Genomic DNA, 57671 nt, shown 5'->3' with positions numbered 1-57671 from the left:
GAACAACAACCAGACCGACAGATCAGACAACAGGACAGACAGCAGGACAGACAGGAACACAGACTCCTGAAGTTGATACAGAGGCTGGTCAGGCTCAGCCTGAAGAAGATGAGAATGTAACAGAGGTGCAAGGTGAGGAAGTTCCTCAGGATCTTGTAGACCTTGATGATGAAGAAACTCCGCTGGGAAATATGGATCTTGATAAAGAAGATGTTAAGAAGGGAATTCCTCTTGCGGCCGGCATTGCCATTTCAGTAGCGGCAGTAGCAGCGCTGGCAGGATTGTTTATTTTCCTTAGAAAAAATCGTGCAGGAAGAAAATAATTTGTACGCGGAGAAAGGAACGGAAATTTGAGCAGAAGAAAACGTAAAAAAAGCCCGGTGGCTGTGATTTGCAGTGCACTGGGCACTGCTATGCTCCTTATTCTTGTAGTAATCTGTATACCATTGACAATTCCAAGAATGATGGGATATGAAATTTATTCAGTAATCAGTGGGAGCATGGAGCCGGCGCTGCCGGTGGGAAGTCTTGTTTATATTGGCAGGGAAGAACCCAAAAACATTGAAAAGGATGAAGTTATTGCTTTTTACGGAGCTAAGGACTCTAATGCCATTATTACCCATCGTGTTGTAGAAAATCGTGTCGTAATGGGTGAATTTATTACAAAAGGCGATGCCAATAAAACCAATGACATGAATGCTGTTCCTTATGGGAACTTTATTGGAAAGGTAGAATTTTCTCTTCCTGTGCTGGGCTATGTGGCACAGTTAATTACCAGTATAGAAGGGAAGATTGTGGCGGGGGCCGTTATTTTAGTGGCTCTTGTATTGCAGATTATAGCATCTGCGATTGAAAAAAGACGTGAATAGTTTTAGGAGAGGAAGGAGCTGTTTGATGTGACGGCTTCTTTCTGCTTTATTATTTTATTGTGAGAATTTTAGTAAAAATCGGTTTGAATTAGATATGGTCTGTGATAAAATAACAGAAAGCATTATTTTTCTTTAAATTTCTAAGAACAGGAAATTGGGAAAACCCTGTTCATCTAACAGCAATTCTGTATTCGGGAAATTCATGCTTTTATCCACAATAACAAAGGCAGGAGTTTCCCCAAAAGGGAACCTCCTGAAAAAACAGAAAAGGAGGTTTTTATGACAGAAAAGCTATTACAGTGGCATCCGGCATTTTTTGCAGGTATTCAGATTGAATTTGGGGAGGAGGCAAAGTACCTGGAATTCAAATCAGAATACATGCTTGGAACAAAGCCGATGATGATTGACGTGCTGATTAAGAAAAAAGAAACACGGATACTAAAGAAAAGCATAGGGAAAATATTCAGGAAATACAATATCGTAGAATATAAAAGTCCTGACGATTATCTGTGTATTGATGACTTTTATAAAGGATATGCGTATACGTATTTTTATAAGGCAGACAGGACGCCTGTGAATTCGATTTTGCTGGAGGAGTTGACGATTTCCTTTGTATGCCAGAGTTATCCACGGGAACTTTTTCGGCATATCATTGAGGAAAGAAAACTACAAATTGAGAAAATGTATGCAGGAATTTATTATGTGCTTGATGACACACTTCCTATTCAGATTATAATTACCAGTGAACTTTCCAAAGAAGAAAGTCTGTGGCTTAGAAATCTGACTAATCAGCTTAAAAGTACAAAAGATGCAGAAGAATTAATCGAAGATTATAGAAAACATAAGAAAAACACATTATATGAGTCTGTGATGGACATTATTGTGCGGGCAAACGAGGAAAAATTCGAGGAGGCGAAAAAGATGTGCAAGGCGTTAGAAGAATTGATGAAAGACGAGCTGGAAGCAAAGAAAAATGAAGGGCAGGAAATCGGAGAGGAGATTGGGAAAGAGATTGGAAAAGAGATTGGCATAAAGCAGGGAAGAGAACGTGTAAATGAACTTACGTTAAAGCTTTCTGCGCTTGGAAGAATAGAGGATATTTTGAAGGCGGCGTCTGATGAGGAGTATCAGGAACAGCTGTTTCAGGAGTTTGGTTTGTAAATAAAAGGTTAAGGACATTATCAGTATCTCGCACGACAGAATTCGAGATAAAGACAGGAGGGGAGAGATGTGAATAAAAAATCGGAAGTAAGAAAGGCGTTTAAAGCGGCATTGCCCCACACAATCCCTATATTCGCCGGTTTTCTTTTCTTGGGGATTGCCTATGGAATATATATGAAACTTGCAGGATTTTCAGCTATTTATCCCATATTGATGAGTATGACAATATTTGCCGGTTCCATGGAATTTGTGGCAGCAGATCTTCTTCTGGGGGCATTTAACCCTGTTGGTGCGTTTGTGCTTACGCTCATGGTAAATGCAAGACATTTATTTTATGGTATTTCTATGCTTGATAAGTATAAAGATGTGGGGAAGAAGAAATGGTATCTTATATTTGGTATGTGTGATGAAACCTTTTCAATTAATTGTACAGCGCAGATACCTGTAGGCGTTGATAAGGGCTGGTTTTATTTTTTCGTGACACTTTTAAATTATCTGTATTGGGTGCTGGGAGCTTCTGTTGGGGGAATATTCGGTTCCTTTATCAATATAAAAATTGAAGGAATTGATTTTATAATGACAGCATTAATCGTTGTTATATTTCTTGAACAGTGTCTGAAAGAAAAAGACCATACAAGTGCCGTAATAGGTATTGGTGCAACAATCTTATGCCGCATTATTTTTGGAGCTGATAATTTTATCATACCTTCTATGATAATGATACTGGGGGTATTGACTTTATTTCGAAATCAATTACAGAGGAGAGTGGAAGAATGACAATTACACAACAGATATTAACCATAGCAGCAGTTGTTTTAGGAACCGTAGTTACCAGATTTCTTCCTTTTATCATTTTTCCTGCAGACAAACCAAGACCAAAGTATGTGAAATTTTTGGGCAGGGTACTTCCTTCCGCAGCATTGGGAATGCTGGTTGTTTATTGTCTTAAAAACGTGAATGTATTTGCAGGAACACATGGAATACCGGAAACTTTATCAATTCTGGCAGTGTGTATCCTTCATTTTTGGAAAAGGTCTATGTTTCTGTCAATTGCAGGTGGAACAGGGATATATATATTGCTGATTAATTTTGTTTTTTAAACTTGACAAAACTCGCGTGCTATGGTACGCTTTAACGGCAACAGTGGAAGTAGGTCTTTTTTTTATGCCTAATTTTAGTTTTATAAAAAAGAGCCTTTGTTGCGGTAACAAGACGTTGCAAAATGGCGGTTGCGTGAAGCTGCCAGCGATAAAAGACACATGGAGGTGGAGAAGTCGTGCGCGTAAAAATCACATTGGCATGTACAGAATGTAAACAGCGTAATTACAACATGACAAAAGAAAAGAAAAATCACCCAGAACGTTTGGAGACAAAGAAATACTGCAAATTCTGTAAGACTCATACACTGCACAAAGAAACCAAATAATAAGGTTTAAGAGGTGAATTATGGAAGCAGAAAAAAAGCAGAAAGCTCCAAAGAAGAACAGATGGAAAGGACTTCAGGCTGAGTTTAAGAAAGTAATCTGGCCTGATAAGCAGACTCTGGTAAAACAGACGGTTGCAGTAGTATCTATCACTGCTGTTGTGGGAGTGTTGATTGCTGTGATTGACAGCGGAGTTTTGCAGCTGCTTAACTTATTAATTAAGTAAGGACAAGGTGAAGAAGATGTCAGAAGCAAATTGGTATGTTGTTCATACCTATTCAGGGTATGAAAACAAAGTAAAGGCCAACATTGATAAGACAATTGAAAACAGACACCTGGAGGATCAGATTTTAGAAGTCCGAGTACCCATGCAGGACGTAGTGGAGCTGAAGAACGGTGAGAAAAAACAGGTTCAGAAAAAGATGTTCCCCGGCTATGTTCTGATTCACATGGTAATGAACGACGATACATGGTATGTCGTGAGAAACACACGTGGTGTTACAGGATTTGTTGGTCCGGGATCTAAGCCGGTTCCTCTTACAGAGGGAGAAATTGAAGCACTTGGTATTTCCTTTACAGGAGATGTTGAGATTGACTTCACAGAAGGCGACAGTGTCGTTGTCACAGGCGGTGTTTGGAAAGATACTGTGGGCGTTGTTCAGAGTATTAACGAAGCAAAACAGATTGTGACAATTAATGTTGAGCTGTTTGGTCGCGAAACACCAGTAGATTTAAGTTTCGCAGAAGTAAAGAGTCTTTCATAAGACAGACAAGAGAAATAACAGGACGAAGGGCCATAATGTCACATGGCTCGTGGGAGGGACATTCCCGCAATTACCACATTATAGGAGGTGCCGAAAATGGCAAAGAAAGTAACAGGTTATATTAAATTACAAATTCCTGCTGGAAAGGCAACACCAGCTCCACCAGTTGGTCCTGCTTTAGGTCAGCACGGTGTAAACATTGTTCAGTTTACAAAAGAATTTAACGCAAGAACAGCAGATAAGGGAGATTTAATCATCCCTGTTGTTATTACAGTATATGCGGACAGAAGCTTCAGCTTCATCACAAAAACTCCGCCGGCTGCTGTTTTATTAAAGAAAGCTTGCAACATCAAATCTGGTTCAGGCGTTCCGAATAAAACAAAAGTTGCTACAATTTCCAAAGCTAAAATTCAGGAAATTGCAGAAATGAAAATGCCAGACTTAAATGCAGCATCCTTAGAAGCAGCTATGAGCATGATTGCTGGTACTGCAAGAAGTATGGGTATTCAAGTAGAAGACTAAACTATCAACAAACGTGGGAGGGACATTCCCGCAATTACCACTAGGAGGTTATTTATATGAAACGCGGAAAGAAATACGCAGAGGCTGCAAAAGCAGTTGACCGTACAAATTTATATGATCCAGCAGAGGCAATTTCTTTAGTAAAGAAAACAGCCGTAGCTAAATTTGACGAAACAATCGAAGCTCATATCAGAACAGGCTGTGATGGACGTCATGCTGAACAGCAGATTCGTGGTGCAGTTGTACTGCCTCACGGAACAGGAAAAACTGTTCGTGTTTTAGTATTCGCTAAGAATGCAAAAGCTGACGAAGCATTAGCAGCTGGTGCAGATTTCGTAGGAGCTGAGGACTTAATTCCAAAGATCCAGAACGAAGGATGGTTAGATTTTGATGTTGTTGTTGCAACTCCAGATATGATGGGTGTTGTTGGTCGTCTGGGACGTGTTCTCGGACCTAAAGGCTTAATGCCAAACCCAAAAGCTGGTACAGTAACAATGGACGTTACAAAAGCTGTTCAGGATATCAAAGCTGGTAAGATTGAATATCGTCTTGATAAAACAAATATCATTCACGTGCCAATCGGAAAAGCTTCTTTCACAGAGGAGCAGTTAGCGGACAACTTCCAGACGCTTATGGGAGCTATTAACAAAGCTAGACCAAGCGCATTAAAGGGTGTGTTCTTAAAGAGCGTAACTCTGGCTTCCACAATGGGACCAAGCGTAAAGGTTAACCCAGTTAAATTAGCTCAGTAATAGATGAATAAAAAAGAGGCTGTTGCACTAGAGATTAGTGGACAGTCTCTTTTTGTGTTTTAGGAAGGTGCTTGTTCTGTCGTTGACTTGTAAATGATATTTTGCTAGAATTGTTTTGCCAAGCCAATGGCTGGCAGGGAGAGGTACTGATATGAATTATATTGTTTTTGACCTAGAATGGAACCAATGCCCTTACGGAAAAGAAAAAGAGAATAAAAAACTGCCTTTTGAAATTATTGAAATTGGTGCGGTAAAGCTGGATGAGAACAGAAACGTGATAGACTCCTTTCAGGAAATTGTAAAACCGGCAGTTTATCATCGGCTGCATTTTCGAACCAAGGAAATTCTGGGAATTACTTCAAATAGATTGGAGGAAGGTATTCCTTTTAAAGCTGCTGTAAAGAAATTTCTGGAGTGGTGCGGGACAGACGTAAAATTTTGCACATGGGGTTCGGCGGATTTGGTGGAATTGCAGCGGAATTTGAAATATTACAGAATGCTTTCTTTGCTGAAAGGACCTGTTTTTTACTACGATGTGCAAAAATTATTTGGATTGATTTATGAGAATGAAAAAACAACTCGTTCCTTAGAGTATGCCATTGACTTTTTGAAGATGGATAAAGGAGATACTTTTCATCAGGCATTAAATGATGCGCATTATACAGCAGAAATATTGAAAAAAATACCGGAAAATTTCATGAAAAGAAATTATTCTATTGACTGCTATCAAAACCCAAAAGATAAGAACAGCGAGATTTATACGGTATTTAAGGATTATTCTAAGTTTATATCCAGAGAATTTTACTCCAAGGAAGAAGCAATGCTGGATAAGGAAGTGACGAAAACTCAGTGTTTCCTTTGTAAAAGAACGGCGAAAAAGAAAATTCGTTGGTTTGCCGTTAATACGAAATCTCATTTATGCCTTGCTTATTGTCCGGAACATGGCTATTTTAAAGGAAAGGCAAGAATTAAAAAGACAGATGAAGGGAAATATTATGTGGTAAAAACCTTAAAGCGAATTGATGAAGCAGAGGCATTGGAAATTCGTGAGAAGAAGGAAGCTTTGAGAAAAAAGCGCCGTATGAAAAGACATCAAGAAAAGAAGAAAAAATAGGGATGCGCATGAGATTTGTATGCGTATCCCTATTCTTGTTTTATAGGAAATTATTTTATTTCATATAATCAGGAACTTTACTTCCATCGCCGTAAGGTTCGGACTCGATCATAGTAAGAATGGCATCTTTTGCTCCTTCAACTACTTTGTCTTGGTCTTCAGGAGTGCGATTTACCATCTGGTTATCAGAACTTGTGCAGAACCACAGTCCTTCATTTTCTTTTAAAGGTTCGCCTTTAGTGTCTGTAAGAGATGCAAAGTCGATACCTTCTTTTTCACACATTGCTTTTAACTGCGTTTGATCGTAAAATACCCATTTTGGATCAGGTAATTGATTACCCCATACATATTCGCTACCCTCATTTTGTTCAGAAGTACCGGCGCAGTAAACTTCTATGGTATAAGCATGAATGCCGAATTTTCCATAAGCATAGTCAATAAGCTCTGCGGAAGTAGGATAGTCATTATGAGAGTCTTTGCTGTAATATTTTCTTCCTGTTGTTTCCGAGAATTTTGCAGCCATTTTTTCGGAAGTTTCTTTTATAAATGGTAAATCTTTATCGATTGGATTTTCAGGATCATAGTCTCTGTAACACCATGGGTAAAGAACTGCCTGAATATACGTATGCAGGGAAACTAATGCGTGCATAGGTGTTTTTTTCAGGAAGTTTTGAACTGCCTGTACCTCTGGTTCTGTGGCAGGACCATCTCCTGCGCCGCCCCATGTTTCGCCGCCAATATTCGTGGTTCCTACGGTATCAATATCAAAACGATTCCACTGGTAATCAAAGGTTCGGTTCATGTCAATACCGCTGTTTCTTGGATCATCACCTAAAATACCGTTTTTATCCCAATCTTTGGACTCACGACCGAAACGTTTCATACCTTCAGGTAAATCGCCATAAGGATCTGGCTGCATATCCGCAGTACCGCGATATAAAGTGGCAATAAAGCCGTCACCATCAATGTCAGTGTATGGATCGCTGAAATAAGTGTCATCACCGTTTTTATCTCTTGGACGGAGGTTTTCACGAGTATTAATAACAAAGGATTCTTCATATCCGTCTGGATTGATAACAGGGATAACGTAAAGAATATAGTTATCCAGCATCTTTTTTACATAATCCTCTTTGGAATTCAGCAAAGTCCACCATGCAGTATACATAGCTGAGGATGCTGATTCACGCTCTCCGCCGTGGATGTTGGCAAAGATGCCAATGCCTGTTTTGTTTTCGTTTTTTGATTTTTCATTTGTGATTTCAAGACACCATAAATCACGTTCTCTCCATGAAGTGCCAATGGAATATTTTTCTGTTAAATCTGGATAGGTATCTGCCATGGCAGTAAGCTGGTCTTCCAGCTCATTAAAATGATACCTATAATTCCAATCGATATTTAGGTTTTCCGGGATTTCTTTTGGATTTCCCGGTGGTGTACCTAAATCAACAGGTCCCTCCTCTTTGTTTTCTTTTTTTGTCGCAACTGTTTCGTTAGAAGTGGAGCATGCGCTTAAAATTGTAGATGATGCAAGAATTGAAGTCAGAAGCATTAAAATCCATTTCCGTTTCATGTTCGACACCCCCTTGTGAAATATATTATGCTATTATAATACAGTGATATACGACTAAAAAACGTCAAAATATACATATAAATTACTTAAAATAGCGAATAAATATAAAGATTGTACAAAATATACAGAATATAATTATCTACATAGGCGAAAATATACAAAAAGCAGTTGAACTTAGCATTTTGCGAAATTCAACTGCATTTTTTTAGTATTTGTGTAATTTTGCTTTCTTACGTTTCCGTCTTTTAATTCTTCGTTTTATATTTACAATTAAAACAATAATATAGAAAAGAACTCCTGTTATCAATAAAAACAATGCAATATATTTCCATGATGGAAGAATACTATCTTTCTCGGAAGTATTACTGTCTTTTGAAGGGCTCTGAGAAACAGCTGCGTCTGTTTTTGCTGTTTCGTTCAGAGATAGTTCTTGAGCAACTTTTAGGACATCGTCAGAAGCTTGTATAGATGAGTTACCAATCTGCTGCTTTCCATAATAATAATCGATATTAAGCATATTGTTTTCTAAAGCGACTTTACAGGTTAAGTCTTCTTCCGGCTCTTTTGGAATACTAATAGAAGATGTTTCAAAAGCTGTGGATAAAAGACCTTTTTCTTCTAATCGTTTTCCCAGTTCATCGGACTGTGCAGGGGAGAGGGAAACGATAGCAGTGTCAAGACGTTGGAAGTAATCAAATCCATAGTTTAAAAGGGCACTGGTATCTGTATACTGTGCAGCAATATTAATATCTGCCAGCACAACACAGACCAGTTTGCGACCATTTCTTTCTGCGTAAGTGACCAGAGTGTTTCCTGCTTTTTCTGTATAACCCGTTTTGCCACCCAGGCATCCCTCATAATATTCAGGTCCTTGTAAAATCATTTTATGATGATTATTAAGCCAACGCTCTTCGTCAGTCAGATTTGTTTTAGGAACAATATAATAAGGTGTTTTCACAATTTCACGGAAAGTTTCATTTTGGAAAGCTGCTTTTGCTATGATTGCTAAATCACGGGCTGTTGTATAGTGATTTTCATCATACAAACCATTGGCATTGACAAAGTTGGTATTGGTGCAGCCCAGCTCTTTTGCGCGTTGGTTCATCATGTCCACAAAGGCAGGAACGGTTGTGCCGATATATTCTGCGACACCGGAAGAGACTTCATTGGCTGATGCAAGTAAAATAGCATAAGCGCAGTCTTTCATAGTTAATGTTTCCCCTGGTTTAATGCCGATATGAGTGCTTCCGGCCTCAATATTATTGACCTCATTCGTGAAAGTAATCTGGGTTTCAAAAGGAACTTTTTCAATTGCCAGCATAGCTGTCATAATTTTTGTTGTGCTGGCAGGAGCGCGTTTTTCATCAATTCCTTTTGCATAGAGTATTTCGCCTGTGTCAATATCCATGACAATAGCTGTTTCAGCCATGACTTTTGGACCTTCCGGCCAGCCGGGTATATTGTTTGACTGAATTTCCCATTCATAACTTTCAGGAACAGCCGGCTCTTCAGGTGTTTCCGGTGCTGTAGCAGAAGCTTCCGGTGTGGTTTCTGTTGCCAAAACAAGAGTTGTTCCATTGCTTATAGTAATGATTGTACTGGCCAAAAGAGCACAGAACAAAGATAATCCCCTCTTTTTCATAAAAAATCCTCACTTTTTCATTACGTAAACTACTGTACATTATAAGCGATTTACAAAATTATATCAATAAATTTGAAAATAAGAAATGCAGAAAACTTTCTCTACCTGTTTAGGGGTGACAGCTTAAAAAGCCTAGCCTTTGACAAAACGTTTTGTAAAGAAATCCTGCCTAGCCCTTGACAAATTTGGAATATACTAAGTATAATAAATCTATATGAAAAACTGTGATGGAGAGAGTATTTGACTGTCGAAAGTTTCAGCGAGTCAGGGATGGTGAAAGCCTGATACCAGTAGAGGTGAAAGAAAATCACTCCGGAGTTGCTATCTGAATAAAGTAGGAGATGCCGGGTTTCCTCCGTTAAAGGGAGCGCATATAAAAGTCATAATACTTTGTATGTTGTAAGAGGTGGTATAACGAAGTGAATTTTACTCTCGTCCTGTTACAGGGCGGGAGTTTTTCTTTCATAGGAAACTGCGTCTTGTGAAAGAAAAACGCTCCGCGAGGATCGCACTGCGGCGGACAGGAATATATCACAATTATGCTCTATACAATGAAATCTATATTAGGAATATTCATATAGCTTGAGCGAATTTGTCGAGTACACTTTGAGACTACAGGCTCAAAGCGAACGCAGACTGAGCGTCAGATATATGAGTATTCCGAAATTCAAGAGAGGAGAATATAAATGTATCAAAAAGTCACTACAGATTTAAATTTTGTAGAACGCGAGAAAAATATCGAAAAATTCTGGAAAGATAATGATATTTTCAAAAAGAGTATGGAACAGAAAAAACAGGGAGAAACATATACTTTCTATGATGGTCCTCCTACAGCGAATGGTAAACCGCATATCGGACACGTGCTTACACGTGTTATCAAAGATATGATCCCAAGATACCGTACTATGAAAGGAAAAATGGTTCCACGTAAGGCTGGATGGGATACACATGGACTTCCTGTAGAGCTTGAAGTAGAAAAGCTGTTAGGCCTTGACGGAAAGGAACAGATTGAAGAATATGGTTTAATTCCGTTTATTGATAAATGTAAGGAAAGTGTTTGGAAATATAAAGGAATGTGGGAGGATTTCTCCTCTACGGTAGGTTTCTGGGCTGATATGGATAATCCTTATGTTACTTATGATGACAATTATATTGAGTCTGAATGGTGGGCATTAAAAGAAATCTGGAACAAAGGACTTCTTTATAAAGGATTTAAGATTGTTCCTTACTGTCCACGTTGTGGAACTCCTTTGTCTGCGCAGGAAGTGGCACAGGGATATAAGGATGTAAAAGAACGTTCCGCTATTGCACGTTTCAAAGTAGTAGGCGAAGACGCTTATATTCTGGCATGGACAACAACACCATGGACACTTCCATCTAACGTTGCGCTTTGTGTAAATCCTGATGAGCAGTATGTAAAAGTAAAAGCTGCTGACGGATATACTTATTATATGGCAGAAGCGCTTCTTGATACTGTTCTTGGTTCTTTGGAAAGAGAAGAAGGAACACCTGCTTATGAGGTTCTGGAAACTTATGTTGGAAAAGATTTGGAATATAAAGAATATGAGCCATTATATAACTTTAAAGAACTGAACAAAAAAGCTCACTATGTTGTATGCGACAGCTATGTAACTTTAACAGATGGTACAGGAGTTGTTCATATTGCACCTGCATTTGGTGAAGATGACAGTAAAGTAGGAAGAAAATACGATCTGCCATTCCTTCAGCTTGTAGACGAAAAAGGTGAAATGACAGCAGAAACAAAATGGGCAGGAACTTTCTGCAAAAAAGCAGACCCTGAAGTGTTAAAAGACTTAGATGAAAGAGGATTATTATTCTCTGCACCGAAGTTTGAGCATAGTTACCCACACTGCTGGAGATGTGATACTCCTCTGATTTATTATGCAAGAGAGTCCTGGTTCATTAAGATGACAGCAGTAAAAGATGACTTAATTCGCAATAATAATACAATTAACTGGATTCCGGAAAGTATTGGAAAAGGCCGTTTCGGAGACTGGCTGGAAAACGTTCAGGACTGGGGTATCAGCCGTAACCGTTACTGGGGAACACCATTAAACGTATGGGAATGTGAATGTGGACATCAGCATTCTATCGGCAGCAGACAGGAACTCTATGAAATGAGTGGAAATGAAGCTGCTAAGACTGTTGAGCTGCACAGACCATATATTGATGAAATTACAATTACCTGTCCAAAATGTGGAAAACCAATGCACAGAGTACCGGAAGTAATTGACTGCTGGTTTGACTCCGGTGCAATGCCATTTGCACAGCATCATTATCCATTTGAAAATAAAGACTTATTTGAACAGCAGTTCCCGGCTGACTTTATTTCAGAGGCAGTAGACCAGACTCGTGGATGGTTCTATTCTCTTCTGGCAGAGTCCACTCTGTTATTTAATAAAGCGCCATATAAAAACGTTATTGTTTTGGGACACGTACAGGATGAGAACGGACAGAAAATGAGTAAGTCCAAAGGCAATGCTGTAGACCCATTTGAAGCATTGGAAAAATACGGTGCAGATGCAATTCGCTGGTATTTCTATGTAAACAGTGCGCCATGGCTGCCAAATCGTTTCCATGGAAAGGCTGTACAGGAAGGACAGCGTAAATTCATGGGTACACTGTGGAATACTTATGCGTTCTTTGTACTCTATGCAAATATTGATGAATTTGATGCAACAAAATATACATTAGAATACGATAAACTCCCTGTAATGGATAAATGGCTGTTATCGAAATTAAATACCGTAGTAAAAGCCGTAGATGAAAATCTGGAAAATTACAGAATTCCGGAAACAGCAAGAGCGCTTCAGGAATTTGTAGATGATATGAGTAACTGGTATGTAAGAAGAAGCCGTGAACGTTTCTGGGCAAAGGGAATGGAGCAGGATAAGATTAATGCTTACATGACTCTGTACACTGCATTAGTGACAATTTCCAAGGCTGCAGCTCCAATGGTGCCATTCATGACAGAAGATATTTATCAGAACTTAGTAAGAAGCCTTGATAAAAATGCACCGGAAAGTATTCACTTATGCGACTTCCCGGAAGTAAAAGAAGAGTGGATTGATAAAGAATTAGAGCAGAACATGGATAACTTACTGAAAGCAGTTGTTATGGGTCGTGCGTGCAGAAATGCGGCAAACATTAAGAACCGTCAGCCAATCGGTAAGATGTTCGTAAAAGCTCCATTTGAATTATCTGAATTCTATAAAGAAATCATTGCAGACGAGCTGAACGTGAAAGAAGTGGTATTCACAGATGATGTAAGAGAATTTACATCTTATAGTTTTAAACCGCAGTTAAAGACAGTTGGACCGAAATATGGAAAATTCTTAGGGGGCATTAAAGAGACACTTTCTAAACTTGACGGTAATAAAGCGATGGACGAATTAAAGGAGAAAGGTGCGCTTACTTTTGAAGTGAACGGACAGGAAATCGTTCTCACAGAAGATGACCTTTTAATTGATATGGCACAGATGGAAGGATATGTTTCAGAAGCAGATAATGACGTCACTGTTGTACTGGATACAAACCTTACACCAGAGCTTATTGAAGAGGGATTTGTTCGTGAAATTATCAGTAAAATCCAGACAATGCGTAAGGAAGCAGGATTTGAAGTTATGGATAAAATCCAGATTTCTCTTGCAGATAATCAGGTAATTGAAGGAATTTTCCGTGTACATGAAAAAGAAATCAAATCAGAAGTTCTGGCAGAAAATGTGGTATATAATGAAGTGAGTGGTTATACAAAAGAATGGAAGATTAACTCCGAAAATGTAAAATTAGGTGTAGAAAAGCTTTCATAAGAGTTGGGGAGGAAAAAGGGAATGTTAGACAATCATTTTAAAAAAGAGGAATTCAAAAAAAGCGTTAAAGAAAATGTAAAAATGCTTTACAGAAAAACAATAGAAGAAGCAACCCAGGAACAAGTTTTTCAGGCGGTTTCTCTTGCTGTAAAGGACGTAATTATTGACAACTGGCTCTTGACACAGAAACAGTATGAGAAGGACGACCCGAAGATTGTTTATTACCTGTCCATGGAGTTTCTCATGGGCAGAGCCCTTGGAAATAACTTAATCAATTTATGTGCTTATGATGAAGTAAAAGAAGCTTTGGACGAGCTTGGATTTGACATAAATGTAATTGAAGACCAGGAGCCGGATCCGGCTCTTGGAAACGGTGGTTTGGGAAGACTGGCTGCCTGCTTCTTAGACTCTCTGGCAACATTGGGATATTGTGCTTACGGCTGCGGTATTCGTTATCATTATGGATTGTTTAAACAGAAAATTGAAGACGGATATCAGGTAGAAGTGCCTGATAACTGGCTGAAAAACGGATATCCGTTTGAGCTTCGCCGTCCGGAATATGCCAAAGAGGTAAAATTCGGCGGTTACGTAAAAGTAGAATACGACCCTGCAACAGGCAGAAATCATTTTATTCAGGAAGGTTATCAGTCTGTGCTTGCAGTACCTTATGATATGCCAATCGTAGGATACAACAATAATGTTGTAAATACACTGCGTATCTGGGATGCAGAAGCAATCAATGACTTCCGTCTGGATTTGTTTGATAAAGGCGAGTATCATAAAGCGGTAGAGCAGGAAAACCTTGCAAAGAACATTGTAGAAGTTCTTTATCCAAACGATAATCATTATGCAGGAAAAGAGCTGCGCTTAAAACAGCAGTATTTCTTTATTTCTGCAAGTATTCAGGAAGCAATTGCAAAATTTAAGAAGACACACAGTGACTTACATGATTTGCCAAAGAAAGTGGCTTTCCAGTTAAACGATACTCATCCGACTATGACAGTAGCAGAGCTTATGCGTATTTTAGTGGATGAAGAAAACTTAGAATGGGAAGACGCATGGAATATTACAACACAGACTTGTGCTTATACAAACCATACAATTATGTCAGAAGCATTGGAAAAATGGCCGATTGAGCTGTTCTCCAGACTGCTTCCCAGAATTTATCAGATTATCGAAGAAATTAACCGTAGATTTTTACTGGAAATTCAGCAGAAATATCCGGGAAATCAGGAAAAAATCCGTAAAATGGCAATTATCTATGACGGACAGGTAAAAATGGCTCATCTGGCTATTGCCGGAGGTCATTCTGTAAATGGTGTTGCCAGACTGCATACGGAAATTCTGAAAAAACAGGAATTAAAAGATTTCTACGAAATGTATCCTGATAAATTTAACAACAAAACAAACGGTATTACTCAGAGACGTTTCCTGTTACACGGAAATCCACTGTTGGCATCTTGGGTAACTGCACATATCGGAGATGGATGGATTACTGATTTATCACAGCTTTCTAAATTGAAAGTGTATGCAGATGATAAAAAGGCACAGCAGGAATTCATGAATATCAAATACCAGAATAAGGTACGTCTGGCAAAATATATTCTGGAGCACAACGGAATTGAAGTAAATCCAAATTCTATCTTTGATGTTCAGGTAAAACGTCTGCATGAATACAAACGTCAGTTAATGAATATTCTGCATGTTATGTATCTGTACAACAAGATTAAAGAACATCCGGAAATGCCATTCTATCCAAGAACTTTCATCTTTGGAGCAAAGGCAGCAGCAGGTTACAGACGTGCAAAACAGACCATTAAGCTGATTAATGCAGTGGCAGATGTGATTAACAATGATAAATCTATTGACGGAAAGATTAAAGTTATTTTTATTGAAAACTACCGTGTATCCAATGCGGAAATGATTTTTGCGGCAGCAGATGTATCTGAGCAGATTTCCACTGCAAGTAAAGAAGCTTCCGGAACAGGAAACATGAAATTTATGTTAAACGGTGCGCCTACAATCGGTACCATGGACGGTGCAAACGTGGAAATCGTGGAAGAAGTAGGAGCAGAAAATGCCTTTATCTTCGGTTTATCTTCTGATGAAGTTATTAACTACGAAAATAACGGCGGTTATGACCCAATGCAGTATTTCAACAATGACCCTGATATCAGAAACGTACTGATGCAGCTCATTAACGGAACATATTCTAACGGAGATTTCAATATGTTCAGAGAAATCTATGACTCTCTGCTGAATACAAACAGCAGTGACAGAGCGGATACTTACTTTATTCTGGCTGACTTCAAATCTTATGCAGCAGCACAGGAAAAAGTAGAAGAAGCTTATCAGGATGAAGCAAGATGGGCGAAGATGGCGCTTTTGAATACTGCTTGTTCAGGTAAATTTACATCTGACAGAACTATTCAGCAGTATGTGGATGAGATTTGGCATCTGGATAAGGTTGTAATTGGGAAATAATAAATAAGAATTTTGAATATGAGGAGCGGTTGCTTTAAGCATATAGATATTTCGGAAGAATGTTTAAAGCGACAGCTCCGAAAATTTTTTCTGCAAATTTTAAGAGTCTGTTAAGGTATTCTTCTTTTCCTTCTTGTATTGATATAGTTCACCTAAGAAAAATCCCAATGTTGATAATGAAACTATGATATATGTGTCGGAGCGAAATGCTGTACTAAGGTGCCATGTGTGACCGAAATGATTATATAAAAGGTAGCATGCAAAAAACACTACAAAACAGACTAAAAGAGCATAAAAAATTCTTCCTAAGAATGTTTTAATGCCATTCAGTTTTTGAAAAATTCTTCCGGCAAAAAAATTGATTATACTGCATCCACCTAATACATAAATAAAATAAAGTGTCATAGCTGGTAAAATACTTCCAACTTCTACATAGTAGTGAATACCAATGATAAAAAAAGCATAAACAATGAATGTAAATAATTTCTTTAGATTTTTTCGCATAATTTCCTCTTTCTGTGCATAGCGCTTGCTAAAAGTTAAGGCAATTATATCTCATGTTTACAGAAAGGTGCAAGGTTGTAAATAGATTTATGAATGGAAAAACAAACATTTTTGTAAGTGCTTCCTTTTTAGCGTACGTTGTATTATAATTGTTATAGAATTTTTGCAAAATGAGGGGGATAAAATGGTGAAAAAATCATTACTGCTGGCATTAAATTTGCTGATGATGACTTCTTTACTGGGAGGCTGTACACCTGCAAAAACAGAAGAAACAATTCAGAGTGATAAGAATACAGTTGAAGAAGAAAAATTAGACGAGGAAGTATTACAGGGGAATTCTGTGGAACATGAAACAGAAAACGAGCCTGCTGCCAATTCTATGGAACAAAATGATGAAGAAAGTTACGCAGAAAGCCAAGGGGAAGAAGATGTTGTTAGACAGGAGAAAACAGTAGAAGGTTATGTCTTAGATGTGGAAGGAAATACAATTACTGTGGATTTAGAAAATCCTGAAGGAAGAAATTATCCGGAAGAAGGTCTTGACCGTGGAGTAGAATTTGATATTACAAATGCAGAAAAAGAGGTTATTCCGACTTCAGGTTATTCAGAAAACAGAGAATGTAGAATTAAAACAGGAATAACGGTTTTGATTACTTATTATGAGGAAAATGGGAAAAATATTGTAACAAAAATTTCTACCGATAATGACGAGAAAGAAATTGTTGTATATGTTTCTTCTGGAGAAATAGAGGAAATTACTGACAAAACCATGAAAATCCATGTTCGTGAAGGTGATTATAGCGGAGAAAGCTTGGTATTTGATACAACAGAGACTTCAATACCGGAGGAAGCAAGTGTGAATTCTACGGTAACGGTTACATATTATTTAAAAGAAAACACATATTATGCACTTTCTTTTATTTTTGATGATTTGTAGAAAGATATATAACTTAGAAAGGCTGTTGCATTAAGTAAATATTCTTGAATAATGTTTAAAGCAATAGCCTTTATTAGTATAATTAAGCTGTTCTGTCTTTTATCCATTTACATACAATGTCATATTCTTCTTGAACAGAAAAGCTCTTTTGGCAGATAAAAAGAGGAGCTTTTTCTAAGAAGAAAATTATACCGTTTTTACAGATAGTTATCTTTTGGATGTCGGAATAATTGAAGTTTTTTTGGATTTTTTCATGCAAAACAGTTTCTTCGAATACAACATAAGTATCATAAAAGGATATTGACTCTATGTAAGTACCTAAAATTTCTTTCATAAAATTTGTTCTTTTCCAGCATCTGTAAGCGACGATGTAATTATAAAATAGAAATAATAAAAACAGTAGAAATACAATTAAATAGGGAATGCTCATTACTATCAAAATAGATTTTTGTATTTTTCCCTGAGATGTATAAAGTAATTCATTTCCGGCTTTGTAAGTAATATATCCTAATATTAAAAAGAGCAATAAAAAATATATTCTTATACAATTTCCTTTTAAGGTTCGTTTATACCATTTTCTGAATAATTGGGTAAACTCTTTTTTATCATAGTTATAGTTGATTTTTACCATTCTTTGTATACTCCTTGTACCAATTTTTAATTACGTTAAGAGCACTTTTTTCTTTCAGTTGTTTTTTTGTAATGTAAATGTAATCCTGAGATTTCTGTGGTTGTATGATTATTCCATTTCTATAAAAGCGTATTTGTGCCACGTCTGTATAATCTATATGTTGAGCTACTGGTTTTTCTTTTCTATATCCTGATATTTTTAATCCATTTGGTAAAAAGCAAATGTTCTGTGTGTATGTACCGGTTTTATATAAAATTTTACGGGCTGTCCAATATTGCTGATATATTTGCTTTATTTCGAGAAAAACAGCTACGGATGGAACAACATATCCAATACAACAAAATAGAATGACCATTTCTAACAAGAATAGACTATCTGAAAAGATTATTTTTCCAAAATCTATATAGGTTATAAAGAGTAAAAGAATAAATGCAACCAAGGAAATTAGTGCAAATATTATCTTCTTCCGAAAAAATATTTGATGATTTTTATAATGTTCCCAAAATATTTTTAGGTATTCATTTGGGTTTTCTTTAACTTCAAATTCGTATTGCTTTTCCATATTTCGTTTCCTTTTGTTAAATTTAGTTGTATAATCTACAAAAATCTATATTAAAAAGAATTTATACTTATTATGATGTGTACGCTTAGAGATTAAGCTCCAACTTAACAGTCAAAATTTTGCTCAATATATTTTTTACAAGTCATGTATTGCTCATTATCTGAAAAAAGTTCTTTAGGCAAGAAGATTAAATTGCGTTCACCTTCCATTTCAATAATAATGCCAAAAGGGGATACGTTGATATCTGTTGGCTGATTGTATAAAATAGTTTCCTGAAAAGGAATATTTAGAAGACTATATTCTATATTCATACAATCTGAAAAAAAAGAAATACTTTTTATATATGTACCCATTTCTTTTTTCCATCTTAAAACTTTCCAGTATACTTTTGCAAATTTATATGGAGTTCCGATTAGTATAGCGTATGTTTCTGCTATTATAAGAAATATAATTGTAAGAATAAAAAAAATGCCTGCATTATTTTCTAATAAAACATCACGTGAACCCATATACCAATATGCTATAAAAATTCCTATGGTAGGAATAAGTCCTATGAATATTCTGATACGGATATCCCGAGCCCTTTTTTGGCGATTACCCCACCACATAATTAGACGACGGTATTTGGGAAATTCAAAATAAATTTCTGTGTTTATTTTTTGCATAAATATTTTCTCCTATACCAATTACAAAAATTTTTAAAAACTTTATAATCAGGGAATACACAATCTGGTATATATATAATTTCAAAATCTTTTATAGCAATACCATAAAGACTTATATCTGATATATTTATATCTTGCCAATTATATGTAGAAATTACCGGTTCGAAATTTTTATAGCGTTCTATAATGATTTTTTCTTCAGTAAACTGTAAAGAATGAATATAGTAGCCTTTTCTTTTTAAAGTGCTTTGAGCATCCCAGTATAAATCGAAATATAAAGCTGCATGTGTCGTAACATATAGTAGTGTATGAATGCAGACTATGATAAATGCGATAAGAAACCATTTCATCCAGTTAATATCAAAAGCGATATAGAGTACAGTAGATAATATAAAGTTGAGAATATTGCCGATAATAAAACATCGGTATTTTATTGTTTTAAACTCTGGAATATGTTTTTTTACATAATGCTTAAAAAGGAGTAAGTAATCCTTCTGCTGGAGATCAGAAAGGAAAAGTTTTGTATCGAAAGGAAAATTTTCTGTATCCATAGTCTCACCTGTCTAATAATATTATCAATAATTACATCATAACAAACATTATTTGGAAATTCAAATGACAAATGAATATTATATTGTATTTATATTGAATGAAAAAGTAAAAGAAAATAACAGAATATTGAAAAAATAATACTAAAAAATACATAATCTATAAATAGTAACAGAAAAATTCAAATATTGTATTTATAAAGCAAAGGAGGAATGGTAACTTATAGGAATAAGAATGGAGAACTTTTGAAAGAAGGAGGAGGTATGAAGACAGGTAAAAGAAAAAATCAAAAGTACATAAGTGCAATGTTAATTGCAGCTATGAGTATGGGAAATGTGACGGGAGTCTTGGCAGAGCCTGTAAATGTTGTTGCAGTGAATGAAGAACAGGAGCGTGAGGTTTTGGAAACAGCCGTGCCAACAGAAAATCAGGAAATTTCTATTGTCAGAGGTGAAAGCTTGCAACTGGACAAACCGGAGGGCTTCTCCGAGAATGTTACATGGAGTGCAAAATTTTTAAAGAAGGATGGGACTTTCTTACGAAATGCAGGATATTCTAAAATTAAAAGAGAATTAAAGGAGGGCGAAACAGACGGAACACGTAAGGCAGGAGATGCAAGTGCGGAACATTTATTGAAGGTTGAAGCGGATGAAAACGGAAACGCAGTGATTACAGGAGAGAATAAGGGCAATGCCGTAGTGGTGGCACAGGATGACCAAGGAAAAACAGCACAGTGGAAGGTAGAAATTTTATATCAGTCTCCTTCAAAACTGCCCTCTGCAACGGCAGAAGATTACGGAAAAATTCGTCAGGCATGGAAAGAGTCTTTAATTGGCAAAGATTTAGTATCAGAAGAAGGCGGAGCGGAAGTCTTAGAAGAAATCAATCAGGAGGCAGAAGCGCTTTGGAACGCTTATGTTTATAAGGGACAGGAAGAATGTGGCGGTATTCCTTGGGCAGAGGATGAGGGAGCAAAAGGCAATAAGAATATTCCTTATGAAGATGATGCAGTGGAATTTCGTGTTTCTTTTAAAAAGGTGCTTTCTATGTGTAAAGCTTACGCAGCAGAAGGCGGAGCTCTCTATCAAAATCAGGATATGCTAAAGGATATTACCAATATTTTAGATTTCCTGTGCGGCTCTTGTTATACGGCAAAAAGCCAGACGGATAACTGGTGGACATGGGAAATTGGTATTCCCAAGGATTTAATTCCTGCTTTAATATTGATTTATGACGGACTGACAGAAGAACAGGTTATGGCGTACACAGAAACACTTTACTTTTTCCAGCCTGATCCGTTCCATGAAGGCGTTATCAATACGGCAAGCACCCATGGGCAGGGATATCGTGAGGCGCAGGGAGCGAATATTATCGACTGTTCCACAACGGCAGTGGGACTGGGAGCATTGAGAGAAGATAATGAGCTGGTGTATTTGGGGATGCTGGCGTCTTCCCAGACCTTTGTTATTCAAAATGTAGAAGACAGCGCTCAAATTGCAGCGAACGGATATAACAGCGGTTTTTATCCGGACGGTTCTTATCTCGACCATATAAAAGTGCCGTATTTAGGCGCTTATGGGATTGAGTTTATGAAGGGTGGCGCTAAAATTCCGTCTCTCCTTGCTGGAACACCCTGGAAATATCCGGAACAGGTTCAGGACAATCTGGAAAGCTATATTGTGGAAGGCTTTGGAAACGGCATGTATAAGGGAATGATGCTGGATTGTCTGAAAGGGCGTTCTGTATCCAGACCAGCAAGCAGCAATCAGGCAGCAGGACGTGAGGCAATGATGATTATTCTGCAAATTGTAGACTCCTTTAGCCAAGAGGCAAAAGAGACAACGCTTTCTGCGCTGAAAGCTTGGCTGGAAGAAGATGAAGGATTTATTGACAGTCTTGTTGGTGCGGAAAATATGGCAATTAAAAAGAAAGCCAAGGAAATTTTGGAAGATACCTCCATCCAAAGTAACATAGCGCCGGTACATAAATCTTATCCCCTTATGGACCGTGTAGTTCACAGAACAGAAGACTATCTTTTTGCATTGTCTATGTATTCGGAACGTATTCAGAACACAGAAATTATGAATGATGAAAATCGTTTTGGATGGCATCAGAATAACGGGATGACCTATATTTATGATGAGGACAACCAGTATACAGAGAATTATTGGAATACAGTAAATCCGTTAAGACTGCCAGGAACGACCGTGGTTCCGGTAAATATCGGTACAGGGAAACCGGATGGCTCAGGTTTTGCACAGGGCGGAGATTTCTGTTCCAAGGAGAGCTGGGTAGGAGGAACTTCCATAGGAAATTATGGCGTCAGCGGTATGTCATTTTCAGGAGAAACGCAGGGAATTGCAGGAGATGCACCGGTTTCTTATGCGCCGGATTTAAAAGGCAAGAAGTCATGGTTTATGTTTGATGACGAAATGGTCTGCCTTGGAGCAGGAATTACCAATAAAAATATGGAACTTCCGGTGGAAACTACCATTGAGAATAAGAAGTTAAGAAAAGACGGAAGCAATCAGCTTCTTGTCAACGGAGAAAAAACAGAAATACCTGTGAAAGAAGCGAATGTAAAAGAGTTGGTTGAACGTACAGCAGACGTATCAGGCACAAGCTTTGAGCAGGTAAATTGGGCACATTTAGAAGGCAATCAGTCTGTGGGAACAGGATATTATTTCCCTGAAGAAAATACAGAAATTCAGGTTCGCAGAGGTCAAACCACAGGCAGTTGGAAGGATGTAGGAACTTTTGAGGGGGAAAGCACAGAGAATTATCTGGAAATGTGGGTAGACCACGGACAGAACCCGGAAAACGCATCTTACAGTTATGTATTGCTTCCCGAAACAAGTGCAGAAGAAACAGAAAATTACGCACAAGCACCTAAGGTAACCATACTGGAAAACAGCAGTGAGGTTCAGGCAGTGCGCCATGAGACATTAAAAATCACAGGCATAAATTTCTGGCAAGAGCAGGGAGGAAGTATAGACGGAATAACAAGTGATAAGGCTGCGTCTGTTATGCTTCAGGAAACGGAGCAGGGAACAGTGAAAGTTTCTGTTTCCGACCCCACAATGAAAAATAAAGGAAATATTCAGCTTACACTTGAAGAAGAAATAGCAGACTGTGTTCAGTTGGATGAAAATGTTACTTGTGAAAAAACAGAAAACGGAGCAGTTTTGACTTTTGCTATGGCAGGAACAAACGGAGCAGCTTCCATGGCAGAGCTTCAGCTTGTGCCGCCTGTAACACCGCAGCCGGAAGAACCGGAGACACCTCAGAAGCCGGAAAATCCGGAAGAACCAAGTACACCGGAAATTCAGGAAATTGATATGCTGGTAAATAAAGAGCATGGTGTCAAATTAACAGGAGAAGGTCTGACATCAGATATGCAGTTATCTGTAGAGAAGCTGGATAAAAAACATGCAGATGTGAAGCTTATGGAAAAGGAAATTTCCAAGAAACAGCAGCTTGACAATCCTATTGAAATTCAGCTTTTAAAAGACGGAAAAGAAATTGCCCTTCCTCATAAGGCAGAGCTTCAGCTTCCTGTATCGGAAAAATATAACGGCAAAGAAGTTGTGGTACTTTCCTGTGACAATGAAAAAGTAAAAAAATTAAAAGGAAAGGTAAAAGACGGATTTGTATCCGTAGAAGTAGAGTCTTTAAACAGCTTTGGTACGATATTGGATAAGGCAGTTTCTTCCGGTGTGGATAAGGTTAAAACAGGAGATGAAACACCGCTTGTAATGCTGTCTGTGATGTTTGTAGTCGGAGGAACGCTGTTTGTTGTATTAAAAAGGAAGAAAAAGGCTTGATATTCTTTTTTGAATTGTGTACTATAAAGGAGTGTAAACTGCATATCCATGATGGTCGTTGGAGCTTGCTCCAAGGTTAAAAGGGAAATCGGTGCAAATCCGATACAGTCACCTCTACTGTAATGCTTTTCGGCTAAGTCAGAAAATCTGCCATCAGAGAAATAGATTTCCGGGTTGAGGGAGTTTTATTTGTGTAGAAAAAGATGTGCAGGATAAAATTTCATAGTGAAGATAGATAAGGTTTCTTTACCGGTGTGTAAAGGAACCTTTTTTTGTGAGCTTGTTACATTAAGGGAATGCCAAAAATATTTATACATTTTACGTTCAGTTTGCGCTCACTTTGAGCTTGTAATCTCAAAGCGTGCTCAACAAATTCACTAAAAATGTATAAATATTCTGAAGTTCTCTTTTATGTGGCTGTCTCATAAAAAATGCTCTGTAAGGAAAAATGTAAAGGAGAAAGAAAATGAAAAAAAGAAGAAATGCAAACCGTGTTCTCAGTCTGCTTCTGGTAATGGCATTGCTTATTACCGGAATGCCTGTATCGGTACATGCCACAGGCGATATGGAAACCCCGGTTGTAGAAGCAGGAGAAATTTTAAGTGGGACGGGGCAGGAAGCTGAAATTTCTGAAACAGAAATTCCCACAGTTATTGAAGCAGGAACGACGTATACTCTGACAGAGGACATTGTGTTTGAACAGGAACAAAATTTTGAGAGTATTGCAGGAACTTTAGATGGAAACGGACACACGATTACTCTTGCAGATAAGCCATTGGCAAACGAGGTAACAGGGACTATTCAGAACCTTGGAGTAACCAGCGAAAATGTGATTGCAAGTGACAAAACTTTTGGAAGTATGGCAGTTACTTTAAGCGGAACTATTCAAAATTGTTATTCCACAGCGAAATTAAAATTAAGTGGATTAGATGATGCAGGCGGTCTTGTAGGAATATTTCAGTCAGGTGCAATTAAGAATTCTTACTTTGGAGGAAGTATTGAGGCCATGATGGCAGGCGGTCTTATTGGAATTCGCCAGACAGATGACAGTATTTTATCTAACAGTTATTATGCGAAGGATAAAATTCCGGGGGTTTACGGTCCTGTATCTATGGGAAAAATTCCGGAAAATGCAAGTGATTGTGTAAAAACCTTAGAGGAATTAAAGGCTGGAGCAGCATTATTAAATAAGGATATTCCCGACACAGGATTTACATGGATTTCTCCGGCAGACGGCAGTAATAGCGGACTTCCTGTTTTGACACAGCAGGGAGAGATACCAAATCCGGAACAGCCGGATAAAACAGCGCTTCAAAATGCTGTAAATGAAGGTAAGAAGCTGGAGCAGGACAAATATACAGAAGAAAGCTGGAGAGGATTTGCAGAAGCATTAAATACAGCAGAGCAGATTTTAGAAAAAACGGATGTAAAACAGACAGAAATTGACGAGGCGTTAAAAGCTTTAAATCAGGCAAAAGAACAGTTGGAGAAGAAAAAGGTTACAGAACCGGTTGCACCTCCGACAGATGAAAGTCAGATTGTGCATATCAAAAACCAGTCTGATTTGGAAAAAATAGATACGGCACAGACAGGTACTTATTATGTACTGGACAATGATATTACGTTAGACGGAATGTATATGTCTTTCGTTGAATTTAACGGAATTCTGGATGGAAACGGACATACCATTACCCTTGATGATGCTACATGGCTGTTTCAGAATGTAGGAGAAGAAGGTGTTCTTCAGAATATTCATTTCACAGGAACTTTAGCTTCATGGGCAGAAAGCGGACCGGCAGGTTATGATTTAAAAGGTGCGATTATCAACTGCTATACGGATGTAAAGGGCGATGCTGCCTGTGGATTTGCAAAGAGACTTTCCGGCGGAAACCTGATTAACAGCTATTCTGTCAGCGAAGGAAAAAAAGGTACTTTATTTAAGGAATACAAAGCAGGAACACTGATAAATTCTTATTGGTGTGAAAGTATGAAAAATCCTGTGGATTTTTCCGCAGATGCGTTAGTGAATTCTTCTGCAAAAACAGAAGAAGATATGAAGACAAAAGAGTTTGTGCAGCTTCTAAACGACAATAAGGGCGAATTTGGCGTTACATGGGGACAGAGCAGCGCCGGATATCCGTATTTTGGAGAAAATCAGGAATATAATCCTGACAAACCAAATTTGCCGGAAAATAAATACGAAGTAGAATTTACTTTTGCAGACGGTGTGAAAGAAACTATTGAAGATCAAACCTTATATGTATCACCGGATGAAGTAGGAGCTTTTAATTTAGCCGGAACGTTCCAATTAAAAGATGTACCGTCTACCAGTAAAATCTCTTGGAACATGACAGAAGTAAAGCCGGAAGGCTGTTTATTAATCGGAGCAGATGAAGGAGGTCTTCGTGTAGACGGAGAAGGTTCTGCTATTGTATCTGCCACAGAGATAAAAGAAGACTCCTCCACAGAAACGGTTGCTTGGATAAAAGTAATTGCCAAAGCGCAGGTGATGGAAGAAATCAAACTCTTTATTGACGGACAGGATGTGACCAACGGTAAAATCAAAGTGGCAGGCTCTGAATGGAAAAACATTCAGGTACAGGTAAAATATCAGGGAAGTGAAGAATTTGTACCGGTACATAGTTCTCGTTTTACTTATGCGCCAAGTGATGAAAAGCTGATTTATAACTTGAATTCATCCAGCGAATTTAAGTTCAACAAACCGGGAACAGCGTCTATGACAGTGACCGCAAAGGCAAACCCTGAAATAAAAGCAGAGGTAGAAGCAACTTCTTCTTATGTACCTGTTGAAAGTGTGAAGCCGGCCATTTCGGGAGAAAAAGAAATTCATTCCAGAAATGCCAATGATCCTGACAATTATGCGTTTTTGCCGGATTACAGCGGTGTGATTGTATCACCGGAAAATGCCAGCTATGCAAGTAACTGGACAGTAACCAGCAGCAATCCGTCTGTTGCCGACTATGTAGACAGTATGGTGAAGGGATATGTGCCATATAAAGCGGGTACAGTCACTTATACGGCAAAAATCGAACAGACAAATCCTGAGACAAAGAAAACAAGCGTAGTAAGCGGAACTTCAGAGGTTACTTATAAGTATAAAAATCCGTTGACAAAGATAACGATAGATGAAAGCAACCTCCAGATGGAAAACTTCACAGAACAGCTTCTTGACTTGACTTTTGAGGGAGAGCTTTCCAAGGATGGCTGGAGTGTTACAGATCCACAGTTGGAATGGTCTTATGATAAAGCGGGAATTGTAAAGGTTGTCCGTAAAGAGCAGGGATATTGGAAAAAAGGAAATCCGGAATGGGATAATGCACCGGATAAAGGTTCTTTTCTTACCAGTGATAAGTATTATGTGCAGTCTTTAAAAGAAGGTACTGTAACGGTAACAGGAACTCCGATAGACAAGACAAATAAAGTAGAGCCTATAAAATTCACCGTTACTGTGTCAGGCGGGGAAACACCGCAGGTAGATATTGATGCGTTGATAAACAAAGGATTGCAGGGGGCAAAAGAGCAATTTGCATCCAAATATCCAGAAGAAAATTATCAGTATAACAACAACGACTGGATTGTGTATGCACGTCTTCGTGCAGGAGAAACCATTTCACAGGAAAAATTAGATGCTTATTATCAGTCTGTGGCAGACACAGTGAAAAAATGGAGTAAAAAGCAAAAACCCACAGATATGGAGCGTGTGGCATTGTCCTTGTTAATTATGAACAAAGACATTACGGATGTAGACGGTGTAAATCTGGTAGAAATGATTTATAATCATCCGAGCTTAGATATGGGTGCAAATGAGCTGGCATGGGCGCTGCTGGTAACGGATGCAAAAGGAATGGAAATTCCCACAGATGCAAAATGGAACAGAGAGAGTATCATAACTGCACTTTTGAAATTCCAGAATGAAGAAAACGGCGGTTTCGGACTTGTGGATAATCAGACTGTCAGTGTGGATATGACAGCTATGTGCTTGCAGGCGCTGGCTCCGTACAGAAATACAAATGTAAAAGTTCATCAGGCAGTGGAAGCAGGATTAGAATATTTGAAGAATTCTATGTCTGACTCTTATGACTTTGGAACGTCTGAAAGTACAGCGCAGGTATTGCTTACTTTGACGATTTTAGGCATCGACCCTTTAAATTCCGATTTTGGAACTCCTTATAGTAATATGATTACCTGTCTTATGGACAACTATTATTGTGAAACAGAAAAAGGAAATGGTTTCTGCCACGATAAAAGTAATAAAAAGTTAAATGAAATGTCCGGTGTTCAGGTATTTCAGGCATTTACAGCTTATACACAGGCAAAAGCAGGAGAAAAGACTTACTGGGATTTAACAGAAGAAAATCAAAAAACAGAAGTAGAAGAAGTTATTCAGCTTATTGAAAACCTTCCGGCGATAAAAGATTTAACATTGGAAGATGCAGAAGTTGTGCTTTCCATTCAGGCGTTGTATGAAAGCCTTACAGAAGATGAACAGCAGCTTGTACATAATGCAGAGAAGTTACAGAAAGCTATTGAACGCATTGAGGAATTAAAAACGCTGGGTGAAGAAGTAGGTAAAGTTACTTTAACGATTATGGACGGCTTAAAGAAGGAAGAAAAACTGTTGTCCCTTCTGGAAGAAAACGAAATAAAGGGTATGATGCTTCAGACACAGGCAACGATTTATCAGACGGACTCTATGATGAGCGTAATTGAACGTGCCTGCAAGGAAAATGGCTTTAGTATTTCTATTCGAAACGGAGAATATATTGAAGAAATTGACGGACTTGGCGAATTTGACCGTGGACCGGGCAGCGGCTGGGTAGGTACTTTAAATGACGAATTTACAAAAACCGGTTTTGCGGATTTTACAGTAGAAAACGGCAAGTTAAAAGATAAGGACGTAATTACAGTAGAATATACGGAAAATCTGGGAAAAGACGTAACAGAAAATGCCGAATTATCTACACTGGGAATTACAGACGGTAAATTGTCACCGGAATATGCAAGAGATACTTATGAATATACGCTTTCAGTGGGAGAAAAGGTAAAAGAAATTACATTAAATCCGAAATCTTATAATCGCTATGCGGAAACAGTAATAAAGTCAGCAGATAAGGTTTATGAAAGCGGACAGGCTATTCCTGTGGAAGACGGAACAAAAATTGAAATTGTTTCTAAAAAAACAGTAAGAGGAGAAGACATCAAAACGTATCTTCTTACCATAGAGCAGAAAAAGACTTCACAGCCTGAGCCACAACCGGAACCAAATCCTGAGCCAAATCCAAATCCGGATGAGCAGAAAGAAATTACATTGGTAAATAAAAAGTATGGAGTTTCTTTAAAAGGAAAAGGTCTTGAGCAGGATATGGAGCTTTTGGTAACACCTCTTGATAAAGACAGTGAAGCAGTGAAAGCAATGAGAAAGGAAATTCCTTCCGCAAAATCTGTATTCCGTTTATATGATGTTGTTATCCGACAGAATGGAAAGAACTTAGAGCTTCCTAAGGAAGCAGTGCTGTCTATTCCGGTAGGAGAAAAATATAACGGACAGCAGCTTACTGTACTGCATTACATAAACGGAAAAGTAGAAAAGCTGAATGGTAAGAGTGCAGACGATATGGTATCTGTTTCTGTAAAAAGTCTTGGAGGATTTGGAGTAGTGGTAGATACACCTTCAAATTCACAGGGGAATAATCAGAGCGGAAATCAGAACAATGGCACAAACAGTAGTACAAACAGTGGCATAAAAACAGGAGATGAGGCACAGCTCATGCTCTGGATGTGCATCGGTGTTGTATCCTTAGGAACAATAACAGCTTTGTACAGAAGAAAGAAACATATAAAATAAAGAGATAAGAAACTGTCGTAGAAAATGCAGTCAGGTCATTGTATCTGAGATATATTTCTACGGCAGTTTTTATTTCACAGGCAAGTATCGCCCATGAATGTCGAAAACTACCTATATCACGAAAAACAGGTCAGGGTTACAATAGTTATAAAATAAGGGATAGTATAAGCTTTTATAGAAAATAGGAGACAGAAATGGGAAAAGGTTTTTATTTAACACATGAGGCGAAAAGCTGGGAACAGGGACTTCCTGTGGGAAATGGAAGACAGGGAGCAGTGCTTTTGGGCGGAGTGCAGCAGGAACAGATTGTTTTAAATGAAGAAAGTCTGTGGTACGGAGGAAAAAGAGAGCGAGCCGTAGAGGCAGGCAAGGAAAAACTGGAAAAGGTGAGAGAGCTTTTAGAAAAAGGAGAGGCAAGCAAGGCACAGACTTTATGCAGCAGATGGTTTGTGGGAAATCCCAGATATACCAATCCTTATCATCCGGCAGCAGAGGCAGTTCTTACTTTCGAGCCTTTTGGAAAAGTAAAGGAGTATTTTAGAGGAATTGACTTAGAAAAAGGAGAAGCAGGGGTGAAAATCTGCTTTGACAACTGCAAGACAGTAAGAGAGATTTTTTCTTCTGTTAAGTATCAGGCCACTGCTCTGCGGATGGAAACAGACAAAGAACAGGGCATGAGCTTTTCCTTGGGATTAAACCGCAGACCGTTTGAAGAAAATGCCGAAGCAGAGGACAGAGAAATTTCTTTAAATGGACACAGCGGTGACGGAGTGTGCTATGATATAAGGTGCAGAGTGGGGAAAACAGATGGAAGAGTCTGTATAGAAGGTGGATATCTTCTTGTAGAAAACGCCTCTTATGTGGAAATTTTCTTTTGCGTGCGTACAGATTATGAAGGTGAAAAATCTTTAGGTGCGTGCGGCAGGCTTTTACAAGAAGCAGCAAAAGCGGGATTTGAGGAAATTAAGAAGGCGCACATTGAGGAGTATGGAAAGCTCTACAACAGCATGAAGCTGGAGATAGAAGGGGAAGAGGAGCTGGAAAAAACTCCGGCGGATGAGCTTTTAAAACGCTGTGAAGAACCAAAGGTTCAGGGCTATTTAACTTGGCTTATGTTTTCCTACGCCAGATATCTTCTTATCAGCAGTTCCTATGGCTGTGCGCTGCCTGCAAATCTTCAGGGAATATGGAATGGAAGCTTTACTCCTCCGTGGGAAAGCGGATATACCATCAATATTAACCTCCAGATGAATTACTGGATGGCGGACAAAGCAGGATTGGGCGTATGCTATGAGCCGTTCTTCAACTTGATAGAGAAAATGCTTCCAAATGGGCGAAAAACAGCCAAAAAAGTGTATGCTTGCAGAGGATTTGTAGCGCATCACAATACAAATTTGTGGGGAGATACAGATATTACAGGGCTGTGGCTTCCGGCGTTTCTCTGGCCTATGGGCGGCGCATGGATGGCAAATCAGCTTTATCATCACAGTGAGTTTGAGGAAAATAAGAAGGAAATCAGAGAGCGTGTGCTGCCTGTTATGAAAGAATGTATTTTATTTTTCTATGACTATCTTTATCGGAAATCTGATAAAATGTGGATAAGCGGGCCTACGGTATCACCGGAGAATACTTATCGCCTTTTGGATGGTCAGGAAGCCAGTGTGGCTATGGGAGTTGCCATGGACCATCAGATTATTCGTGAGCTTGCGGAGAATTATCTGGAAGGATGCCGAAAATATAGCACAGGTTTGCCGGAATATGAGACAGAAAAAATGGCGCAGGAGATATTAGAACATTTGCCGCCTACCAAGATTGGGAAGTCCGGCAGGATTTTGGAGTGGCAGGAGGAATACGAGGAAGTAGAAAAGGGGCACCGTCATATTTCTCATTTATATGGGCTGCACCCGGGAAGAGAAATTTCAGAGGATACGCCTGCGCTTTTCGAGGCGGCAAAAAGAACTCTGGAATATCGTTTGGAGCATGGAGGCGGTCATACGGGCTGGAGTAAAGCGTGGATTATGTGCTTTTATGCCCGCTTAAAGGACAAGAAAAAATTTGATGAGCAGATGAGACAATTTCTTGCAAACAGTGTGGATGAAAACCTGTGGGATATTCATCCCCCGTTTCAGATTGACGGAAATTTCGGAATGGCAGAGGCAGTATTGGAAGCATTGGCATCCCGAAGGGGTGATGTGGTAGAGCTTCTTCGGATTATTCCTGAGGGAATGGAGACAGGGATGGTGACAGGTCTGTGTCTGGAAGGAAGGCTGAAGGTGGATTTTGCATGGAAATGTGGAAAACTTACAAAAATTTCTCTTTCTTCGGGGAAAACTCAAACCATAGAGCTGCGTTATTGTGGGATACGAAGGAGCGTTACTCTTTTAGAAAACAGCAGATTAGAGCTAGAAGGAGTGGAAAATTATGAATAAAAAAGAATATTTTGAAAGACAGAAAAACAGATATCAAAAGGGCGAGTTGGAATGGTGTGCAAAGGCGGCGAGAGAATATCGCTCGGAAAACACCGACCAGATTATGCGTATTGCAGATGAGGCTGTGCGCTTAGAGTTTATTTTTGACTTACCCTGGGACATGGAGCGTACCTACGAAAAGGAGACGTTTACATATCCCATTAACTGGACGTATATGCCCACAGATGATCCGGAGTTTATTTATCAGATGAACCGTCATCGTTATTTTATCTGTCTGGGACAGGCTTATGCCATGACAGGAGAGGAAAAGTATGCCAAAGCCTTTGTAGATATGATAACAGACTGGATTACAGGCGTACCTCTGACAGAGGAGAGTAAAAAGGTTACATGGAGAGAAATTGAGGCAGGTATTCGTGGGGAAAACTGGACAAAGAGCATCTTATATTTTGAAAACAGTCCGCTGATTGATGACGCTTTTATGGAAATGTTTACAAAAAGCTTAGAGGAACATGGAGAATATCTTCTTCATGCCAGAAGGGGCTTTCAGATTTCCAGCAACTGGGGTGTTATTGAAAACCACGGTTTGCTGTTTATCGGTCTGGCGCTTAATCAGGAGGAATATGTGGAAACGGCTTTAAAGCGTCTGGAGCAGGAAGGGCAAATTCAGGTATTTTCAGACGGCGTACATTGGGAGCAGTCCTGTATGTATCACAATGAAGTTCTGCACTGCTTTTTAGAGAGCGTTCATATTTTACAGGTATGGGAAAGGGAAATTCCCGAAAAGCTTTTAGAAGTTACCCGCCGTATGGCAATGGCAAATGTGGCATGGAAAAAACCGGATGACTGTCAGCCTCTTACCGGAGACAGTGACGAAACTTGTCTGGAGGATATGCTGGCTGCTTCTGCTATTATTCTGGCAAAGGAAGGCTGTCAGGAGGCAGAGGCTTTAAAGGGCTGTGCAGGAGAATATCCGGACTATGAGAGTATCTGGGATTTACGTCAAAAAGGAGCAGATATTTACGACAACATCAATGGACAGACGCCGAAGCAGAAGAATTTTATGCTGGAGGAAAGTGGAAATTATTATGTGCGAAGTAGTTGGGAGCGTGACGGAGAATATCTTCACTTCCGAAACGGCTGCCTGGGCGGAGGACACGGACATAATGACAAGCTGCATCTTGATGTGGTCAGCGAAGGCGAGGACGTACTGGTGGATGCAGGAAGATATCAGTATACTTATCACGAAGAAAACAGGATTTGGCTGAAAAGCGCTTATGCACACAACACGATTTTAGTAGACGGACAGGACTTTATGGAATATACAGACGCATGGGGCAGCCAAAACGCTGTGCCTGAGCTTCGATTTGCACCAAAGGAAAAGAACGGATATCTGGTATTGGAGGGTGCACATACAGGATATCTGCAAGGGGGAGCGCAGGTGCTTCTGAATAGAAAAATAGTCGTATTAGAACCGGGGGTTTATGTGATTGCAGATATGGCGTATACAGGAGAAACACATACATATAGCAGAATTTTCCACTTCAATAATCAGGGACAGCTTGTTTACGAAGACAACAGAATTGTATATAATGGAGAGAAAGCAAAAATGGAACTGGTATTTCCTCAGAAAGACACATCCGTTAAAAAGGTTGAGAGCAAGCTTTCCCGCCATTACAATCTGTGTGAGAAAAACGAAAGTATCTGGGCAGATAGAAAGGGAGAAGGAACAACAGCCATGCTTGCGGTGCTGGCAGGCAGACAGAAGCAGAAGGCAGAGGTGTGTATGCAGCAGGTTTATAATCCTGTACGGGATTGTATGCTGGATGAGAAACAGGCGCAGGGCTTGTATATCCGCACAGATAATCACGAATATCAGTTGATATTCCGATACCGTGATTTGACAGGGCCGCAGGATTTACTTCAGGTGGAGGAGTGTCTGGGAATAGGAAGCCTGTTAATCTGTGCAGATAAAGGAGATACCATTAGTTTCGCATAATATACAGAGGGTGAAAATATGTACAGACTAATGATAGTAGAAGATGAGCAGGCAATCGCACAGGGTATTGCAAACAGCCTGCCGTGGGAAGAGTGGTGCTTTCCGATATCCGTATGCCGAAGATGGACGGGCTTGAGCTAATGAAGCGGCTGAATAAAGAATATCCCCATATCAGAATTGTAATTTTAAGCGGTTACAATGATTTTGAATATCTTCAGACTGCAATTCAGAACGGAGTAAGTGAATACTTATTAAAACCTACGGATATTGATGAATTTGAGGAAGTATTCCGCAAAATGAAAAAGAAGCTGGATGAGGATGTAGAGCGCCGACTTTCTGACGAAGAAGCCAGACAGTTAAGAGAGCAGAAAAGATGTAATGCCTTAATCAAAGGATACGGCTACAACGAAGATGAAATGGAGTAGCTTTTTGAAGGAGAATGTCGTTTCAGCGTTATGTTCTTTTATCTGGAAGACAGTCAGAAAAAGGACAGGAATGTCAATTATCACCTGATGGTACAGGTGTTAAAGGCTTTGCGGGAATATCAACATTTAGATGACATTTCAGGAAAATTTTTTTTGAACTACGAGGAAAGGCTGACAGGAATTTTAATGCTTCCGCCTGATGAAAAAGAGGAAACCTTACGGGAAAAAACAGAGAAATTACTGCAATATGTAAAAGAAAGTACGGGGATTTGCGTGTCCGTGGGTATTAGCAGCTTTTGTGTGGATTATCAGATGCTGCCCCAGTGCTATGAGCAGGCAAAGTGCTGTGTCAGCCAGAAAATCTTTAAAGAGAAAAAAGATTTGATTATGTATTACGATGAAATTCGAGAAGCGGATTTTGATTATTACACTATTTCCTTTGACGATGCAAAGATTATGGAATATATCTTAAAGCAGGAAAAGGAAAAACTGATGGAAGCCTTGGACAGCACCTTTTCTGTTTTTTATGACAGGGTGATTTCCGATTATGGCTATATTAACCGTCTGTGTCTGGAATTGCTGTTTCACATTTCCAGAAAGCTTCTGCGATGCAGTGTGCAGATGGAAAAGGTTATGAAAGAGCAGGGATGCAGATATTCGGATATTTATAAAAAGGATACGTTGAAGGAAAAAAGAGATTTTCTGTATCTGGTGCTGTCAGAGTCTTCCAAAGCCTGCAAAGAGATGAGGGGAGAGAATAAGAAGCGCAGCAGTCTGGCATCTGCTATTCGGGAAATCGTAGATTTGGAATTTACCTCCAATAAAATTTCTCTGGAATATATTGCGGGAAAGGTGCATAAAAATACTGCCTATATTTCCAAAATCTTTAAAAGTGAATTTGAATGTAACTTTAGTGAATATGTAACACAAAAGCGAGTGGAGAAGAGCAAGGAGCTTTTGTCTGACCCATCCCTGAAAATCTATGAGATTGCGGAAGCTCTTGGCTGGGCAGACGTATCAAATTACATTAAAGTGTTTAAAAAGAGCTGTGGCATGAGCCCCAATGAATACAGAAACTTTGTAGAAGGTGCGAGGTCAGGAAGGGAATGAAAAAGAAAAAAACAGGAGCGTTAAAGCGGAAAATGCTCTTTGGCATGCTGTTGATTTTAATTCCGGTGCTGGGCGTGGTGACTCTTTTATTCTGGCAGACAAGGTCTGCTTTAAAAGAGGAGTATATTCGTACTGCCCATCATGATTTAAGAGAAGTGAGCTGAAATGTTGATGAGAAGGTAGATGAAGTGTATGCCATGTCCGATGTGTATGCAGGGACAGATGAGTTCGAGGATTATGCGGAAACCATTTACAGCAAAAGGAGCAGTTCTTATAAAAAAGGAGCGATTGTCCGTATTCATGAGCAGATATTAGAGCCATTGGACAGGCTGAACCGCCGTGAAAAGCTCAGCGCCATGTATACTTGGAGAGGGGAGCTTTTAAATTTCAGAGATCCCAATCAGGATACAGAGGAAACAAAGCATGAGCTGGAAAAAATGCAGGTAAATGATCCGGCAAATTTGATGCGGTTTATCTGGTATCCCGTAAGGGAGAACTTTTTGCTCAGCGATATGCCTGAGGATATTCATGAAAAAATGGCAGTTTTTGTTTCCAGACGTGTGTTTTCCCGTGAACATAACCGTTATGAATATGTGCAGATTTTTGCTCTTGATGAAGGTGTTTTTTATGATTTATATAAAGATAAGGCAAAGGTATTAAGAGGGGAAATCTACATTGTAGACGGAGAGGGAAATATTATTTCCAGCAGTGACGAAGAAACTTTAAAAGAAGGAAAAATTCCCGAAAATTTATTTGTAAAGGTGCGGGACAATACGAAAAAATTCTTTGAAATCGGTAAAAAGGGAAAGAGTTATCTGGTAGATATCAAAAAATCAGAAATCAACGACTGGCGTACGATTATGGCCGTTCCCGAAACACAGATAACGGCTTCCGTGGATAGTTTGTATCTGAAATTTTTTATTATCCTTCTGGTTTCTATGGGTATCAGCGCCTTGCTGATTGTTTACCTTTACAGAAGTTTTATGGAGCCGATTAACAAGCTGAATATTTCCATGAAAGAGGTTTATAACGGCAACTTAAATGCTTATGTAGAGTTAAAGGAGCACCCCAGAAAAAATGAAATCTATGACATGATGGTCTATTATAACTCCATGCTGAAGCGGATTAATACCCACATCATTGAGGGATTAAAGGCAGACAGGAAAAAGAAAGAGCTGGAACTTGAGGTATTGATGAGTCAGATAAATCCTCATTTCCTGTATAACACATTGGAAAATATTGTGTGGAAATCCAACGAAGCCCGTCGTCCGGATATTGGCAGAATGGCGGCAAGTCTTGGCAGAATGTATCGCCTTTCCATAAGCGGAGGACAGGTTATCGTGCCTATGGAGCATGAAATAGAACATCTCATGGCGTATGTGAAAATCCAGAAAAACCGTTATGGAGACAGTGTGGAATTTGAATTGCAGACAGATATGGCACAGGTTCACGAGCTGTATTCCCTGAAAATTCTTCTTCAGCCCATTGTGGAAAATTCTTTCTTATACGGAACGGAAGGTCTGGAAAGACCTATGAAGGTTCGTCTTTCTATTCACGAAAGAGACGGATGGGTTTGGATAAGAGTGGTAGATAACGGCTGCGGAATGGATAAGGAACGTTTGGCACAGGTGCGAAGCCAGATTAAAAAAGGCAGAAAAAACACAGAAGAAAAAGCGCCCAGAAGTACGGGAATTGGACTTCACAGCGCACAAATGCGTATTCGTCTTTACTTTGGCATAGAGGATGCTGTGTCTATATACAGCAAAAAGGGTATGGGAACACTGGTCGTTGTAAAAATTCCTGTGATTACCAAAGAGGATGTGGACGAGAGCGGAAATTTGAAAGAAAAACAAAAATAACCAATGGATATAAAAAACCACCTATATAAATTCTAGGCTTCACAAGATAAAATAAAGATATCAGAAAAGAAGTGAGAGGTGGAATTTTATGAAAAAGAATTCAGCAGTAAAAGTGAAAACCTCCGTAGCACAAAAGAAGGAAAACAGAAGTGGATGGATGTTTATTATACCATATTTGATTTTCTTTACAGTGTTTACAGCCGTGAATTGTTTGATACGGTAAAATCCCTTCAGCCGGATTGTATTGTAAGTGGAAGAATAGGAAATGATTTAGGAGAATATATGACAACCAGCGACAACTTCCTTCCACGTCTTTCCTATGAAGGAGACTGGGAGCTTCCCGCTACCTTAAACGACACATGGGGGTATAAAATAGGAGACGAAAACTTTAAAAGTCCGGATGAGGTTATCCGTCTGCTCTTAAAAGTAGTAAGCAGAGGGGGAAATTATTTGCTGAATATCGGTCCTGACGGAACAGGAGCAGTGCCAAAGGGAAGTCTGGACGTTTTAAATGAAGTGGGTAAATACGTAAAGGAAAACGGCGAAGGGATTTTCGGAACAAAGGCAATGCCATATTACCCTTATGAGCTGGACTGGGCAGAGCTTACCAGAAAGGAGCATAAGCTCTATGTGCACGTATTGAAGAAAAGAGAATATATTGAGCTTCCAAACATTGCCAATTATTCTGTAAGTGCTAAAGTTTTAAAGAATGACAGAGCTTTAGAACCGCAAAATACGTTAAACTGTGAGGAAATATCTACGATTGTCATTCATTTGCCAAAAGATTTATGGAAAGAAACCAATTACTGTGTGGAGATTACTCTTCAGGAAGAAGGCTTGGAGTTCTTGTCTTTGTAAGCTTGAAGAAATGCTTCTTGCTCCTTGTCTGAAAGCTCTTTGTCAAAGCTTGTCTTTGCCATGGGGAGGCAAAGGATACAAAGAGTAAAAAGAATAAGGAGAAGGAATAATAAAAAAAGCATAAAAACACCTCCGATACATAAAAATACTTTTCAATCTTAACAATAGGATATGTAAATAAAGGGAAAATATGTGAAAAACATCTCTGGAATTATAAAAAAAAGCGTGATAAAATAAAAAATCGTGAAATAAGAATGAAGAAGGAAAGGGGAAGAAGGATGACAAATGACATGACATCGGGAAGTCCCATAAAGCTGATTATCAGATTTATGATTCCAATGTGTTTAGGAAATATTTTTCAGCAGTTTTATAATATTGCGGACTCCATTATTGCAGGACAGTTTTTGGGCGTAGATGCTCTTGCAGCTATTGGAAGTACCGGTTCTTTAATCTTTTTGGTTACAGGCTGGTTAAACGGGCTTACCAGTGGATTTTCTATATGGGTTGCCCAATGGTTTGGAGCCGGAAAGCTGGATAGAATGAGACATTATATCGCTATGTCCGTCTACATCTGTGTGGGCTTTGTTGTAGTGATGACAGGAGGGCTTTTAATTGCCAATGAGCCGATTTTGCGCCTGATGAATTCACCGGAGCATCTTATGGGAGATATCAGCAGCTATATGGCAATTATTTACGCCGGTCTGGCAGTTACCTGTGCTTACAATGCCCTTGCCGGTGTGCTAAGAGCGTTGGGAGACAGTAAGTCACCCTTGTATTTTTTGATTATATCTGCGGTGATTAATGTAGTGCTTGACATTGTATTTATTGTGGTGTTCCACATGGGTGTGGAAGGCTGCGGTTATGCTACGGTAATTGCACAGGGAATATCTGCGTTTTTGTGTTTCCTGTATATTCTTAAAAAATTCGATGTTTTGAAGTTAAAAAAGGAAGATTTTCATTTCTCCATGAGTACAATCAACAAGCTGCTTGGACTTGGAATTCCTATGGCATTACAGTTTTCCATTACTGCTATCGGAACCATTATTGTGCAGGGAGCTATTAACGTATACGGCGCAGTGAGCATGGCGGGATTTTCCGCAGCAGGAAAAATTCAGAATATCATTTGTACCGTATTCGTGTCCTTTGGCGCTACCATTGCTACTTATGTAGGGCAGAACCGTGGAGCAGGCAAGATGGACAGAGTGAGAAAGGGCGTATATCTCACACAGGGAATGATTTTAGTTACCAGCTTGATTATGATGGTGCTGGTTCATTTCTTTGGAGAATATCTGATATTGATTTTCGTGAAAGCATCTGAGACAGATGTTTTAAAAGCAGCAGGAATTTACTTCGAAACCGTTGTATGGGCATATCCGTTTTTAGGAAGTATTTTCCTTTACCGAAACGCATTGCAGGGTATGGGATACGGACTTGTGCCTATGATGGGAGGCGTATTCGAATTGGTTGCCAGAGCCGGAATTGTTTTTCTGGTGGCAGGAAATACCAGCTTTGCAGGAGTATGTATGGCAGACCCGGCGGCATGGATTGCAGCGCTGATACCACTGATACCATATTACTTCTGGATTATGAAGAAAAAAGAAAACAGATAGAGAAAAAGTCAGAAAGCCATGATGCTGTGGGGGAGCGGTATTGTGGCTTTTTGTATCTTATGCAGATGCACTCAAACATGGCTTTCAAAACATCACTATACTCGAAAAAACTGCGAAAATAGGACTAATCATTTGCTGTTGGAATACTGAGTGTGTATCTGAGAAGATAGCTATACGTTAATGGAAGAAATAAAGCTGAAAGGAATTAAAGAGGGAAATGTAAGAGATATTAAGCTGATGATTGCGGATTTTAAAGCATGTTATGTGATGAAATGCAGATAAGGATTAGTGTTTTGTAAGTAAAGGACAAGAATAGGAGAATGGATGTGTTGGGATGAAATATAGAGTATGTAGCTAATAGTTTACTCTTTTTGCGCTTAAAAAGTCAATGAACATTCTGTGAAGAAAGGGGAAATAAATAGAGAACTTTTTATGCCCTGTCCAAGAAGGAAAATGTCTGGAAACTTGTTTTTTTCTTTGCTATACTATATGTTATAGAATTCCTCTGTAAGATGGAGGAAAAAGTATGGATACATTATTAAAGAACCTTACAATTAAAAATAATTTTATGTTTGCAGCAGTGATGTCAGATGAAGAAAACTGCAAAGGCTTTTTGGAACGTGTTCTTCCTATAAAAATTGACCATGTGGAAATCAGTACAGAGAAAAGTATTGTTTATCATCCGGAGTATAAAGGTGTTCGTTTAGATGTTTATGCAAAAGATGAGAAAAATACCCGCTATAATGTAGAAATGCAGGTACTAAAGCAACCGGCATTGGGGCGCAGAAGCCGTTACTACCAAAGTCACATGGATATGGATATTTTAGTCAAGGGATGTAACTATGCAGAGCTTCCCGACAGCTATGTAATTTTTCTCTGTGATTTTGACCCTTTTGGTGCAGGAAAATATCGTTATACGTTTCAGATAACTTGCAGGGAAGCGGAAAATATTCTTTTAAAGGATGGACGTTGTATTGTGTTTTTAAATACTCATGGAGAGAATTCAAAAGACGTACCAAAGGAATTGGTTTCTTTTCTGGAATTTGTACATGCAGACTTAAAAGAAAGTCAGAAGGATTTTCAAGATGATTATGTAAGGTAAGTGCAGAAATCAGTCACCCATATCAGGGAGAGCAGAGAAATGGAGGAAAGATTTATGCTTTTAGAACTATTGCTGGAAGATGAACGTAGAGAAGGACAACTAAAAATGGCAAAGGAGATGCTTGAGATGACTTTAAGCAGACTTGGACGATTACCCAATAGTCTTCTGGAAACTCTGCATCAGCAACAGGATATAGAAAGGCTTAAAGCTTGGATGCAGACAGCATTAACGGCTCAATCACTGGATGAATTCATTTCTAAGATGTAATATTTAGAAGTAAAATCAAATCTGAAATACCTGCAAATCTTTAGTGCTTATGGGGTTTGCAGGTAATCAAAACATTTCAATACCATTTCAGGTAAAATTTCAGGAAAAGCAGAGGAATTCTATTTTAAAATCCCCCTAAAATATGCTCTAAAAAGTAATTTGAAAAAAATAAAAAAAATTTTAAAAAAGTACTTGCATTTTTAAAAACAATGATATATAATATATTTTGTTGTGAGGCACAACAAAAAACATTGGGCTATCGCCAAATGGTAAGGCAACGGACTCTGACTCCGTCATTTCAAGGTTCGAATCCTTGTAGCCCAGCTTTTAATCCCAGACAAAGCGTCTGGGATATTTTTTTGTTTCATAGAAAAGAATAGGGGGATAATGATTATGAAATATTCTTTTGACAGCAGAATACGTTTCAGCGAGACAGGGGAGAATAAATGTCTTACCTTAAATGGAATTATCAATTATTTTCAGGATTGCAGTACATTTCAATCAGAGGATATCGGTGTTGGTATGAAATTTCTGGAAGAGAGACATCAGGTATGGGTGCTTTCCGCATGGCAGATTGTGGTGGAACGTTATCCTAAGCTTTGCGAAAAAGTTACAATATCTACGTGGCCTTATGAGTTTAAGCATTTTCTGGGAAAAAGAAATTTTGCCATGGAGGATGAAAATGGCAATAAAGTAGCCTATGCGAATGCTCTATGGACACTTCTGGATTTGAATACAGGTCATCCGGTGAATGTGGATGAAACTCAGATTAAAGCTTATGTGTTAGAGGAAAAGCTGGATATGGAATATGCACCCAGAAAGATAAGGATGCCAAAGGAATACAAAGAATTTCCTTCATTTCAGGTGAAAGCACATCATCTGGACACCAATCATCATGTAAACAATGGTCAATATGTGCTGATGGCGCAGGAATATATTCCGGCAGATTTTGCAGTAAAACAAATGCGGGCAGAATACAAAAGTCAGGCAGTTTTGGACAGTGTGATAATACCGAAGGTACATGAAGACGAAGAAAACGGAATTTACACAGTGGGTCTGGACAGTCCCGATGGAGAAACTTATGCGATTGTGGAGTTTCGGTAGATAAATTTATTGTGTAAAGAAATGTTCTATGATATGCTTGAAATACAGCAATCAGTTAAGAGAAATATAGAGGAGAATTTATGATAGAATTAGGAAAAAAACAGGAGCTGACAGTTGCAAAACTGGTAGATTTCGGTGTTTATTTAGGTGAAACAGAAAATGCAGGGGAGAAGGAAACTGTTCTTCTGCCGAAAAAACAGGTTCCGGAAGGAACACAGAAGGGCGATAAGATTTCTGTATTTATTTACAAGGACTCATCAGACCGTTTGATTGCCACTGTGAGAGAGCCGAAAATTACTTTGGGAGAAATTGCAGTGCTCCGTGTAGCACAGGTGACAAGAATAGGAGCATTTTTAGACTGGGGCTTGGAAAAAGACCTTTTCCTTCCATATAAACAGCAGACAAAAAAGCTCCATGAAAACGAAGAAGTTCTGGTGGCATTGTATATTGATAAGAGCAGCCGTCTTTGTGCTACCATGAAGGTGTATCATTATTTAAGAACAGACTCACCTTATGGAGAGGGCGATACAGTAACCGGTGTTGTTTATGAAATCAGCGATAATTTCGGTGTTTTTGTGGCTGTGGATGATAAATATTCTGCCATGATACCAAGACAGGAAGCACAGGGGAATTATAAACCGGGAGATGAGCTGACCTGTCGTGTGACAGCGGTACGTGAAGACGGAAAACTGACACTGAGCGCTAAGAAGAAAGCGTATATGCAGATTTATGAAGATGCAGAAAGTGTTTATGAAATCATTCAGGAATTTGACGGGGAACTGCCTTTTGACGATAAGGCAGACCCGAAGATTATTCAAAGAGAATTTGGACTCAGTAAAAATGCTTTTAAGCGTGCAGTGGGGCATCTGTTAAAAGAGAATAAAATCGAAATAAAAAATGGGAAAATTTCTATACGGTAAGACTTTTCCAATGGGAAAGATTATGGTATAATGTTTGCACGATGTGCAAACCAAGCCGATAAAATCGGCTTGCCGCCACAAGGTGTCGGATTATACCGGCAAGCCACGACTTGTCGAGAAAATGCTCTAACGAGCGCTTCCTCGCCTGCGTACGTGGTAATGTTTGCACGATGTGCAAACCAAGCCGATAAAATCGGCTTGCCGCCACGAGGCGTCGGATTATACCGGCAAGCCACGGCTTGAAAAGTAAATACCCTATCGGGTGCTTCCTTTTCTGCGCACGTGGTATAATTGTAAAATGTTTAAGTAAAGTATAATTGTAAATGTCCAGAAGGAGGAAAATAAGTGGACTCGATAGATTATTATGACCGGTACGCAGTACCTTATTATGAAGAAACAGTAGAATTTGGCATGGAGGAGCAAATTAAACGTTTTGTTGAATTGCTTCCGGAGAGTGCAGATGTTCTTGATTTAGGTTGTGGATCGGGGAGAGATACAGTATGCCTTGAAGAAGAAGGCTGTGTCGTTACTGCTATAGATGGTTCTGAAAAAATGTGTGAACTGGCAAGCATTCATACTGGAAAAGAAGTGCTTCATCTTAGAGTGGAGGATATGGAATTTGAAGATGTTTTTCACGGGATTTGGGCCTGTGCTATTTTAGGGCATTTTTCACCGGATAGAGTGAAGGATATTATGGCGAAAATCCTGAGAGCATTAAAGGATGATGGGATTTTGTATTTTTCTGTTCAAAAGGGAGACCGAAACGGTAACTACAATGGCAGATATTTCTATGACTATGACAGAGAGGCTCTTAATGATCTTTTGGACTCTTTTTCGAATATAAAAGTATTGGATATATGGAAAACCAGTGATGTCAGAACGGATAAGAGTAATCGTTGGTTTAATGTTCTGCTTCGCAAGGAAAAGCAAGACGAATAAAGGAGAGATACAGTGAATTTTACTCATTTACATGTACATACAGAGTACAGTCTTTTAGACGGTTCAAATAAGATAAATGAATATGTAGCCAGAGTAAAAGAACTGGGAATGAACAGTGCGGCCATAACAGACCATGGAGTCATGTTTGGCTGCATTGATTTTTATAGGGCAGCAAAAGCAGCGGGAATTAAACCGATTTTGGGCTGTGAGGTATATGTTGCCCCCGGTTCTCGCTTTGACAGGGAAATAGGACAGGCAGAGGACAGATATTACCATCTGGTTCTTCTGGCTGAGAATAATCATGGATATGAAAACCTTATGAAAATTGTGTCAAAAGCTTTTGTGGATGGTTTTTATTATAAGCCGCGAGTGGATATGGAGCTTTTACAGGAGTATCATGAAGGAATTATTGCATTAAGCGCTTGCCTTGCAGGAGAAGTTGCAAAAAACATTACAAGAGGCATGTACGAAGAAGCGAAAAGCGCTGCTCTGCGATATGAGGAAATTTTCGGAAAGGGAAACTTTTTTCTGGAACTTCAGGACCACGGAATTCCCCAGCAGCAAAGAGTTAATCAGCAGCTTTTGAGAATGAGTCAGGAAACGGGCATTGGGCTGGTTGCCACCAATGATGTGCATTACACATACGACACAGATGCGGAAGCCCATGATATTCTGTTGTGCGTACAGACCAGAAAGCTTTTAAGTGATGAAAACCGTATGCGCTATGAAGGGGGACAATATTATGTGAAATCCCCGGAGGAAATGGCAGAGTTGTTTCCTTATATTCCTGAGGCGCTGGAAAATACCCAGAAAATTGCAGACCGTTGTGAAGTGGAGATTGAGTTTGGGGTGACAAAGCTGCCGAAATTTGATGTGCCTGCGCCTTATACTTCATGGGAATACTTAAATAAGCTGTGTTATGACGGTTTGAAGGAGCGATATACCGGAGACTTAACAGAATTGGAAAAACGTCTGGAATATGAGCTGGGCGTTATTAAAACCATGGGTTATGTGGATTATTTCCTGATTGTGTGGGATTTTATTCGATTTGCAAGAGATCATGACATTATGGTAGGACCGGGGCGTGGTTCTGCGGCAGGAAGCCTTGTTTCCTATACTTTGGGAATTACCAAGTTAGACCCTATTAAGTATAACCTTCTCTTTGAGCGTTTTTTAAATCCGGAACGTGTTTCCATGCCGGATATTGACGTGGATTTCTGTTTTGAAAGAAGACAGGAAGTTATTGATTATGTGGTGGAAAAATATGGAAAAGACAGGGTGGTTCAAATTGTTACCTTTGGTACTATGGCAGCACGAGGCGTAATACGTGATGTTGGAAGAGTTATGGATCTGCCTTATGCGCAGTGTGATGCCATTGCCAAGATGATACCGGAGGAATTAAATATCACCATCGATAAAGCTTTAAAAATGAACCCGGAATTGAAAAATTTGTATACTACGGATGAAACGGTGAAAAAGCTTATTGATATGAGCCGCCGTCTGGAAGGTTTGCCTCGTCATACTTCCATGCACGCAGCAGGGGTGGTAATCAGTCAGAAATCCGTAGACGAATATGTTCCCCTTGCAAGGGCTTCAGACGGTTCTATTGTTACACAGTTTACCATGACCACTTTAGAAGAGCTGGGGCTTCTGAAAATGGACTTTTTGGGACTTCGTACTCTTACAGTTATTCAAAAGGCAGTGAAGCTGATTGAGAAAAACAAAGGGATTTCTCTTGACATGGACCATGTGGATTACAATGATAAAGCGGTCTACGATATGCTGGGAGCAGGTAAGACAGAGGGCGTTTTCCAGCTGGAAAGTGCAGGAATGACAAGCTTTATGAAGGAATTGAAGCCGGAGAGTCTGGAGGACGTTATTGCGGGAATATCGCTGTATCGTCCCGGTCCAATGGACTTTATTCCTCAATATATAGAAGGAAAGAATAATCCTGACAGCATTCATTTCCTTTGTCCGCAGCTGGAGCCGATTTTGAGCGCCACTTATGGCTGTATTGTGTATCAGGAGCAGGTTATGCAGATTGTGCGTTCCTTAGGCGGATATACTTTGGGACGAAGCGATTTGGTGCGCCGTGCCATGAGTAAGAAAAAGGCTGCGGTAATGGAAAAGGAGCGTCAAAATTTCGTTTACGGAAATGAAGAAGAAGGTGTTCCCGGCTGTATTAACAGAGGGATTTCAGAAGAAGTTGCAAATAAAATCTATGAGCAGATGATGGATTTTGCCAAGTATGCCTTTAATAAATCCCATGCGGCAGCTTATGCAGTAGTGGCATATCAGACTGCGTATTTGAAGTGTCATTTTCCTGTGGAATTTATGGCGGCATTGATGACTTCTGTCATTGATAATCCGCCGAAAGTTGCGGGGTATATTTTATCCAGCCGTAAAATGGGGATTGATATTCTGCCGCCTGATATTAACAAAGGTGACAGTACCTTTTCCGTGGATGGAGGAGGGATACGTTATGGCCTTTCTGCCATTAAAAGCATTGGAAAGCCGGTAATTGAAGCGATTGTGGCGGAGAGAAACCAGCGGGGAAGTTTTACAAGTCTTAGAGATTTTATTGAGAGAATGACGGGAAAGGATGTCAACAAGAAGGCAATTGAAAACTTTATTAAAGCAGGAGCTTTTGATGAACTTCCCGGAAACCGCCGTCAGAAAATGATGGTGTATGCTCAGATTTTGGACTCTGTAGTGCAGGAAAAGAAAAATATGATGGCCGGACAGATGAGTTTGTTTGATTTAGTGCCTGAGGAAGAAAAAACAGCCTATGAAATTCGTATGCCGGATGTGGAGGAATATCCGAAAGAGGCAAAACTGGCATTTGAAAAGGAAGTACTGGGAATTTATATCAGCGGTCATCCACTGGAAGAGTATGAAACCTGCTGGAGAAAGAATATATCAGCAGTAACTACGGATTTTCTTCCGGATGAGGAAAATGGACAGCCTAAGGTGCGAGACGGACAGCAGGTGATTGTAGGTGGAATGATTACGGAAAAGACCATTAAGTATACAAAAACGAATAAAGTGATGGCATTTCTTACATTAGAAGATTTACTGGGGACCGTGGAGGTTGTGATTTTCCCTCGTGATTATGAAAAAAATGTGAAACTCATGGAAATTGATGAAAAAGTATTTATCAAGGGACGAGTTTCTGTTGAGGAGGAAAAAGCAAGCAAGATAATCTGTGAAAGGATTTATTCTTTTGAAGATGTTCCAAGAGAATTGTGGCTGCAGTTTGAAACAAAGGAAAGTTTTCTTTCCCGCGAAGAGGAGCTGTATGAAGACTTAAAAGAAGCAGATGGAAAGGACAGTGTAGTGATTTATATTAAGTCACCAAAAGCAATAAAAAGGATGGGGGCATCCAAGAGTATCTGCATTAGTCGGGACTTATTGGCCAGACTGTACGAAAAGTATGGAAAAGACAATGTAAAAGTTGTCGAAAAGAGTATTGAAAAACAGTAGAAAATAGATTAGAATAAAAAACGATTAAATGTACAAAATAAGAAACAAGGGTCTGCCAACAGTATGGAGGAAGAAAATGACTACAAATAAAGAAATTAAAACAATTGGTGTATTAACAAGCGGCGGAGATGCGCCGGGAATGAATGCTGCAATTCGTGCAGTAGTCAGAAGAGGCTTAAGCCGTGGTATTAATATGAAGGGAATTTTAAAAGGTTACAGCGGTCTGATGAATGAAGAAATCATTGACATGACTGCCGTAGACGTTTCAGATACAATTCAAAAAGGTGGTACAATCCTGTATACTGCCCGTTGTACAGAAATGCGTACACCGGAAGGACAGAAGAGAGCTGCCGAGGTATGTAAAAAACACGGCATTGACGGGCTGGTAGTTATCGGTGGTGACGGTTCTTTTGCCGGTGCACAGAAGCTGGCTAATCTGGGAATTAACGCAGTAGGCGTTCCGGGAACAATTGACCTTGATATCGCTTGTACAGAGTATACAATCGGTTTTGATACAGCGGTAAATACAGCTATGGAAGCCATTGATAAGGTACGTGATACTTCTACTTCTCATGAACGTGTAAGTATTATTGAGGTAATGGGAAGAAATGCAGGATATCTTGCTTTATGGTGCGGTATTGCCAATGGTGCAGAGGATATTTTGCTTCCTGAAAAGTATGATTTTGATGAACAGAAAATCATTAATAATATTATTGATAATCGTAAAAAAGGTAAAAAACATCATATTATCATTAATGCAGAAGGTATCGGACATTCCGAAGCTATGGCAAAACGTATTGAAGCTGCAACCGGTATTGAAACAAGAGCAACTATTTTAGGTCACATGCAGCGTGGCGGTACACCAACATGTAAGGATAGAGTTTATGCATCTATCATGGGTGCAAAAGCCGTAGATATTCTTCTGGAAGGAAAATCTAAGAGAGTTATCTGCTACAGAGACGGTGAGTACATTGATATGGATATCAATGAAGCTCTGGCAATGAAGAAAGGTATCTCCGAATACCAGTACGAGATAAGCTATTCCCTGTCTCATAATTACAGCAAGAATAACGAGTAAGAAAATGATTACAAGTGCGTCAAATGTACAGATAAAGAAAGTACAGCAGATATTGAAGAAAGCAAAGGTACGCAGGGAAGAACAGGTTTTTGCGGTTGAGGGAATTAAGATGTTCAGTGAAGTACCAAAATCCCGTCTGCAAAAGGTGTATTTATCCCAGTCTTTTGCCCGGAAGGAGGAATGTGAAAAAATCCTTCTGGAGAAAGGCATTAGTATAGAAGAAACAGAATATGTGGAGCTTGTGGACGATAAGATTTTTAAAAATTTATCCGATACCGTAACACCTCAGGGAGTGCTTTGTCTGGTGAAAATGGAGAATTATACTCTTTCTGAAATTTTAAGCGGAGAAGAAAATCCCCTGCTGATGATTTTAGAAGATTTACAGGACCCGGGAAATCTGGGGACAATTTTACGAACCGGAGAAGGGGCAGGAGTGACAGGCGTAATTATGAGCAGAACCTCCGTAGATGTGTTTAATCCGAAGGTTATCCGTTCCACTATGGGCTCTGTTTACAGGATGCCGATTATTTATGTAAATTCCATTGAGGAGGAAGTGCTTCCTCTTTTAAAAGAAAAGGGAATTACGACTTATGCTGCTCATTTAAAAGGAAGAAATGATTACGATGAGGAGTGTTATACGAAAGGCACAGCATTTCTTATTGGAAATGAAGGAAACGGTCTTACCGAGCAGCTCACAGAGAGCGCAGATACCCTGATTAAAATTCCAATGCAGGGAAAAGTGGAGTCCTTAAATGCTGCTATGGCATCGGGAATTTTGATGTACGAGGCATACAGGCAGCGCCGTAAAAATTGAATATAAAATTTGAAAAGTGGTGAATATTCTATATATTTGCCACTTTTTTCTATTTTTCTCTCCGAAATACTGTAAAATGTTACAAAAAATACCCGGTTGACAAAGAAACGTAACCTTGTTAGAATAAGTTTGTAACAAAACTTAATAAATCTGTAATAAATGTTAAAAAAAGAAACAGACTTATCAGGAGGTTATTTTAATGAGAAGAAAATTCATGAAACTTTTAACTTGTGTGGGAACTGTTGGTGCTATGACTGTTGCAATGGCAGTACCGGCATTGGCAGATACAACAGATAAAGAAACTTTTGACTGGTCAGATAAAGCAGCAGCGAATGTGACTACATACGCAAACATTCGTAAGGGCTCTGACATCAGCACAGAGAGAGTCGGAAAGCTTCCGGCAGGAGCTGTGGTGACTGTGGTAGGTGAAGAAAACGGATGGGTTCAGGTTTCTTCCGGTGAGATTGAAGGATATATCAGAGAGGACTTGTTAGTATCCGGAGAGGAAGCGCAGCAGTTATTTGAGTCCGTGCACGGCGATGGGGAGATTACAGGTGCACAGCCGTTAGACGCCGTAGTTGAGACGGCAGCAATTTCAAATCAGACAACATCTGTATCTCAGGCAGATTTAGATTTGATGGCTGCAATTATTGAATGTGAAGCAGGCGGGGAGTCTTATGAAGGAAAAGTTGGTGTAGGAGCGGTAATTATGAACCGTATCCGCAGCAGCAAATTCCCAAATACATTATCTGAAGTTATTTACCAGAAAGGTCAGTTTACACCGGCTGCGTCAGGTAAGCTTGCATCTGTATTAAGCAGAGGTGCAAGTCAGGCATGTTATGATGCTGCAAGAGATGTGTTTGCAGGAGCAAATACTATTGGAGACCGTTTATTCTTCCATGCAGGAGGTGGCAGAGGTCTGACTATCGGTAATCAGACATTTTATTAAAAGAGAAGACTGACTATTATTTTGAAAAGCTCTGAAGACAGTGAAAAGCTGCCTTTAGAGCTTTATTTGTGCACAAAAAACAATAAAATACAAGAAAAAAACGTTGCTATTTTCAGAAAACTAGAATATAATGAGAGGACAAATCAGTAGAAACTTTACTGATGCAGAGAATTTATAGTGAAGAAGGTGGGGTTATGGACGCAGGAATGATATCAATTGTATGGCTCGTAGTTCTGGCAATTCTTCTTGTAATTGAGTTTTTGACTCTGGGACTTACAACTGTCTGGTTTGCAGGAGGCGCATTGATTGCTTTTCTGGTTTCGCTGGCAGGAGGTCCGTTGTGGCTGCAGCTTTTGCTGTTCATTGTGATTTCTGTAGTACTTTTGCTGTTTACAAGGCCGCTGGCTGTAAAATATCTGAATAAAGATGTACAGAAAACGAATGTAGACAGTATCCCGGGAGAAAAGGGAATTGTAACGGCAACCATTGACAACTTAAAGGCAGAAGGACAGGTTACAATTAAGGGGATGGAATGGAGCGCAAGAGCGAAAGACGGCAATGTTATTGAAAAAGGAAAGGTTGTAAGAGTTACATCTGTAGAAGGCGTAAAGCTTATTGTAGAGGAGGATATGTAATATGATGTGGTTATTTATTATTTTGTTGGTAATTATTTTAATTATTGCAGCATCTTGCATTAAGATTGTACCTCAGTCACAGGCATATATTTTAGAACGTCTCGGTGTCTATAAGGCAACCTGGGGAAGTGGTGTTCATTTTAAAGTGCCTTTTCTTGAAAGAGTTGCAAAACGTGTGAACTTGAAAGAACAGGTTGTAGATTTTGCTCCACAGCCGGTTATTACAAAAGATAATGTTACTATGAGAATTGATACTGTTGTATTCTTCCAGATTACAGACCCAAGATTATTTACTTATGGAATTGACAATCCGATTATGGCGATTGAAAATCTGACGGCCACCACACTTCGTAATATTATCGGTGATATGGAACTGGATGCTACACTGACTTCCAGAGAGATTATCAATACAAAAATGAGAGCGTCTCTTGATGATGCTACTGACCCGTGGGGTATTAAGGTAACCCGTGTAGAATTGAAAAATATCATTCCTCCGGCAGCTATTCAGGAAGCTATGGAGAAACAGATGAAGGCAGAGCGTGAACGCCGTGAAGCAATTCTGAAAGCAGAAGGTGAGAAGAAATCTACAATTCTTGTGGCAGAAGGTAAAAAAGAGTCTGCAATTCTGGATGCAGAGGCTGAAAAGCAGGCTGCAATTTTGAGAGCGGAAGCTGAGAAGGAAAAGATGATTAAAGAGGCAGAAGGTCAGGCAGAAGCTATTTTGAAAGTGCAGCAGGCAAAGGCAGATGGTATTCGATTTATCAAAGATGCAGGTGCAGACCAGAGCGTTCTTACTTTGAAGAGTCTGGAGGCATTTGCACAGGCAGCAGACGGAAAAGCTACTAAGATTATTATTCCGTCAGAAATTCAGGGAATTGCAGGACTTGCATCATCCTTAGTAGAAATTGCTACAAATAAAAAAGAAAATTAAGTGTAATAAAGGGGGCTGCTTGCAAATGCAACGCTCCCTTTCTGTATAGAAATGAGAGGTAGAGTATGAAACCAGTAATTGATACTACAAAAGAGTATGGACTGGTACTTGAGGGAGGCGGCGCAAAAGGCGCATATCAGATAGGCGCATGGAAAGCATTAAAAGAGGCAGGTATTCGTATAAAAGGAATTGCGGGAACCAGCGTAGGGGCATTAAACGGAGCTTTAATCTGTATGGGAGATTTGGAAAAGGCAGAAAGCCTGTGGGAGAATATTTCTTATTCCCAGATTATGTCGGTAGATGATAAAGTCATGGAAGACATTTTTAAACAGAAGAAAATCAGCCGTGATGCTTTGAAGGATATGATGGACTATATTTCTGCCGGCGGCGTGGACATTACTCCCCTAAAAGAGCTGATTGCAGAATGTGTGGATGAAGAAAAAATTCAAAATTCTCCTATGGATTTGTATATTCACACCTTCAGCGTAGATGAAATGAGAGACTTAAATGTAGATTTAAAGGGAATTGAACCGGAGCTTATTAAGGACTTTTTATTGGCAAGCTCTTATATTTTTCCTATTTTTAAAAGTGAGAAGCTCCACGGAAAGACCTATATTGACGGTGGGGCTATTAACAATGTTCCCATAGATACTTTGATTGAGAAGGAGTATAAGGATATTCTTGTAGTACGGATTTTTGGCATTGGGAGAGAAAAAAAGGTCAAAATTCCGGAAGATACTACGATTTACACCATTGCTCCTACGGTAAGCTTGGGAAGTATTTTGGATTTTAACCCTAAAAGAAGCAAAATACATCTAAAACGTGGATATTTTGATACCATGCGTGTGATTTACGGACTTGCGGGGAAAATATATTATATTGATGAACAGGAAAAAGAATGTTATTATTTAAGGCAGTTGACAGAACTAAGTCAGGATATTTATGTATATCTGGCAGATGTATATAAATTGGAGCTGCAGGAAAGCAGAGCAGTTCGAAATCTGACAGAAATTATTTTGCCGGTAATCGCAGAGGAGATGAAGCTTTCGAAAGAATGGAGTTACAGAGAACTGTATCTTTCTATCTTAGAGGCAACGGCAAAGATATGCAGAATTCAAAAGTATAAAATTTATACTTTGCAGGAGCTGCAGGATAAGGTAAGAGAGAAACTGCCGTCTCTTGAGGGCGAAGAGTTACCTGCCTTTGTGCAGATTATTTCAAAAGAAAAACTTTTATAGAAGCGGAGGATTACTGTAATGGATTTAAAAGGGCGTCATTTTTTAACATTGAAGGATTTTACCAAGGAAGAAATCGAGTATCTTGTTGACTTATCTGCGGAATTAAAAAGAAAGAAAAAGCAGGGAATTCCCGTGGATACATTAAAAGGAAAAAATGTTGCGCTGATTTTTGAAAAAACCAGCACCAGAACAAGAAGCTCTTTTGAGGTGGCAGCACATGATTTGGGAATGGGCAGCACATATTTAGACCCGAAAAGCTCTCAGATTGGAAAAAAGGAGAGTATTAAAGACACTGCAAGAGTTTTAGGACGTGTTTACGATGGAATTGAGTATCGTGGATTTGGACAGGAAAAAGTAGAGGAGCTGGCAAAATATGCAGGTGTTCCCGTATGGAACGGACTTACAAACGAATATCACCCTACACAGATGCTGGCAGATTTACTCACTATTCGTGAGCATTTAGGCAGAGTTGAGGGAGTGAAATTGGTTTATATGGGAGACGCCCGCTATAATATGGGAAATTCTCTGATGATTTTATGCGCAAAAATGGGAATGCACTTCGTTGCCTGTGCTCCAAAGAAGTATTTTCCAAATGATGCACTGGTAGAGGAGTGTAAAGGATTTGCAGAGAAATCAGGAGGAACCATTACTTTAACAGAAAATGTCATGGAGGGTACAAAAGGCGCAGACGTTATCTATACGGATGTATGGGTTTCCATGGGAGAGCCGGAAGAAGTATGGGAGGAGCGTATTAAAGAGCTGACACCATACAAGGTTACTATGGATGTTATGAGAAATGCGGGAGAGCAGGCAATTTTCCTTCATTGCTTACCTGCATTCCATGATTTGCAGACAGATATCGGCAGAGAAATGAATGAAAAATTTGGAATTGAAGACATGGAAGTTACCGATGAAGTTTTTGAAAGCGAGCAGTCTGTTGTATTTGATGAAGCAGAAAACAGAATGCACACCATCAAAGCAGTTATGGCGGCTACTTTAGGGGCAGAAGGCTGTTAAAATGGAGAAAATATTTTGGAAAGAAAGTGTGGACTCTACCCTGACATGGGCAAAAGAGGAAGCAAAAAAGAGTGTTGGAAAAGAGCTGGATGGAGCTTTATTTGTAGCAAATGAGCAGACGGCGGGAAAAGGAAGACTGGGGAGAGTGTGGACTTCTGTCCCCGGTGAAAATATCTATATGACACTTTTGCTGATGCAGCCTGAGGTGAGAGCAGAAAACGCCTCATCCCTAACGCTGGTAATGGGATTGTCTGTGGCAGAAGCTGTTGAAGAAATGGCAGGAATAGATGCAGGAATTAAGTGGCCAAATGATATTGTTCTTTCCAAGAAGAAAATCTGTGGTATTTTAACGGAAATGCAGATGAAAGAACAGAAGCCGGATTTTATTATGATTGGTGTAGGTATCAATGTCAATCAAAAGGAATTTCAGGAAGAGCTTAGAAATAAGGCAACTTCTGTTTTTCTGGAAACAGGAAAGGAAATGTCAAGAGAAGAGCTGGTAACGAAGGTTACAGCATGCTTTTGGAAGAATTATGAGCTGTTTTTGAAAACACAGAATTTAAAGGCATTGAAGGAAGAATATGAAAAACGGCTTTTGAATAAAAATCAGCAGGTGAGGATTTTGGAAAAAGGCACAGAAACCATTGGTACAGCAAGGGGAATTACCGATACAGGAGAGCTCCTTGTAGAGGATTTACAGGGAAAGGTGAGAAAGGTTTTTTCCGGCGAGGTTTCTGTCAGGGGATTATATAGTTATGTATAAAGGAGATAAGCATGTACAAGGATAAAGTAGTTTTGTGCGGTGCAAGTGCATACGAGCAGAAGTATTATTTTAATGATGATTTTGCATCACTTCCTCAGTCTATACAGGATGAGCTGCACATTATGTGCGTATTGTATACAGAGGAAATCGGAGGAGTCCTCACTTTGGAATTTGATGAAGACGGAAGCCTGCAGTTTCAGGTAGAGGCGCTGGAAGCAGATGCTATGTTTGATGAAATCGGCAGTGTACTGCGTATTAAAGATTTACGCCAGAAGAAAAAAGAGCTTTTAGAGTCTTTGGAATTATATTATAAAGTATTCTTTCTGGGACAAGAGGTAGAAGATGAAGCTTAAAATCGGAAATGTGACGCTGGAAAATAATTTAATATTGGCGCCTATGGCAGGGGTAACGGACCTGCCATTTCGTTTGCTTTGCAAGGAGCAGGGAGCAGGGCTTATCTGCACGGAGATGGTAAGCGCAAAAGCCATTCATTTTAAAAATAAGAATACGGAAAGTCTGATGGAGATTGATGAGAGAGAACGTCCTGTTTCTTTACAGCTTTTTGGCTCGGAGCCGGATTTGATGGCAGAAATTGCCAAGCAGATTGAACATAGAAATTTTGATATTCTGGATATCAACATGGGATGTCCTGTTCCAAAAGTGGTGAATAACGGAGAAGGCTCGGCTCTTATGAAAAATCCAAAGCTGGTGCATGAGATTGTGTATAAGGTGTCGAGGGCAATTAAAAAACCCCTTACTGTGAAAATCCGTAAAGGCTTCACAGAAGACAGTGTAAATGCAGTAGAAATTGCAAAGATTTTGGAAGATGCAGGAGCAACAGCCGTTGCCGTACATGGAAGAACAAGAGAGCAGTATTATTCCGGACAGGCGGATTGGGATATTATCCGTCAGGTGAAGGAGGCGGTGTCTATTCCGATTATTGGAAACGGGGATGTGACTTCTCCTGAAAAAGCGGAAAAGCTGGTAAAGGAAACAGGCTGTGACGGCATTATGCTTGGCCGTGCCGTGCAGGGAAATCCGTGGCTGTTTTCAGAAATTTTATATTATCAGGAAACAGGAAAGATGAAACCAAAACCTTCTATGGAGGAGATTAAGAAAATGATGCTCCGCCATGCAAGACTTCAGTTAGAATATAAGGGAGCTTATACGGGAATGAGGGAAATGCGTAAGCATGTGGCATGGTACACTTCGGGTATGCCTCATTCTGCATCGGTAAGAAGAATGGTGAATGAAGTAGAGTCTTATGAGCAACTGGAAGAGCTGGTGAATAGATTGTAAAAAAACTATAAATATTAGATTATGAGGAGTAATAAGCTTGACATCCGCATATCTATTATTTATAATATTATGACTGTTAAGAAGTGATATTTGTATGGACGAGCCTTCTGGGTTCGTTTTCCATTATAAATATATTGAGAAAGGGTGTAGAATTAAAATGGAAGAAAAGAAAACATTACTTACGTATGCGGGACTGACAAAACTGGAAGAAGAATTACACGATTTAAAAGTAAACAAAAGAAAAGAAGTGGCAGAGAAGATTAAGGAAGCCAGAGAACAGGGCGACTTGTCTGAAAATGCAGAATATGATGCAGCAAAAGATGAGCAGAGAGATATCGAAGCCAGAATTGAAGAAATTGAAAAAATCCTGAAAAATGCAGAAGTTGTTGTAGAGGATGAAGTAGATTTAGATAAAATCAGCGTAGGCTGTAAAGTAAAAGTTTATGATGTTGAGTTTGAAGAAGAAATGGAATTTAAAATTGTAGGTTCAACAGAAGCTAACAGTTTGGAAGGCAAAATTTCCAATGAGTCACCGGTTGGAAAAGCTCTTATCGGAGCAAGAAAAGGTGATACAGTATCCGTTGAAATGCCTGCAGGTGTAATGGAATACAAAATTCTCGAAATCGAGAGAAATATTTAAAGATAAGGAGAGTGTACAAGGTGGCAGAACAGCAGAAGAAAGCACAGGAACAGGATTTAAACCAGTTATTAAAGGTGCGCCGTGAGAAATTGACTGAGTTACAGGAAAATGGCAAAGACCCATTTCAGATTACAAAATATGATGTAACTCATCACAGCATGGAAGTGAAGGATGCCTTTGAAGAATTAGAGGGAAAGAGTGTATCTCTTGCAGGACGTATGATGTCTAAACGTGTTATGGGAAAAGCTTCTTTCTGCAGCATTCAGGACTTACAGGGTTCTATTCAGTCTTATGTTGCAAGAGATAATATCGGCGAAGATCATTATAAAGATTTCAAAAAGATGGATATCGGTGATATTGTAGGCATCAAAGGTGAAGTGTTTAAGACAAAAACAGGAGAAATCTCTATTCATGCCACAGAAGTAACACTGTTATCTAAGAGCTTAAAACCGCTTCCGGAGAAATTCCACGGTCTGACAAATACAGATTTACGTTACCGTCAGAGATATGTGGATCTGATTATGAATGCAGATGT

Annotated in this window: 47 protein-coding genes, 1 tRNA gene, 1 pseudogene and 1 riboswitch (2 of these 50 only partly in view); of the genes and pseudogenes, 42 read left to right on the top strand and 7 right to left on the bottom strand. The window is 39.2% G+C overall.

Going from position 1 to position 57671, the window contains the following annotated elements; translation table 11 throughout:
* From BQ7352_RS04310 to BQ7352_RS04260, 11 genes are all read left to right on the top strand, one after another.
* Positions 1-323 carry the 3' end of a MucBP domain-containing protein gene (locus BQ7352_RS04310; protein WP_072447254.1) on the top strand. 661 nt of this gene lie to the left of the window's left edge, so 323 of the gene's 984 nt are visible here — the last part of the coding sequence; the start codon falls outside the window, past its left edge; its stop codon occupies positions 321-323.
* Between the two features lie 27 nt (positions 324-350).
* Complete coding sequence (locus BQ7352_RS04305; protein WP_083429842.1) at positions 351-869, top strand: signal peptidase I; 519 nt, start codon at positions 351-353, stop codon at positions 867-869.
* A 279-nt stretch (positions 870-1148) separates the two neighbouring features.
* Complete coding sequence (locus tag BQ7352_RS04300; protein WP_072447252.1) at positions 1149-2030, top strand: 3-isopropylmalate dehydrogenase; 882 nt, start codon at positions 1149-1151, stop codon at positions 2028-2030.
* Between the two features lie 69 nt (positions 2031-2099).
* Entirely contained in the window at positions 2100-2807 is a 708-nt protein-coding gene (locus BQ7352_RS04295) for an AzlC family ABC transporter permease (protein WP_072447250.1), read from the top strand.
* Positions 2804-3130 (top strand): branched-chain amino acid transporter permease, encoded by a 327-nt coding sequence (locus BQ7352_RS04290; protein ID WP_072447248.1) that lies wholly within the window; start codon positions 2804-2806, stop codon positions 3128-3130. The genes BQ7352_RS04295 and BQ7352_RS04290 overlap by 4 nt, the downstream gene beginning before the upstream one ends.
* A 176-nt stretch (positions 3131-3306) precedes the next feature.
* Positions 3307-3456 (top strand): 50S ribosomal protein L33, encoded by a 150-nt coding sequence (rpmG, locus tag BQ7352_RS04285; protein WP_003021987.1) that lies wholly within the window; start codon positions 3307-3309, stop codon positions 3454-3456.
* A 20-nt stretch (positions 3457-3476) separates the two neighbouring features.
* A complete protein-coding gene (secE, locus tag BQ7352_RS04280; RefSeq protein ID WP_072447246.1) occupies positions 3477-3680 on the top strand; it encodes a preprotein translocase subunit SecE in 204 nt (67 codons plus the stop codon).
* A 16-nt stretch (positions 3681-3696) separates the two neighbouring features.
* Positions 3697-4218 (top strand): transcription termination/antitermination protein NusG, encoded by a 522-nt coding sequence (nusG, locus tag BQ7352_RS04275; RefSeq protein WP_003021992.1) that lies wholly within the window; start codon positions 3697-3699, stop codon positions 4216-4218.
* Between the two features lie 96 nt (positions 4219-4314).
* Positions 4315-4740 carry a 50S ribosomal protein L11 gene (gene rplK, locus BQ7352_RS04270; protein WP_003021994.1) on the top strand — a complete coding sequence of 142 codons (426 nt, stop codon included), beginning with the start codon at positions 4315-4317 and terminating at the stop codon, positions 4738-4740.
* Between the two features lie 56 nt (positions 4741-4796).
* Positions 4797-5492, top strand: a complete 696-nt coding sequence (rplA, locus tag BQ7352_RS04265; protein WP_003021997.1) for a 50S ribosomal protein L1 — start codon at positions 4797-4799, stop codon at positions 5490-5492.
* Positions 5493-5643: 151 nt separating this feature from the next.
* Positions 5644-6606: a 3'-5' exonuclease gene (locus BQ7352_RS04260; RefSeq protein WP_072447244.1), complete on the top strand. Its 963-nt coding sequence runs from the start codon at positions 5644-5646 to the stop codon at positions 6604-6606.
* Between the two features lie 55 nt (positions 6607-6661).
* Here the strand turns inward: BQ7352_RS04260 and BQ7352_RS04255 are convergent, their stop codons facing one another.
* On the bottom strand, positions 6662-8176 hold the full coding sequence (locus BQ7352_RS04255) for a M14 family zinc carboxypeptidase (RefSeq protein WP_072447242.1): 1515 nt from the start codon (positions 8174-8176) through the stop codon (positions 6662-6664).
* 205 nt (positions 8177-8381) lie between these two features.
* On the bottom strand, positions 8382-9818 hold the full coding sequence (locus BQ7352_RS04250; RefSeq protein WP_072447239.1) for a D-alanyl-D-alanine carboxypeptidase family protein: 1437 nt from the start codon (positions 9816-9818) through the stop codon (positions 8382-8384).
* Between the two features lie 686 nt (positions 9819-10504).
* On the opposite strand from BQ7352_RS04250, the gene ileS reads away from it, so the two are divergent.
* The gene (gene ileS, locus BQ7352_RS04245) at positions 10505-13648 is read left to right on the top strand and encodes an isoleucine--tRNA ligase (RefSeq protein WP_072447237.1); all 3144 of its coding nucleotides are present in this window, start codon (positions 10505-10507) and stop codon (positions 13646-13648) included.
* Between the two features lie 21 nt (positions 13649-13669).
* Positions 13670-16132, top strand: coding sequence for a glycogen/starch/alpha-glucan phosphorylase (locus BQ7352_RS04240; RefSeq protein ID WP_072447234.1), 2463 nt, complete (start codon positions 13670-13672; stop codon positions 16130-16132).
* Between the two features lie 99 nt (positions 16133-16231).
* Here BQ7352_RS04240 and BQ7352_RS04235 read toward each other — a convergent pair whose 3' ends face one another.
* Positions 16232-16636 (bottom strand): hypothetical protein, encoded by a 405-nt coding sequence (locus BQ7352_RS04235; protein WP_072447232.1) that lies wholly within the window; start codon positions 16634-16636, stop codon positions 16232-16234.
* Positions 16637-16820: 184 nt separating this feature from the next.
* On the opposite strand from BQ7352_RS04235, the gene BQ7352_RS04230 reads away from it, so the two are divergent.
* A complete protein-coding gene (locus BQ7352_RS04230; RefSeq protein ID WP_072447230.1) occupies positions 16821-17573 on the top strand; it encodes a hypothetical protein in 753 nt (250 codons plus the stop codon).
* A gap of 82 nt (positions 17574-17655) precedes the next feature.
* Here the strand turns inward: BQ7352_RS04230 and BQ7352_RS04225 are convergent, their stop codons facing one another.
* The 4 genes from BQ7352_RS04225 to BQ7352_RS04210 form a co-directional block, all read right to left on the bottom strand.
* Positions 17656-18204 (bottom strand): hypothetical protein, encoded by a 549-nt coding sequence (locus BQ7352_RS04225; RefSeq protein ID WP_003022022.1) that lies wholly within the window; start codon positions 18202-18204, stop codon positions 17656-17658.
* Complete coding sequence (locus tag BQ7352_RS04220) at positions 18185-18766, bottom strand: cytochrome O ubiquinol oxidase (RefSeq protein WP_072447228.1); 582 nt, start codon at positions 18764-18766, stop codon at positions 18185-18187. Before BQ7352_RS04220 ends, BQ7352_RS04225 begins: the two co-directional genes overlap by 20 nt.
* Positions 18767-18870: 104 nt before the next feature.
* Positions 18871-19431 (bottom strand): hypothetical protein, encoded by a 561-nt coding sequence (locus tag BQ7352_RS04215; protein ID WP_072447226.1) that lies wholly within the window; start codon positions 19429-19431, stop codon positions 18871-18873.
* Positions 19419-19982 (bottom strand): hypothetical protein, encoded by a 564-nt coding sequence (locus tag BQ7352_RS04210; protein ID WP_072447224.1) that lies wholly within the window; start codon positions 19980-19982, stop codon positions 19419-19421. Before BQ7352_RS04210 ends, BQ7352_RS04215 begins: the two co-directional genes overlap by 13 nt.
* Positions 19983-20243: 261 nt before the next feature.
* Here BQ7352_RS04210 and BQ7352_RS04205 point away from each other — a divergent pair, with 261 nt between their 5' ends.
* The 28 genes and pseudogenes from BQ7352_RS04205 to lysS all read left to right on the top strand — a co-directional run.
* Positions 20244-23804 (top strand): polysaccharide lyase 8 family protein, encoded by a 3561-nt coding sequence (locus tag BQ7352_RS04205; RefSeq protein ID WP_242948522.1) that lies wholly within the window; start codon positions 20244-20246, stop codon positions 23802-23804.
* Positions 23805-23839: 35 nt separating this feature from the next.
* A riboswitch (cobalamin riboswitch) is annotated at positions 23840-23973 on the top strand.
* Between the two features lie 297 nt (positions 23974-24270).
* Complete coding sequence (locus tag BQ7352_RS04200) at positions 24271-29670, top strand: cadherin-like beta sandwich domain-containing protein (RefSeq protein ID WP_072447221.1); 5400 nt, start codon at positions 24271-24273, stop codon at positions 29668-29670.
* 194 nt (positions 29671-29864) lie between these two features.
* Entirely contained in the window at positions 29865-32099 is a 2235-nt protein-coding gene (locus BQ7352_RS04195; protein WP_072447219.1) for a glycoside hydrolase family 95 protein, read from the top strand.
* On the top strand, positions 32092-34095 hold the full coding sequence (locus tag BQ7352_RS04190) for an alginate lyase family protein (RefSeq protein ID WP_072447217.1): 2004 nt from the start codon (positions 32092-32094) through the stop codon (positions 34093-34095). The genes BQ7352_RS04195 and BQ7352_RS04190 overlap by 8 nt, the downstream gene beginning before the upstream one ends.
* 83 nt (positions 34096-34178) lie before the next feature.
* Positions 34179-34520, top strand: a complete 342-nt coding sequence (locus BQ7352_RS14750) for a response regulator (protein ID WP_242948521.1) — start codon at positions 34179-34181, stop codon at positions 34518-34520.
* Positions 34521-34550: 30 nt separating this feature from the next.
* A complete protein-coding gene (locus BQ7352_RS04185) occupies positions 34551-35630 on the top strand; it encodes a helix-turn-helix domain-containing protein (RefSeq protein WP_242948520.1) in 1080 nt (359 codons plus the stop codon).
* Complete coding sequence (locus BQ7352_RS14495) at positions 35627-35794, top strand: hypothetical protein (RefSeq protein WP_159430627.1); 168 nt, start codon at positions 35627-35629, stop codon at positions 35792-35794. Before BQ7352_RS04185 ends, BQ7352_RS14495 begins: the two co-directional genes overlap by 4 nt.
* Before the next feature lie 33 nt (positions 35795-35827).
* Positions 35828-37489, top strand: a complete 1662-nt coding sequence (locus BQ7352_RS14745) for a sensor histidine kinase (RefSeq protein WP_242948519.1) — start codon at positions 35828-35830, stop codon at positions 37487-37489.
* A gap of 78 nt (positions 37490-37567) precedes the next feature.
* Positions 37568-38347 carry an alpha-L-fucosidase gene (locus BQ7352_RS04175; protein ID WP_242948518.1) on the top strand — a complete coding sequence of 260 codons (780 nt, stop codon included), beginning with the start codon at positions 37568-37570 and terminating at the stop codon, positions 38345-38347.
* 254 nt (positions 38348-38601) lie between these two features.
* Positions 38602-39957 carry an MATE family efflux transporter gene (locus BQ7352_RS04170; protein WP_072447214.1) on the top strand — a complete coding sequence of 452 codons (1356 nt, stop codon included), beginning with the start codon at positions 38602-38604 and terminating at the stop codon, positions 39955-39957.
* A 526-nt stretch (positions 39958-40483) separates the two neighbouring features.
* A pseudogene (locus BQ7352_RS04165) lies at positions 40484-41326 on the top strand (Rpn family recombination-promoting nuclease/putative transposase).
* 252 nt (positions 41327-41578) lie between these two features.
* Positions 41579-41650 (top strand) — tRNA-Gln (locus BQ7352_RS04160).
* 69 nt (positions 41651-41719) lie between these two features.
* Positions 41720-42430, top strand: coding sequence for an acyl-[acyl-carrier-protein] thioesterase (locus BQ7352_RS04155; RefSeq protein ID WP_072447212.1), 711 nt, complete (start codon positions 41720-41722; stop codon positions 42428-42430).
* An 80-nt stretch (positions 42431-42510) separates the two neighbouring features.
* Positions 42511-43350 (top strand): CvfB family protein, encoded by an 840-nt coding sequence (locus BQ7352_RS04150; protein ID WP_072447209.1) that lies wholly within the window; start codon positions 42511-42513, stop codon positions 43348-43350.
* A gap of 345 nt (positions 43351-43695) precedes the next feature.
* Positions 43696-44289, top strand: coding sequence for a class I SAM-dependent methyltransferase (locus tag BQ7352_RS04145; RefSeq protein ID WP_072447208.1), 594 nt, complete (start codon positions 43696-43698; stop codon positions 44287-44289).
* Positions 44290-44301: 12 nt separating this feature from the next.
* A complete protein-coding gene (locus BQ7352_RS04140; RefSeq protein WP_072447206.1) occupies positions 44302-47772 on the top strand; it encodes a DNA polymerase III subunit alpha in 3471 nt (1156 codons plus the stop codon).
* 76 nt (positions 47773-47848) lie between these two features.
* The gene (pfkA, locus tag BQ7352_RS04135) at positions 47849-48850 is read left to right on the top strand and encodes a 6-phosphofructokinase (protein ID WP_072447204.1); all 1002 of its coding nucleotides are present in this window, start codon (positions 47849-47851) and stop codon (positions 48848-48850) included.
* Between the two features lie 4 nt (positions 48851-48854).
* Complete coding sequence (locus tag BQ7352_RS04130) at positions 48855-49664, top strand: TrmH family RNA methyltransferase (RefSeq protein WP_003022080.1); 810 nt, start codon at positions 48855-48857, stop codon at positions 49662-49664.
* Between the two features lie 199 nt (positions 49665-49863).
* On the top strand, positions 49864-50613 hold the full coding sequence (locus BQ7352_RS04125) for a cell wall hydrolase (protein WP_072447203.1): 750 nt from the start codon (positions 49864-49866) through the stop codon (positions 50611-50613).
* Between the two features lie 194 nt (positions 50614-50807).
* Positions 50808-51248, top strand: coding sequence for an NfeD family protein (locus BQ7352_RS04120; protein ID WP_242948517.1), 441 nt, complete (start codon positions 50808-50810; stop codon positions 51246-51248).
* Position 51249: 1 nt separating this feature from the next.
* Entirely contained in the window at positions 51250-52179 is a 930-nt protein-coding gene (locus BQ7352_RS04115; protein WP_072447200.1) for an SPFH domain-containing protein, read from the top strand.
* A 65-nt stretch (positions 52180-52244) separates the two neighbouring features.
* Positions 52245-53417, top strand: coding sequence for a patatin-like phospholipase family protein (locus BQ7352_RS14740; RefSeq protein ID WP_072447198.1), 1173 nt, complete (start codon positions 52245-52247; stop codon positions 53415-53417).
* Positions 53418-53435: 18 nt separating this feature from the next.
* Positions 53436-54434 carry an ornithine carbamoyltransferase gene (gene argF / locus BQ7352_RS14735; RefSeq protein ID WP_003022096.1) on the top strand — a complete coding sequence of 333 codons (999 nt, stop codon included), beginning with the start codon at positions 53436-53438 and terminating at the stop codon, positions 54432-54434.
* A gap of 1 nt (position 54435) precedes the next feature.
* A complete protein-coding gene (locus tag BQ7352_RS04100; RefSeq protein ID WP_003022098.1) occupies positions 54436-55197 on the top strand; it encodes a biotin--[acetyl-CoA-carboxylase] ligase in 762 nt (253 codons plus the stop codon).
* Positions 55198-55208: 11 nt separating this feature from the next.
* Complete coding sequence (locus BQ7352_RS04095; protein ID WP_003022100.1) at positions 55209-55550, top strand: DUF6145 family protein; 342 nt, start codon at positions 55209-55211, stop codon at positions 55548-55550.
* On the top strand, positions 55540-56496 hold the full coding sequence (gene dusB, locus BQ7352_RS04090) for a tRNA dihydrouridine synthase DusB (protein WP_072447196.1): 957 nt from the start codon (positions 55540-55542) through the stop codon (positions 56494-56496). The genes BQ7352_RS04095 and dusB overlap by 11 nt, the downstream gene beginning before the upstream one ends.
* Before the next feature lie 157 nt (positions 56497-56653).
* Complete coding sequence (gene greA, locus BQ7352_RS04085) at positions 56654-57136, top strand: transcription elongation factor GreA (protein ID WP_072447497.1); 483 nt, start codon at positions 56654-56656, stop codon at positions 57134-57136.
* Between the two features lie 20 nt (positions 57137-57156).
* Positions 57157-57671: the start of a lysine--tRNA ligase gene (gene lysS / locus BQ7352_RS04080; protein ID WP_072447193.1), read on the top strand. The gene runs 1441 nt beyond the window's last position; the window shows 515 of its 1956 coding nt (coding positions 1-515); the start codon lies at positions 57157-57159; its stop codon lies off the right edge, out of view.

Origin of the sequence: Blautia sp. Marseille-P3201T, assembly GCF_900120295.1 — a bacterium.
Lineage (GTDB): Bacteria > Bacillota > Clostridia > Lachnospirales > Lachnospiraceae > Blautia.
This window is presented reverse-complemented; position numbering and strand designations above follow the sequence as displayed.

Coding starts and splice junctions, on each gene's coding strand:
- BQ7352_RS04300 (WP_072447252.1), top strand. CDS start 1,149: ATGACAGAAAAGCTATTACAGTGGCATCCGGCATTTTTTGCAGGTATT.
- BQ7352_RS04290 (WP_072447248.1), top strand. CDS start 2,804: ATGACAATTACACAACAGATATTAACCATAGCAGCAGTTGTTTTAGGA.
- secE (WP_072447246.1), top strand. CDS start 3,477: ATGGAAGCAGAAAAAAAGCAGAAAGCTCCAAAGAAGAACAGATGGAAA.
- nusG (WP_003021992.1), top strand. CDS start 3,697: ATGTCAGAAGCAAATTGGTATGTTGTTCATACCTATTCAGGGTATGAA.
- rplK (WP_003021994.1), top strand. CDS start 4,315: ATGGCAAAGAAAGTAACAGGTTATATTAAATTACAAATTCCTGCTGGA.
- rplA (WP_003021997.1), top strand. CDS start 4,797: ATGAAACGCGGAAAGAAATACGCAGAGGCTGCAAAAGCAGTTGACCGT.
- BQ7352_RS04260 (WP_072447244.1), top strand. CDS start 5,644: ATGAATTATATTGTTTTTGACCTAGAATGGAACCAATGCCCTTACGGA.
- BQ7352_RS04255 (WP_072447242.1), bottom strand. CDS start 8,176: ATGAAACGGAAATGGATTTTAATGCTTCTGACTTCAATTCTTGCATCA.
- BQ7352_RS04250 (WP_072447239.1), bottom strand. CDS start 9,818: ATGAAAAAGAGGGGATTATCTTTGTTCTGTGCTCTTTTGGCCAGTACA.
- ileS (WP_072447237.1), top strand. CDS start 10,505: ATGTATCAAAAAGTCACTACAGATTTAAATTTTGTAGAACGCGAGAAA.
- BQ7352_RS04240 (WP_072447234.1), top strand. CDS start 13,670: ATGTTAGACAATCATTTTAAAAAAGAGGAATTCAAAAAAAGCGTTAAA.
- BQ7352_RS04235 (WP_072447232.1), bottom strand. CDS start 16,636: ATGCGAAAAAATCTAAAGAAATTATTTACATTCATTGTTTATGCTTTT.
- BQ7352_RS04230 (WP_072447230.1), top strand. CDS start 16,821: ATGGTGAAAAAATCATTACTGCTGGCATTAAATTTGCTGATGATGACT.
- BQ7352_RS04225 (WP_003022022.1), bottom strand. CDS start 18,204: ATGGTAAAAATCAACTATAACTATGATAAAAAAGAGTTTACCCAATTA.
- BQ7352_RS04220 (WP_072447228.1), bottom strand. CDS start 18,766: ATGGAAAAGCAATACGAATTTGAAGTTAAAGAAAACCCAAATGAATAC.
- BQ7352_RS04215 (WP_072447226.1), bottom strand. CDS start 19,431: ATGCAAAAAATAAACACAGAAATTTATTTTGAATTTCCCAAATACCGT.
- BQ7352_RS04210 (WP_072447224.1), bottom strand. CDS start 19,982: ATGGATACAGAAAATTTTCCTTTCGATACAAAACTTTTCCTTTCTGAT.
- BQ7352_RS04205 (WP_242948522.1), top strand. CDS start 20,244: ATGAAGACAGGTAAAAGAAAAAATCAAAAGTACATAAGTGCAATGTTA.
- BQ7352_RS04200 (WP_072447221.1), top strand. CDS start 24,271: ATGAAAAAAAGAAGAAATGCAAACCGTGTTCTCAGTCTGCTTCTGGTA.
- BQ7352_RS04195 (WP_072447219.1), top strand. CDS start 29,865: ATGGGAAAAGGTTTTTATTTAACACATGAGGCGAAAAGCTGGGAACAG.
- BQ7352_RS04190 (WP_072447217.1), top strand. CDS start 32,092: ATGAATAAAAAAGAATATTTTGAAAGACAGAAAAACAGATATCAAAAG.
- BQ7352_RS04185 (WP_242948520.1), top strand. CDS start 34,551: ATGTTCTTTTATCTGGAAGACAGTCAGAAAAAGGACAGGAATGTCAAT.
- BQ7352_RS14495 (WP_159430627.1), top strand. CDS start 35,627: ATGAAAAAGAAAAAAACAGGAGCGTTAAAGCGGAAAATGCTCTTTGGC.
- BQ7352_RS14745 (WP_242948519.1), top strand. CDS start 35,828: ATGTCCGATGTGTATGCAGGGACAGATGAGTTCGAGGATTATGCGGAA.
- BQ7352_RS04170 (WP_072447214.1), top strand. CDS start 38,602: ATGAAGAAGGAAAGGGGAAGAAGGATGACAAATGACATGACATCGGGA.
- BQ7352_RS04155 (WP_072447212.1), top strand. CDS start 41,720: ATGAAATATTCTTTTGACAGCAGAATACGTTTCAGCGAGACAGGGGAG.
- BQ7352_RS04150 (WP_072447209.1), top strand. CDS start 42,511: ATGATAGAATTAGGAAAAAAACAGGAGCTGACAGTTGCAAAACTGGTA.
- pfkA (WP_072447204.1), top strand. CDS start 47,849: ATGACTACAAATAAAGAAATTAAAACAATTGGTGTATTAACAAGCGGC.
- BQ7352_RS04130 (WP_003022080.1), top strand. CDS start 48,855: ATGATTACAAGTGCGTCAAATGTACAGATAAAGAAAGTACAGCAGATA.
- BQ7352_RS04125 (WP_072447203.1), top strand. CDS start 49,864: ATGAGAAGAAAATTCATGAAACTTTTAACTTGTGTGGGAACTGTTGGT.
- BQ7352_RS04120 (WP_242948517.1), top strand. CDS start 50,808: ATGGACGCAGGAATGATATCAATTGTATGGCTCGTAGTTCTGGCAATT.
- BQ7352_RS04115 (WP_072447200.1), top strand. CDS start 51,250: ATGATGTGGTTATTTATTATTTTGTTGGTAATTATTTTAATTATTGCA.
- BQ7352_RS14740 (WP_072447198.1), top strand. CDS start 52,245: ATGAAACCAGTAATTGATACTACAAAAGAGTATGGACTGGTACTTGAG.
- argF (WP_003022096.1), top strand. CDS start 53,436: ATGGATTTAAAAGGGCGTCATTTTTTAACATTGAAGGATTTTACCAAG.
- BQ7352_RS04100 (WP_003022098.1), top strand. CDS start 54,436: ATGGAGAAAATATTTTGGAAAGAAAGTGTGGACTCTACCCTGACATGG.
- BQ7352_RS04095 (WP_003022100.1), top strand. CDS start 55,209: ATGTACAAGGATAAAGTAGTTTTGTGCGGTGCAAGTGCATACGAGCAG.
- dusB (WP_072447196.1), top strand. CDS start 55,540: ATGAAGCTTAAAATCGGAAATGTGACGCTGGAAAATAATTTAATATTG.
- greA (WP_072447497.1), top strand. CDS start 56,654: ATGGAAGAAAAGAAAACATTACTTACGTATGCGGGACTGACAAAACTG.